Annotated in this window: 57 protein-coding genes, 1 tRNA gene and 1 pseudogene (2 of these 59 only partly in view); 22 read left to right on the top strand and 37 right to left on the bottom strand. The window is 72.3% G+C overall.

The features are described 5' to 3' along the window. The 5 genes and pseudogenes from EXE57_RS11720 to EXE57_RS20370 form a co-directional block, all read right to left on the bottom strand. Positions 1 to 307, bottom strand: the 5' end (the start) of a protein-coding gene (locus tag EXE57_RS11720; RefSeq protein ID WP_135077715.1) for a patatin-like phospholipase family protein. Its footprint begins 512 nt before the window's first position; only the first 307 of its 819 coding nucleotides appear in the window; the start codon lies at positions 305 to 307; its stop codon lies beyond the left edge, outside the window. Positions 308 to 317: 10 nt separating this feature from the next. Continuing rightward, positions 318 to 692 (bottom strand): DUF3817 domain-containing protein, encoded by a 375-nt coding sequence (locus tag EXE57_RS11715; RefSeq protein ID WP_135077713.1) that lies wholly within the window; start codon positions 690 to 692, stop codon positions 318 to 320. Next, positions 689 to 1,423 carry an SURF1 family protein gene (locus tag EXE57_RS11710; RefSeq protein WP_167305886.1) on the bottom strand — a complete coding sequence of 245 codons (735 nt, stop codon included), beginning with the start codon at positions 1,421 to 1,423 and terminating at the stop codon, positions 689 to 691. Before EXE57_RS11710 ends, EXE57_RS11715 begins: the two co-directional genes overlap by 4 nt. After that, positions 1,420 to 1,797, bottom strand: a complete 378-nt coding sequence (locus tag EXE57_RS20430) for a cell division protein CrgA (protein WP_341869451.1) — start codon at positions 1,795 to 1,797, stop codon at positions 1,420 to 1,422. The genes EXE57_RS11710 and EXE57_RS20430 overlap by 4 nt, the downstream gene beginning before the upstream one ends. Before the next feature lie 6 nt (positions 1,798 to 1,803). Next, positions 1,804 to 1,899, bottom strand: a pseudogene (locus tag EXE57_RS20370) (hypothetical protein); the annotation flags it as partial. Between the two features lie 72 nt (positions 1,900 to 1,971). Between EXE57_RS20370 and EXE57_RS11700 the strand changes: the two are divergent. After that, the gene (locus EXE57_RS11700; protein ID WP_244246798.1) at positions 1,972 to 2,763 is read left to right on the top strand and encodes a DUF881 domain-containing protein; all 792 of its coding nucleotides are present in this window, start codon (positions 1,972 to 1,974) and stop codon (positions 2,761 to 2,763) included. A 7-nt stretch (positions 2,764 to 2,770) separates the two neighbouring features. Here EXE57_RS11700 and pknB read toward each other — a convergent pair whose 3' ends face one another. Genes pknB through EXE57_RS11665 form a run of 7 tightly spaced genes read right to left on the bottom strand, consistent with a single transcriptional unit; the run spans position 2,771 to position 11,355 of the window. Continuing rightward, entirely contained in the window at positions 2,771 to 4,504 is a 1,734-nt protein-coding gene (gene pknB, locus EXE57_RS11695; protein WP_208543085.1) for a Stk1 family PASTA domain-containing Ser/Thr kinase, read from the bottom strand. Between the two features lie 38 nt (positions 4,505 to 4,542). Further along, positions 4,543 to 6,003, bottom strand: a complete 1,461-nt coding sequence (locus EXE57_RS11690; protein ID WP_135077707.1) for a serine/threonine protein kinase — start codon at positions 6,001 to 6,003, stop codon at positions 4,543 to 4,545. Then, a complete protein-coding gene (locus tag EXE57_RS11685) occupies positions 6,000 to 7,472 on the bottom strand; it encodes a peptidoglycan D,D-transpeptidase FtsI family protein (protein WP_135077705.1) in 1,473 nt (490 codons plus the stop codon). Before EXE57_RS11685 ends, EXE57_RS11690 begins: the two co-directional genes overlap by 4 nt. Next, positions 7,469 to 8,863, bottom strand: a complete 1,395-nt coding sequence (locus tag EXE57_RS11680; protein ID WP_135077703.1) for an FtsW/RodA/SpoVE family cell cycle protein — start codon at positions 8,861 to 8,863, stop codon at positions 7,469 to 7,471. The genes EXE57_RS11685 and EXE57_RS11680 overlap by 4 nt, the downstream gene beginning before the upstream one ends. 1 nt (position 8,864) lies before the next feature. Then, on the bottom strand, positions 8,865 to 10,160 hold the full coding sequence (locus tag EXE57_RS11675; RefSeq protein WP_135077701.1) for a PP2C family protein-serine/threonine phosphatase: 1,296 nt from the start codon (positions 10,158 to 10,160) through the stop codon (positions 8,865 to 8,867). 3 nt (positions 10,161 to 10,163) lie between these two features. After that, the gene (locus tag EXE57_RS11670) at positions 10,164 to 10,649 is read right to left on the bottom strand and encodes an FHA domain-containing protein FhaB/FipA (RefSeq protein WP_135077699.1); all 486 of its coding nucleotides are present in this window, start codon (positions 10,647 to 10,649) and stop codon (positions 10,164 to 10,166) included. Then, positions 10,642 to 11,355 (bottom strand): FhaA domain-containing protein, encoded by a 714-nt coding sequence (locus EXE57_RS11665; RefSeq protein ID WP_135077697.1) that lies wholly within the window; start codon positions 11,353 to 11,355, stop codon positions 10,642 to 10,644. The genes EXE57_RS11670 and EXE57_RS11665 overlap by 8 nt, the downstream gene beginning before the upstream one ends. Before the next feature lie 132 nt (positions 11,356 to 11,487). Between EXE57_RS11665 and EXE57_RS11660 the strand changes: the two genes are divergently transcribed. Beyond that, positions 11,488 to 11,571 (top strand) — tRNA-Leu (locus EXE57_RS11660). A 235-nt stretch (positions 11,572 to 11,806) separates the two neighbouring features. Here EXE57_RS11660 and EXE57_RS11655 read toward each other — a convergent pair. The 3 genes from EXE57_RS11655 to EXE57_RS11645 all read right to left on the bottom strand — a co-directional run bounded on the left by EXE57_RS11655 (position 11,807) and on the right by EXE57_RS11645 (position 15,103). Further along, on the bottom strand, positions 11,807 to 13,432 hold the full coding sequence (locus tag EXE57_RS11655) for an ABC transporter permease (protein WP_135077695.1): 1,626 nt from the start codon (positions 13,430 to 13,432) through the stop codon (positions 11,807 to 11,809). Then, on the bottom strand, positions 13,429 to 14,364 hold the full coding sequence (locus EXE57_RS11650) for an ABC transporter ATP-binding protein (RefSeq protein ID WP_208542829.1): 936 nt from the start codon (positions 14,362 to 14,364) through the stop codon (positions 13,429 to 13,431). The genes EXE57_RS11655 and EXE57_RS11650 overlap by 4 nt, the downstream gene beginning before the upstream one ends. Positions 14,365 to 14,659: 295 nt before the next feature. Further along, positions 14,660 to 15,103, bottom strand: coding sequence for an aromatic ring-opening dioxygenase LigA (locus EXE57_RS11645; RefSeq protein ID WP_135077691.1), 444 nt, complete (start codon positions 15,101 to 15,103; stop codon positions 14,660 to 14,662). Between the two features lie 431 nt (positions 15,104 to 15,534). Here EXE57_RS11645 and EXE57_RS11640 point away from each other — a divergent pair, with 431 nt between their 5' ends. Then, positions 15,535 to 16,377: a hypothetical protein gene (locus EXE57_RS11640; protein ID WP_135077689.1), complete on the top strand. Its 843-nt coding sequence runs from the start codon at positions 15,535 to 15,537 to the stop codon at positions 16,375 to 16,377. Positions 16,378 to 16,535: 158 nt separating this feature from the next. Beyond that, complete coding sequence (locus tag EXE57_RS11635) at positions 16,536 to 16,946, top strand: PGPGW domain-containing protein (protein ID WP_135077687.1); 411 nt, start codon at positions 16,536 to 16,538, stop codon at positions 16,944 to 16,946. Between the two features lie 12 nt (positions 16,947 to 16,958). Here the strand turns inward: EXE57_RS11635 and EXE57_RS11630 are convergent, their stop codons facing one another. The 14 genes from EXE57_RS11630 to EXE57_RS11565 all read right to left on the bottom strand — a co-directional run bounded on the left by EXE57_RS11630 (position 16,959) and on the right by EXE57_RS11565 (position 30,685). Continuing rightward, complete coding sequence (locus EXE57_RS11630; RefSeq protein WP_167305885.1) at positions 16,959 to 17,471, bottom strand: Gmad2 immunoglobulin-like domain-containing protein; 513 nt, start codon at positions 17,469 to 17,471, stop codon at positions 16,959 to 16,961. 278 nt (positions 17,472 to 17,749) lie between these two features. Beyond that, complete coding sequence (locus EXE57_RS11625; RefSeq protein ID WP_135077683.1) at positions 17,750 to 18,571, bottom strand: hypothetical protein; 822 nt, start codon at positions 18,569 to 18,571, stop codon at positions 17,750 to 17,752. A 125-nt stretch (positions 18,572 to 18,696) separates the two neighbouring features. Further along, positions 18,697 to 20,289, bottom strand: coding sequence for an SLC13 family permease (locus EXE57_RS11620; protein ID WP_135077681.1), 1,593 nt, complete (start codon positions 20,287 to 20,289; stop codon positions 18,697 to 18,699). Positions 20,290 to 20,370: 81 nt separating this feature from the next. Beyond that, positions 20,371 to 21,738 carry an FAD-binding oxidoreductase gene (locus EXE57_RS11615; RefSeq protein WP_135077679.1) on the bottom strand — a complete coding sequence of 456 codons (1,368 nt, stop codon included), beginning with the start codon at positions 21,736 to 21,738 and terminating at the stop codon, positions 20,371 to 20,373. Further along, complete coding sequence (locus EXE57_RS11610; protein WP_135077677.1) at positions 21,735 to 22,265, bottom strand: gamma carbonic anhydrase family protein; 531 nt, start codon at positions 22,263 to 22,265, stop codon at positions 21,735 to 21,737. Before EXE57_RS11610 ends, EXE57_RS11615 begins: the two co-directional genes overlap by 4 nt. After that, entirely contained in the window at positions 22,262 to 23,038 is a 777-nt protein-coding gene (locus EXE57_RS11605) for a dihydrodipicolinate synthase family protein (protein WP_135077675.1), read from the bottom strand. Before EXE57_RS11605 ends, EXE57_RS11610 begins: the two co-directional genes overlap by 4 nt. Further along, a complete protein-coding gene (locus EXE57_RS11600) occupies positions 23,035 to 23,913 on the bottom strand; it encodes a fumarylacetoacetate hydrolase family protein (RefSeq protein WP_244246797.1) in 879 nt (292 codons plus the stop codon). The genes EXE57_RS11605 and EXE57_RS11600 overlap by 4 nt, the downstream gene beginning before the upstream one ends. Continuing rightward, on the bottom strand, positions 23,910 to 25,103 hold the full coding sequence (locus EXE57_RS11595) for a CaiB/BaiF CoA transferase family protein (protein ID WP_244246796.1): 1,194 nt from the start codon (positions 25,101 to 25,103) through the stop codon (positions 23,910 to 23,912). The genes EXE57_RS11600 and EXE57_RS11595 overlap by 4 nt, the downstream gene beginning before the upstream one ends. After that, a complete protein-coding gene (locus EXE57_RS11590) occupies positions 25,088 to 25,861 on the bottom strand; it encodes an enoyl-CoA hydratase/isomerase family protein (protein ID WP_135077673.1) in 774 nt (257 codons plus the stop codon). Before EXE57_RS11590 ends, EXE57_RS11595 begins: the two co-directional genes overlap by 16 nt. After that, entirely contained in the window at positions 25,854 to 27,404 is a 1,551-nt protein-coding gene (locus tag EXE57_RS11585) for a tripartite tricarboxylate transporter permease (protein WP_135077671.1), read from the bottom strand. The genes EXE57_RS11590 and EXE57_RS11585 overlap by 8 nt, the downstream gene beginning before the upstream one ends. Before the next feature lie 16 nt (positions 27,405 to 27,420). Next, on the bottom strand, positions 27,421 to 27,957 hold the full coding sequence (locus EXE57_RS11580; protein ID WP_135077669.1) for a tripartite tricarboxylate transporter TctB family protein: 537 nt from the start codon (positions 27,955 to 27,957) through the stop codon (positions 27,421 to 27,423). Continuing rightward, entirely contained in the window at positions 27,954 to 28,925 is a 972-nt protein-coding gene (locus tag EXE57_RS11575; RefSeq protein ID WP_135077667.1) for a tripartite tricarboxylate transporter substrate binding protein, read from the bottom strand. Before EXE57_RS11575 ends, EXE57_RS11580 begins: the two co-directional genes overlap by 4 nt. 59 nt (positions 28,926 to 28,984) lie before the next feature. Next, on the bottom strand, positions 28,985 to 29,374 hold the full coding sequence (locus EXE57_RS11570; RefSeq protein WP_135077665.1) for a thioesterase family protein: 390 nt from the start codon (positions 29,372 to 29,374) through the stop codon (positions 28,985 to 28,987). A 51-nt stretch (positions 29,375 to 29,425) separates the two neighbouring features. Then, positions 29,426 to 30,685, bottom strand: coding sequence for a CaiB/BaiF CoA transferase family protein (locus tag EXE57_RS11565; protein ID WP_135077663.1), 1,260 nt, complete (start codon positions 30,683 to 30,685; stop codon positions 29,426 to 29,428). Between the two features lie 123 nt (positions 30,686 to 30,808). Between EXE57_RS11565 and EXE57_RS11560 the strand changes: the two genes are divergently transcribed. The 9 genes from EXE57_RS11560 to galK are packed head-to-tail and all read left to right on the top strand — an operon-like array spanning position 30,809 to position 38,107. After that, positions 30,809 to 31,555, top strand: coding sequence for a GntR family transcriptional regulator (locus EXE57_RS11560; RefSeq protein ID WP_135077661.1), 747 nt, complete (start codon positions 30,809 to 30,811; stop codon positions 31,553 to 31,555). Continuing rightward, entirely contained in the window at positions 31,552 to 31,980 is a 429-nt protein-coding gene (locus tag EXE57_RS11555) for an FAS1-like dehydratase domain-containing protein (RefSeq protein WP_167305884.1), read from the top strand. Before EXE57_RS11560 ends, EXE57_RS11555 begins: the two co-directional genes overlap by 4 nt. Further along, on the top strand, positions 31,977 to 32,369 hold the full coding sequence (locus EXE57_RS11550) for a hotdog family protein (protein WP_135077657.1): 393 nt from the start codon (positions 31,977 to 31,979) through the stop codon (positions 32,367 to 32,369). Before EXE57_RS11555 ends, EXE57_RS11550 begins: the two co-directional genes overlap by 4 nt. Continuing rightward, the gene (locus EXE57_RS11545; protein ID WP_135077655.1) at positions 32,366 to 33,256 is read left to right on the top strand and encodes a U32 family peptidase; all 891 of its coding nucleotides are present in this window, start codon (positions 32,366 to 32,368) and stop codon (positions 33,254 to 33,256) included. The genes EXE57_RS11550 and EXE57_RS11545 overlap by 4 nt, the downstream gene beginning before the upstream one ends. 49 nt (positions 33,257 to 33,305) lie before the next feature. Continuing rightward, positions 33,306 to 33,608, top strand: coding sequence for a metal-sensitive transcriptional regulator (locus EXE57_RS11540; protein ID WP_135077653.1), 303 nt, complete (start codon positions 33,306 to 33,308; stop codon positions 33,606 to 33,608). 26 nt (positions 33,609 to 33,634) lie between these two features. Then, positions 33,635 to 33,853, top strand: coding sequence for a heavy-metal-associated domain-containing protein (locus tag EXE57_RS11535; RefSeq protein ID WP_135077651.1), 219 nt, complete (start codon positions 33,635 to 33,637; stop codon positions 33,851 to 33,853). Continuing rightward, positions 33,850 to 34,767 (top strand): hypothetical protein, encoded by a 918-nt coding sequence (locus EXE57_RS11530; protein ID WP_135077649.1) that lies wholly within the window; start codon positions 33,850 to 33,852, stop codon positions 34,765 to 34,767. The genes EXE57_RS11535 and EXE57_RS11530 overlap by 4 nt, the downstream gene beginning before the upstream one ends. Continuing rightward, positions 34,757 to 36,943, top strand: a complete 2,187-nt coding sequence (locus tag EXE57_RS11525) for a heavy metal translocating P-type ATPase (RefSeq protein ID WP_135077647.1) — start codon at positions 34,757 to 34,759, stop codon at positions 36,941 to 36,943. Before EXE57_RS11530 ends, EXE57_RS11525 begins: the two co-directional genes overlap by 11 nt. Positions 36,944 to 36,952: 9 nt before the next feature. Continuing rightward, complete coding sequence (gene galK, locus EXE57_RS11520; RefSeq protein ID WP_135077645.1) at positions 36,953 to 38,107, top strand: galactokinase; 1,155 nt, start codon at positions 36,953 to 36,955, stop codon at positions 38,105 to 38,107. Positions 38,108 to 38,119: 12 nt separating this feature from the next. Here galK and EXE57_RS11515 read toward each other — a convergent pair whose 3' ends face one another. Then, positions 38,120 to 39,433 carry an MFS transporter gene (locus EXE57_RS11515; RefSeq protein ID WP_135077643.1) on the bottom strand — a complete coding sequence of 438 codons (1,314 nt, stop codon included), beginning with the start codon at positions 39,431 to 39,433 and terminating at the stop codon, positions 38,120 to 38,122. Positions 39,434 to 39,557: 124 nt separating this feature from the next. On the opposite strand from EXE57_RS11515, the gene EXE57_RS11510 reads away from it, so the two are divergent. Both EXE57_RS11510 and EXE57_RS11505 read left to right on the top strand, forming a co-directional pair. After that, positions 39,558 to 40,034, top strand: coding sequence for a glutathione peroxidase (locus EXE57_RS11510; RefSeq protein WP_135077641.1), 477 nt, complete (start codon positions 39,558 to 39,560; stop codon positions 40,032 to 40,034). Positions 40,035 to 40,075: 41 nt separating this feature from the next. Beyond that, positions 40,076 to 40,852, top strand: coding sequence for a DinB family protein (locus EXE57_RS11505; RefSeq protein ID WP_135077639.1), 777 nt, complete (start codon positions 40,076 to 40,078; stop codon positions 40,850 to 40,852). 423 nt (positions 40,853 to 41,275) lie between these two features. Here the strand turns inward: EXE57_RS11505 and EXE57_RS11500 are convergent, their stop codons facing one another. Continuing rightward, positions 41,276 to 41,593, bottom strand: a complete 318-nt coding sequence (locus EXE57_RS11500) for a YciI family protein (RefSeq protein ID WP_244246795.1) — start codon at positions 41,591 to 41,593, stop codon at positions 41,276 to 41,278. 93 nt (positions 41,594 to 41,686) lie between these two features. Beyond that, positions 41,687 to 41,992: a GNAT family N-acetyltransferase gene (locus tag EXE57_RS11495; RefSeq protein ID WP_135077635.1), complete on the bottom strand. Its 306-nt coding sequence runs from the start codon at positions 41,990 to 41,992 to the stop codon at positions 41,687 to 41,689. Between the two features lie 55 nt (positions 41,993 to 42,047). On the opposite strand from EXE57_RS11495, the gene EXE57_RS11490 reads away from it, so the two are divergent. Further along, on the top strand, positions 42,048 to 43,424 hold the full coding sequence (locus EXE57_RS11490; RefSeq protein ID WP_135077633.1) for an NAD-dependent malic enzyme: 1,377 nt from the start codon (positions 42,048 to 42,050) through the stop codon (positions 43,422 to 43,424). A 4-nt stretch (positions 43,425 to 43,428) separates the two neighbouring features. Here the strand turns inward: EXE57_RS11490 and EXE57_RS11485 are convergent, their stop codons facing one another. Beyond that, positions 43,429 to 44,256: a DUF427 domain-containing protein gene (locus EXE57_RS11485; RefSeq protein ID WP_135077631.1), complete on the bottom strand. Its 828-nt coding sequence runs from the start codon at positions 44,254 to 44,256 to the stop codon at positions 43,429 to 43,431. A 180-nt stretch (positions 44,257 to 44,436) separates the two neighbouring features. On the opposite strand from EXE57_RS11485, the gene EXE57_RS11480 reads away from it, so the two are divergent. Further along, positions 44,437 to 45,861 (top strand): fatty acid desaturase, encoded by a 1,425-nt coding sequence (locus tag EXE57_RS11480; protein ID WP_135077629.1) that lies wholly within the window; start codon positions 44,437 to 44,439, stop codon positions 45,859 to 45,861. Positions 45,862 to 45,875: 14 nt separating this feature from the next. Here EXE57_RS11480 and EXE57_RS11475 read toward each other — a convergent pair whose 3' ends face one another. Together EXE57_RS11475 and EXE57_RS11470 are read right to left on the bottom strand one after the other, a co-directional pair. After that, positions 45,876 to 46,007, bottom strand: a complete 132-nt coding sequence (locus EXE57_RS11475) for a methionine/alanine import family NSS transporter small subunit (protein ID WP_135077627.1) — start codon at positions 46,005 to 46,007, stop codon at positions 45,876 to 45,878. Position 46,008: 1 nt separating this feature from the next. Beyond that, the gene (locus tag EXE57_RS11470) at positions 46,009 to 47,559 is read right to left on the bottom strand and encodes a sodium-dependent transporter (protein WP_135077625.1); all 1,551 of its coding nucleotides are present in this window, start codon (positions 47,557 to 47,559) and stop codon (positions 46,009 to 46,011) included. 66 nt (positions 47,560 to 47,625) lie between these two features. On the opposite strand from EXE57_RS11470, the gene EXE57_RS11465 reads away from it, so the two are divergent. Continuing rightward, positions 47,626 to 48,198 carry a TetR/AcrR family transcriptional regulator gene (locus EXE57_RS11465; protein ID WP_135077622.1) on the top strand — a complete coding sequence of 191 codons (573 nt, stop codon included), beginning with the start codon at positions 47,626 to 47,628 and terminating at the stop codon, positions 48,196 to 48,198. A 10-nt stretch (positions 48,199 to 48,208) separates the two neighbouring features. Here EXE57_RS11465 and EXE57_RS11460 read toward each other — a convergent pair whose 3' ends face one another. Next, the gene (locus EXE57_RS11460; protein WP_135077620.1) at positions 48,209 to 49,333 is read right to left on the bottom strand and encodes an aminoglycoside phosphotransferase; all 1,125 of its coding nucleotides are present in this window, start codon (positions 49,331 to 49,333) and stop codon (positions 48,209 to 48,211) included. Positions 49,334 to 49,420: 87 nt separating this feature from the next. On the opposite strand from EXE57_RS11460, the gene EXE57_RS11455 reads away from it, so the two are divergent. Together EXE57_RS11455 and EXE57_RS11450 are read left to right on the top strand one after the other, a co-directional pair. After that, entirely contained in the window at positions 49,421 to 49,897 is a 477-nt protein-coding gene (locus EXE57_RS11455; protein WP_135077618.1) for a MarR family winged helix-turn-helix transcriptional regulator, read from the top strand. Between the two features lie 166 nt (positions 49,898 to 50,063). Then, complete coding sequence (locus EXE57_RS11450) at positions 50,064 to 51,677, top strand: BCCT family transporter (RefSeq protein WP_135077616.1); 1,614 nt, start codon at positions 50,064 to 50,066, stop codon at positions 51,675 to 51,677. Between the two features lie 22 nt (positions 51,678 to 51,699). Here EXE57_RS11450 and EXE57_RS11445 read toward each other — a convergent pair whose 3' ends face one another. Beyond that, a complete protein-coding gene (locus EXE57_RS11445) occupies positions 51,700 to 52,560 on the bottom strand; it encodes a GTP-binding protein LepA (protein WP_135077614.1) in 861 nt (286 codons plus the stop codon). Between the two features lie 24 nt (positions 52,561 to 52,584). On the opposite strand from EXE57_RS11445, the gene EXE57_RS11440 reads away from it, so the two are divergent. Next, a complete protein-coding gene (locus EXE57_RS11440) occupies positions 52,585 to 53,976 on the top strand; it encodes an MFS transporter (protein WP_244246794.1) in 1,392 nt (463 codons plus the stop codon). A 4-nt stretch (positions 53,977 to 53,980) separates the two neighbouring features. Beyond that, positions 53,981 to 54,454, top strand: the 5' portion of a protein-coding gene (locus EXE57_RS11435) for a M15 family metallopeptidase (protein ID WP_135077612.1). It continues 750 nt past the right edge of the window; 474 of the gene's 1,224 nt are visible here — the first part of the coding sequence; the start codon lies at positions 53,981 to 53,983; its stop codon lies beyond the right edge, outside the window.

The following is a 54,454-nucleotide window of genomic DNA, read 5'->3' as shown; positions in this document are numbered from 1 at the left end:
CGCCGAGTCGCTTCTGGAGCGGCTCGGCGGAGTAGATGTGGGTCCCCGTCGACATCGCCCGGCGGACGGTGCGCAGCGGGCGGTCGCCGTAGACCTCACGCGAGCGCCCCACCTCCAGCCAGAGCGCGGTCATCCGCTCGACGACGCCCGGTCCGGGCTCGCGGGCCACCATGGCGCCGTTGAGCGCACCGACGCTCGTGCCGAGGACCAGGTCGGGCGTGATGCCGTGCTCGAAGAGCGCGCGCAGCATGCCGACCTCGACCGCCCCGAGGACGCCCCCGCCGCCCAGCACGAACGCGGTGGTCACGGCCGGCCCGTCAGACCGCGTGCTCGGCGCGCACGCGCGCAGTGGCGCGGTGCTCGGCCCAGAAGGAGACGACCGGGATGGTCCCGCAGACCAGGGTCACGACGGTGAAGGGCAGGTCCCACCGTGCCTTGCGGGCCAGCACGAAGGCGGTGAGCAGGAAGATCATGTAGAGCCAGCCGTGGGCCACGCCGAGGTACGTGGTGATCGCCTCGCCCACCTCCTGGGCGGTGGAGCCGACCGCGACCAGCTCCGGCGTCGAGGGGAACACGCCCCACATGCTGGAGCCGTCGAAGTTGGCGAGGGGCACGCCGATCAGGATGAGCACCACCAGCAGGACCCCGACGACGGTGGCCATGAACCGGTATCGGGTGAGCGCAGACTTCACGCGCCCGACGCTATCTGGTCGTCCGTAGCCGGCTCCGGGGTCCGCTCGTCGCGCAGGTAGCGGACCCAGACGAAGAGGGCGAAGGCCCCGAAGACCCACCACTCGATGGCGTAGAAGAGGTTGCGGGCGGCGGTGAAGCGGCTCGACTCCGGCAGCTCCTCGAGGTCGGCGACGGCGAGCCCGGTCTCGGGCTCGGTCGCGACGGCGTACGCGCCGTAGAGGTCGACGTCGACCCGCTGGACCAGGTCGGCCACCCGCAGCTGGGGCAGCACGTCGTCGCTCGGGTCCGGGTCGGTGGACCCGGTGCCCTCCGAGGGCTGCAGCCACCCGACGAGCTCGGCGGGCCCGGTCACGGGCTCGGCCTCGGGGCGCTCGGCCACACCGCGTACGACGGGCAGCGCCGGCTCGCCTGCCCCGCCGATCGCGAGCGGCGTGACGACCCAGTAGCCGCTCTCGCGCTCCACGAACACCGTCCCGTCGTCGAGCCACTCGCCGGCGAGGACGACCGGCTGACCCACCCGGTCACCCGGGAAGGGGTCGTCCGGGCCGATCACGTCGGCCACGGGCACCGGCTCGGCGAGGGTCAGGTCCCGCGCCTCGGCCGCTCGCCGCGCCTCCCAGGCGTCCCACTGCCAGGCCCCGAGCCAGACGGCGACGCCGACCAGCACGACGCACAGCAGGTGGCCCGGCCAGAACCGCGCGGCCCAGACGGACGGGGGAGGGGTGGTCACTCCCAGCGCGTGGCGAAGGTGAAGCCGACGGCCATGAAGGCGATGCCGAGCATGAGGTTGTACTGGCCGAGGTCGTTCATCACCGGGACCGCGGACGGGTCGTCGCTGACGACGTAGTAGGTGCAGATCCACAGCAGGCCGACGAGGAAGCAGCCCAGCATGCCGACCACGACGCCGCGGCCTCGGCCCAGCGGTGTGGACGGGTGGGCGGACGCCGCGAGGCCGAGCAGGAACAGGCCGAAGCCGATGAGGTAGTTCCAGTCACCGAGGTCGGCCATGAACGCGGGGTTGCCGGGCTCGGGCGCCGGCAGCTGGCCGGGGTCGACGCGCACGACGGTGTAGTAGTAGACGACCCAGGCGATCCCGACCACCATCAGCACCAGCGCGATCACGAACCTCACCGAGAGGGTCGGGCCACCGGTCAGGCCGGTCGTGTCCTGCTTGGCCTTCGGCTTGGTCACGGGGTGCTCCTCGGGTCGTCGTACGTCCGACGCTCTTCGTCGTCACAAATGGTGGCCCGTGTGGGCGCGGGGGCTAGCGTAGTCGCCGTGAGCGAGGGATCCCACGTGAGCCCCGACGCCCCCACCGGGGGCGGTGCGGGTGCCCGGCTGCGCCAGCTGCGTGGCTGGCGGCTCGGGACGCCGCTGATCCTGCTCGGCTGCGGGGCGCTGCTGGTGACGAGTGCCGCCGACAGCGGGGGCACCGACCTCCGGCCCGAGCGCTACACCGACCTGGCGTCGCTGACGGCCCAGGAGAGCCGTGAGTACGCCCAGCTCGAGGACCGCGTGAGCGAGCTGACCGGCGACGTGGAGCGGCTGACCACGCAGGTCGGCAGCGGCGAGGCGACGCGCTACCAGGAGCAGGTCGAGGAGCTCAAGGGCCCGGCCGGGCTGCGCCCCGTCGCGGGGGAGGGCGTCACCATCACGCTCTCCGACGCCCCCGAGGAGGTCATCAACAACAGCAGCCGCGACCTCAACGACCTCGTCGTCCACCAGCAGGACATCCAGGCCGTGGTCAACGCCCTGTGGCAGGGCGGCGCGGAGGCGATGACGATCCAGGGCCAGCGGGTGATCACCACCACCGGCATCAAGTGCGAGGGCAACGCGGTCATGCTGCAGGGTGTCGCGTACGCCCAGCCGTACGTGATCTCCGCTGTCGGCAACCCCGCCGCGATGGAGGCGGCCGTGGCCCAGAACGACTGGATCGCGGGCTACCGCGCGGCCGCCGCCGTCCCCGACATCTCCGTCGGCTGGGACATGCAGGACGAGGAGCGGCTCGAGATGCCCGCCTACAGCGGCCTCACGGACCTCCAGTACGCCGAGCCGCTCGGCCAGTCCTGAGACTGGCCTAGTCGCTCCCGGGCGGGGTCTCCGGGTCGCTCGGCAACGTCGGCGAGATGGTCTCGCTCGGCGAGGTGGTCTCCGTGGGCGACTCGGTCTCGCTCGGTGACTCGCTCGGCTCCTCGAAGGCCGAGACCACGATCGTGACCGTCGAGCCCTCGGACGCGTCCTCGCCACCGGACGGCGACTGGTCGACGACCGTGCCGCGCGGCTCGGTGGTGTCGGTGGTCTCGACGACGCGCGGCTCGAAGCCGGCGTCGCGCAGGACCTGCTCGGCGCGGGCCTGCTGCAGACCCCGGACGTCGGGGATCTCCTCGGGGCCGTCGGACCAGTAGAGCGTCACGGTGCTGCCCTCGGGGACGCTGGTGCCCGGGGCGGGATCGGTCTCGAGGACCTGGCCGCGCACCTCGTCGGACTCCCGCTGGGTCTGGACGACGTCGAAGCCGGCGTCCGAGAGGGTGGCGGCCGCCTGGTTGCGCGGCTGCCCCAGGACGTAGGGGACCTCCTGCAGCGGCCGGCCGCTCGACACGACGAGGTTGACCTCGGTGCCGGGGTCGACGTACTGGTCGGCGTTGGGCGTCTGCTCGAGGACGGTGTTCTTGCGGGCCGACTCGTCGGTCCGGTAGGTCACCTCACCGACGGCGAGCCCGGCCTCGCCGATCAGCATCCGCGCCTGGCGCTCGGTCTCGCCGATCACCTCCGGGACCCGGTCCTGCTCGGGGGGCGACTCGAAGAGCCGGGGCAGCAGGAAGGCGGCCGCGGCGATCAGGCCGACCAGCAGCAGGCCGAGCAGGATGAAGAGACCGGTGCGCGAGCCCTGGTCCTCGTCGTCCTCACGGGTGTCCTGCGCCAGGGCGGCGGCCGCGACCGCCGGCGCCACGGTGGTGGCGTCCTCCTCCAGCGGGGGCGGCGGCGTCGCGTGGACGGGGCGGCCGGCGAGGTATCGCTCGATGTCGCTCTTCATCGCGGCGGCGCTCTGGTAGCGGTCCTCGACGCGCTTGGCCAGCGCCTTCATGACGATCGCGTCGACGGCCGGGGGCAGGTCCTGGTCGTGGTCCGAGGGTGGCGAGGCCGGCTCGCGCACGTGCTGGTAGGCGACGGCGACCGGGCTGTCGCCCACGAACGGCGGACGGCCGGTGAGCAGCTCGTAGAGGAGGCAGCCGGCGGAGTAGACGTCGGAGCGGGAGTCGACGGTCTCGCCGCGGGCCTGCTCCGGGGAGAGGTACTGGGCGGTGCCGACCACTGCGGCGGTCTGGGTCATGGTCGAGCTGGCGTCGGAGATCGCGCGGGCGATGCCGAAGTCCATGACCTTGACGTCGCCGGACGGCGTCAGCATCACGTTGCCGGGCTTGATGTCGCGGTGGATGATGCCGGCGCGGTGGGAGTAGTCGAGGGCGGCCAGCACGCCGCTGGTGATCTCGAGCGCCCGCTCGGGGAGGATCTTGCGGCCCTCGCGCAGGATGTCGCGGAGCGTACGACCGGCGACGTACTCCATGACGATGTACGGCTGCGCGACGGTCTCGCCGCCGGGCCCGTCGGTCGCCTGCTCCTCGCCGGTGTCGTAGACGGCGACGATCGAGGGGTGGTTGAGCGAGGCGGAGGACTGCGCCTCGCGCCGGAACCTCGCCTGGAAGGTCGCGTCGCTGGCGAGGTCGGTGCGCAGCCGCTTGACCGCGACCACCCGTCCGAGCCGGGTGTCGGTGCCCTTGCGCACCTCGGCCATGCCGCCGCGTCCGAGCATCTCTCCGAGCTCGTAGCGTCCACCGATCAGGGCGCCGCTCACTGGCCGTCCTCCTCCTGGTCCTGCCCGGGGGGTGTCTCCGGGGGTCCGGGCACCGGCGCCGCCTTGCCCCAGTAGGACACCGTCACCTCGTCACCCTCCTGGAGGTCCGTCGTGGGATCGACGGAGTCGACGGCGTTCTCCGTCTGGGTCCCGTCGTTCTCGAGCTCCTCGCGCACCGGTCGCAGGCCGAGGTCGCGGAGCTCCTTCTCCACGTCCTTGACGTCGCGACCGACGTAGGCGCTCTCGTCGATGTCGAAGGTCTCCGGCTGCGCCGACTCCGTGGCGGTCTCGCTCGGCTCCTCCGTGGGGGTCGTCTCCTGGGTCTCGGGGGACTGCGTCGGCGACTCCTGCGTCGGTGAGTCCTGCGTCGTGGCCGCGCTGCGGGGCGAGCGGTCCTGCGGCTGCGAGGTGGGCTCCTCGTCGCCGTCCGCGACGAGCCACAGGACGACGATCGCGGCGAGCACGGCGAGTGCGAGCAGGATCCAGAGCCAGGGGAGCCCGCGCCGCCCCTCGTCGTCGTCCGTGCCGGGGGGCGGGACGGGCGCGACGCTGCCCAGGACCTGGGTCGCCGGGGCGGTCGCGCCGGCGGCGACCGCGGGGGCGAGCGCCACGGTGGCGGGGTCGCGCAGCGCGGCGGCGAAGGCGGCGGCGTCGGGGAAGCGGTCGGCCGGGTCCTTGGCCATCGCCCGTCGTACGACGCGGGCCAGGTCGGTGGGGACGTCTCCCGGCAGCTCGGGCACCGGCTCGCGCAGGTGGGCCAGCGCCGTCGCGACCGGGGTCTCGCCCACGAACGGCCGCTGCGAGGTGAGGCACTCGAAGGCCACCACGCCGAGGGAGTAGACGTCGGAGGCGGGGGTGGCGGTGCCGCCCTGCGCCTGCTCGGGGGAGAGGTACTGCGGTGTGCCCATGACCTGGCCGGTCTGGGTGAGGGCCATGCCCTCGGTGGCGCGTGCGATCCCGAAGTCGGTGATCTTGATCCTGCGGTCCGGCGTCACGAGCAGGTTGGCCGGCTTGACGTCGCGGTGGACGATGCCGGCCGCGTGGGCGGCGCCGATCGCGTCGGCGGCCTGGGCCATCAGGTCGCGGGTCGCGTCGGGGTCCATCGGGCGGCCCGGCGTGATCAGGGCCGACAGCGGCTGGCCGTCGACGAGCTCCATGACGAGGTAGGGACGCGGGGTGCCGTCGCTGGCGTCCGCCGTGCTCGCCTCGCCGAAGTCGTAGACCGCGGCCACCCCCGGGTGGTGGAGGGCGGCGGCGTGCTGCGCCTCGGAGGAGAAGCGGGAGCGGAACGTCGCGTCGTCGGCGTACTCGGTCTTGAGCAGCTTGACCGCCACGGTGCGGCCGAGCCGGGTGTCGCTGGCGCGCCACACCTCGCCCATCCCGCCGGTGGCGATCCGGGAGTCGAGGCGGTAGCGGCGTGCGTCGTCGGCGAAGCGCTCGGTGCCCTGCTCGCTCACCGGTCGATCACCGCCTCCATCACGGCCTTCGCGATCGGCCCGCCCAGGGCACCGCCCGCGATCTCGCCGCGCTCGGTGCCGGGCGCGCTCTGGATCATCACGGCCACGGCGACGTCGGGGTCGTCGGCCGGGGCGAAGGAGGTGAACCATGCGTACGGCGGCACGTCGTCCTGGCCGCTCTGGGCGGTGCCGGTCTTGCCGGCGACCTCCACGTTCGGGATCGCGGCCGGGCTCGCCGTGCCGCTGGAGACGGTGTAGGTCATCAGCTCGGTGAGGTCGCTCGCGGTCTGGGCCGACACCGCCTCGGAGAGCTCTTCGGGCTCGGTGCGGGGGAGCACGTCGAGCTCGGGCGTGAGGACCGCCTCGACCATGTAGGGCTTCATGACGGTCCCGCCGTTGGCGATCCCGGCCGAGACCATCGCCATCTGCAGCGGGGTCGCGGCGACCTCGAACTGGCCGATGCCGGACTGGCCGGTCTCCGGCGGGTTCATGTCCACCGGGAAGTTGGACTCGGCCTGGTTGGGGAGGTCCTCGAGGTAGTCGCTGTTGAAGCCGAACTTCTCGGCCTGCTCGAGCATCGCGTCGGCGCCGACCTCGATCGCCAGCCGGGCGAAGGTGGTGTTGCAGGAGTTGCCCATCGCCTGCGTGAAGGGGATCCGGGTGGACCCGCAGTCGCGGCCCTCGTTGTCGATCAGGCCGCTCTCGCCGCTGGTCTCCGGGAGCTGGTAGGTCGCGCCGCCGGGCACCTGCGAGCTCGCGTCGTAGTTGCCGGACTCGATCGCCGCCGCGGCGGTCACGATCTTGTAGGTCGAGCCGGGTGGCAGCCGGGTCTGGATCGCACGGTTGAGCAGCGGCTCGTCGTCGCGTGCCTCGAGCTGCTCGGCCCGCTCGGCCACCGCCCCGAAGTCGTGGCTGGCGAGCTCGTTGGGGTCGTACGTCGGCAGCGACACCATCGCCAGGATCCGGCCGCTGCTCGGCTCGATGGCCACCACCGAGCCCTCGACGCCCTCGCCCAGGGCGCGGAGACCGTCGTAGGCCGCGCTCTGCGCCGCCGGGTCGATCGTCAGCTGCACGCTGCCGCCCTTGGCGCTGGAGTTGCTGAAGAGGTCGACGAGCCGGGTCACGAAGAGCCGCGAGTCGTCCCCGGACAGCACGGAGTTCTGGGTCAGCTCGAGCTGGGTCTGGCTGAAGTAGGAGAACCAGCCGGTCAGGTGGGCGTACTTGAAGGGCTGGGGGTACTTCCGCTGGAAGTCGTACTGGTCGTCGGACGGCACGCTCTCGGCGACGGGGGTCCGGCCGACCAGGATCGCGCCGCGCTCGCTGGAGAACGCCTCGGCGAGCACCCGACGGTTGCGGGGGTCCTCGTTGAGGTCTCCGGCGCGGTAGTACTGCAGGTAGGTGGCGTTGAGCATCAACCCCAGGAACAGCAGGAGGCAGAAGATCGCGATGGTGCGGATGGGCTTGTTCATCGCGGCACCGCCTTCACGACCTGCGTGGACTCCGAGTCGGAGTCGTCCTCGCCGGACAGGGTCGGGACCGGGCGCCTGGCCTGGTCGGAGATCCGGAGCAGCAGCGCCACGATCACCCAGTTGGCGATCAGGCTCGACCCGCCGTAGGAGAGGAACGGGGTGGTCAGGCCGGTGAGGGGGATCAGTCGGGTGACGCCGCCGATGACGACGAAGACCTGCAGCGCGAGGACGCCGGCGAGACCGACCGCCATCAGCTTGCCGAAGCCGTCGCGGCAGACCAGCGCGGCCCGGAGCGCACGCTCGACGAGCAGGCCGTAGACGAGGACGACGGCGATGACGCCGGTGAGGCCGAGCTCCTCGCCGATCGAGGCGACGATGAAGTCGGACTCGGCGTAGGGGACCCGGTCGGGGGAGCCGTTGCCGAAGCCGCGGCCCAGCAGTCCGCCCCACGCCAGCCCGAACATCGCCTCGACCGGCTGGAACGCACGGTCGTCGGTGCCTTCGCCGTAGTGGGCGAACGGGTTGAGCCAGATGTCCACGCGGTCGCGGACGTGGCCGAAGAGCTGGTAGGCGATGAACGCGCCGCCGAAGAACATGGTGCCGCCCACGACCAGCCAGCCCGGCCGCTCGGTGGCGACGTAGAGCATCACCAGGAAGAGGCCGAAGAACAGCAGACTGGAGCCGAGGTCGCGCTGGAAGACCAGGATGCCGAGGCTGACCAGCCACATCGCGAGGATCGGGCCGAGGTCGCGGCCCCGGGGGAGGTCCACGAAGAGGACCCGGCGGCCGGCGAGCGCGAGCGCGTCGCGGTGGAGGACGAGGTAGCCGGCGAAGGCGATGACGAGCAGCACCTTGGCGACCTCGCCGGGCTGGAAGCTGAAGCCGGCCAGGCGGATCCAGATCCGGGCTCCGTTGATCGTGGCGCCGAGCCCGGGCACCAGCGGCAGGAGGAGCAGCAGGATCGCGGCCAGGCCGAGCGTGTAGGTGAAGCGTTGCAGCACCCGGTGGTCGCGGACCACGATCAGCGTGACGACGAACAGCACCACCCCCAGCGTCATCCAGGTCAACTGCTGGCTGGAGAACGTGGCGTCGCGGACCAGGTCGAGCCGGTAGATCACGGCCAGGCCGAGGCCGTTGAGGGCCGCGACGGCCGGCAGCAGCACCGGGTCGGCGTAGGGGGCGGTGAAGCGCACGACGACGTGGGCCACGATCACCAGGCCGGCCAGCCAGCTGCCGTAGCCGATGATCCCCGCCGGGACGGTGCCCTCGACACCGAGCCCGACGGCGGCGTACGCGCCGATGCCGACGGCCAGCGCCAGGACGAGCAGGAACAGCTCGGCCCCCCGCCGGCGGCGGTGGACGAAGCCCATGATGCTTCCGGTCTGGGTCATGTCAGGACCCCTGCCGGTCTCGGGTTCGGGGCGCGGTGGTCGCCTCGTCGGTCACCTGCTCGGCGGAGAGGTTGTCGACCGTACGCCGGGCGGCGGCCAGGTCGCCGAAGCCGATGCCCTCGCGGACCTGGCCCTGGTCGTACTCGCTGAGGTCGTCGAGCCGGATGTCGCTGGTCTCGTAGGGCCGCGACATGTCGACGCCCGGCAGGTCGGCGTTGACGCCGCGGTAGATGGTGACGACGCCGTCGTACTCGCCGACGTAGTACTGGCGCTGGGTCCACGACCACACGCCGGCGGCCGCCACCCACAGCAGCCCGACCAGGACGGCCAGCACGAGCAGGCGGCGCAGCCAGGCGAAGCGACGCGGCGGCCGGGGCGCGTAGCGCGCCTCCTCGGGGTCGACCGGGTCGGAGGGGATCCCGAACGGCGCGTCGCCGGGGGCGTCGCTGCCCGGCACCGGCTCGAGCTCGCCGGTGTCGCCGGCACGGTGGCCGCGGAACAGGCTGCCCATGCCGGCCATCGCGCGCCCGCGTCGGGGGAGCTCGGCGGCGGCGCCGACCAGCATCGGCTCGGTGTCGCCCTCGGCCTGGTCGTCGATCACGTCCGCGACCAGGCAGGTGACGTTGTCGGAGCTGCCGGCCTCGAGGCTGGCGCGCACCAGCTCCACGGCGGCGTAGTCGGCGTTGCCGGTCCGCAGGATGTCGGTCAGCCGGCCGGCGTCGAGGACGCCGCAGGCACCGTCGCTGCACAGCAGCAGCCGGTCGCCGGCCTCCAGCTCGACCTGGAACAGGTCGGGCTCGAGGTCGTGGATGCCGTCGATGGCCTTGAGGATGAGGTTGCGGTGGGGGTGGACCCGCGACTCCTCCTCGGTGATCTGGCCGTCGTCGATGAGGGTCTGGACGAAGGTGTGGTCCTTGGTCAGCTGCTGCAGCGTGCCGCCGCGGAGGAGGTAGGCGCGGCTGTCGCCGACGTGGCCCATGCCGAGCGTGGTGCCGTCGAAGAGGGCGACCGTCGCCGTGGTGCTGGTGCCGGTGAGCCCGGGGTCCTCGTCGACCAGCTCGCCGATCCGGTCGTGGGCGCGGTGGAGGGCTCCGGCCACCTGGCCCAGGAGGTCCTCGGGGCTCTCGTCGTCGAGCCGGCGCAGCTGGCCGATGGCGGTGCTGGAGGCGATGTCACCGCGGGCTGCGCCACCGACCCCGTCGCAGACGGCGAGGAGGTGGGGTCCGGCGTAGCCGGAGTCCTGGTTGTCCTTGCGGACCCGGCCGACGTCGGAGATGGCCGCGTAGTCGAGGCGCACGGGCTACTTCCTCAGCTCGAGGATGGTCTTGCCGATGCGGACCTGGGTCCCGAGGGTGAGGGTGGTGGGCTGGGTGATGCGGGCGGTGCCGACGTACGTGCCGTTGGTGGAGCCGAGGTCCTCGACGAACCACTGGTCGCCCGAGGAGGCGATCCGGGCGTGGCGGGTCGAGACGTAGTCGTCGTCGAGGCGGATCGCCGCGTCGGTGCCGCGGCCGATGAGGATCGGGGCCTGGTCGAGCTCGGCACGCTCGCCGGCGTTGCCGCCCTCGACCACCAGGACGTGGGTCGGGCTGCCGCGGCGCTTCGCCGGCGCCTTGGCGGGCTTGGGCTTCTTGGTACGCCGGCCGCCGCCCTCACTGCCGCGGGCGCCCTCGGGGACGCGCGCGCCGAACATGTCGGAGCGGATGACCGAGATCGCCGACAGGACGAAGATCCAGAGGATGGCGAGGTAGGCCAGCCGGATCAGGAAGAGCGTCAGCTCAGACATCGGCGTCCTCCGAGACGATCCGGACGGTGAGGGTGGTGTTGCCAATCTTGACCTCGGCGCCGTCACGCAGGCTGGTGCTGGTGACGCGGTGGCCGTCGACGAGCATGCCGTTGGTCGAGCCGAGGTCGCGGACCCGCACCTGCAGGTCGGACTCGCCGCCCACGAGCATGAACTCGACGTGGCGTCGGCTCACACCGGGGTCGTTGATGCGGACGTCGGCCTCGGTCCCGCGCCCGACCACGGTGGCGGGCGGGTGCAGCGGGTGCTGCGTGCCGTTGACGTCGAGCAGCGCGCGGGCGCGGCGTACTTGCGTGTGGGTGCTGTTGCTGCGCACCCCGGCCTGGGCCTGGCTGCGGATCCGGAAGCGACCGGTCGTGAGGTCCTCGGCGGCCTCGAACTCGATGCGCACCGGGCCGGGGAACTTGTAGCCCTGCTGCTCGGCGTGGTCCTCGAGCTGCTCCTTGAAGTCCTGCGCCATGGCGTTGTCGTAGGGGGCCAGCCGGTCGAGGTCGGTGTGCGACAGCTCGACGTGGAAGTCGTTGGGCACCATCCGCCGGTCGCGGGACAGGATCTGGGCGTTGTTGTCGCACTCGCGCTGCAGTGCGGCCGCGATCTCGACGGGCTGCACGGCACTCCGGAACGCCTTGGCGAACGCTCCGGAGATGACCTGCTCGAGCTTCCGCTCGAAGTTCTGCAACCCGCCCATGCGTCCGCCTCCTTCCTGTCTGGGTGCTCACGGGAGCCTATCGGGGTCGACCGCCTGAGCCGACTCCGCCGGACCGTGCCGCCGCCGGTTTGGGGTGAGTCTCCGCACTGGGATAGCCTGTGCCCGCTTCTCGCGCGAGTGGCGGAATAGGCAGACGCGCACGGTTCAGGTCCGTGTGTCCGAAAGGACGTGGGGGTTCAACTCCCCCCTCGCGCACAACAACGGCCGGTCCAGGCATCACGCCTCCACCGGTTCAGGTATCAGGAAGGGCCCCTGGTCTGCGGAGACGCAGACCAGGGGCCCTTTCCGATCCAGCCGCGGACAGTCCGCCAGCGGTGCCACCGTCCAGGCCCGTCCCGCGCTGGCCCGCGTGGTTCGTCGACGGCGTCCCGCGGGTGCGCCCACGGCCCGCCGGACGGCCCGTCGTCCCCCACGGCGGCGTTCCCGCGCGTCAGGCAGGCAGGGCGAGGTTCCTCCGCTGCATGGCCATCGCGGCAGCACCGGCGAGCAGCGCGCAGGCCGTGAGCAGGCCGAGCACGGGCTGCGGGCTGATGGAGGCGGCAGGAGCATTGGGTACGTGGGTGAAGGGCGACAGATCGAGCAGCCAGGTCGGCAGGCCCAGCGATGGACCGAACATCGGTCCCACGAGGACGGCGGACACCACGAGCGTCCAGGACAGCCCGACCGACCACCGCGGCACCAGCATCACGAGCGCGAGGGCGGCCGCGCCGAGGGCCCCGACAGCGGGCAGCTGGACCAGCGCGGCGCCGACGAGCTCGCCGAGCAGCGAGGCGCTGTCCCCCAGGACCAGTCCGCCGACGATGGCCATGGCCACCGCGAAGAGCAGGATCAGCAACGTGGCGCCGACCACGGCATTGACGGCGTACGCGGCGAGCCAGCGAATGCGGGAGACTGCGGTTCCGAGCACGGGTTCCAGCGTTCCCTGCGCCTCGTCGTGGTGAAGGCGGAGCAGGAGCGTGACGACGTAGACGGCCACCGCCATGCCGGCCAACTGCATCATCGACGCCCAGTAGGCGCCGAGCAGGTCCGCCTCACCACCGAAGGTGGCGTACCACTCCGTCGCAGCGCCTTCCAACCCGCCGATCTGTTCGCTCAGCGCGCCGAACACCAGGCCGAACCCGACGAGCCCGACCGCCCAGCCGAGGAGCGCGGCTCGCTGCAGCCGCCAGACGAGACCGGCAGGGGTGAGCAGGCTCGGCCGCGCACGGGCCGGCCCCCTGCGCTCTGGCCAGATGCCACGGCCGACGTCGCGCCTGCCGACGAGGACGACTGCCGCCCAGCAGGACACACCGACGGTCACCAGGGCGAGGCCCGCGGGCCACCACTGGTTGTCCGCGAACGGGCGCATCTGTTGACCCCAGCCGATCGGCGAGAGCCAGGCCGGCCAGGCGCTGGTCACCCGCAGCGCGGCGGAGTCGACCGTGCCCAGCATGTTGCCGAGGGCCGCGAGCAGGAACGAGATCCCCAGGACGGCGCCCGCGAGTCCGGTCGCCCCGCGCGTGGTCGAGGCCAGCTGCGAGGTCACCCCGGCGACGCCGGTGAACGCCACGCCCACCAGGGCGATCGACGCTCCCGCCGCCATCGACCCGGTCGCAGGCTGTCCGGCGACGATCATGCCCAGGCCGAGCGCGCCGGCCAGTACGACGTTCGCGGCGAGCGCCACGCAGACAGCCGCGCCGAGCGGGGCGTAGCGACCGACGACGCCGGCGCCCAGGGTCTCCGCACGCCCGAGCTCCTCTGCCTGCCGGGTGTGGCGGACGACGGCGAAGACGCTCATGAGGGCGGCCAGCACCGCCAGCGTGAGCGCATCCCGGTGCAGGGTGTAGCCACCGACGGTAGGACCCGTGACGAGGCCCAGCACCCGCATTCCCGGGTTCTCCACCACGACCTGGGTGTCGGGCACCAGGAGCTCCGGATGCTGTGTGTAGCTGTCCTCGAACATGGCGGTCGTCGCGGCCAGGAAGGCAGCCATGCCGAGGATCCATGCGGGCAGGGTGATCCGGTCGCGCCGCAGGGCGAGACGGAACAGGCGCAGCGTGCCGGCGTAGCCGCTCATCGTGCCCTCACCACCTCGGGAGGGCTACCCGCACCCCGGCCGGGTTCGCACGCGTCGTAGTGGCGCAGGAACAGCTCCTCCAGCGTGGGCGGCGAGGTCACCAGGGACCGCACCTCGAGCTCGACGAGGTGCTCGAGCACGTGGTTGAGCTCGCCGGGCTCGACGCTGAACTCTGCGCGGCCGTCCTGCACCCGGGCGTCGTGCACTCCGGCCCACCGCGTCACCGGCTCCAGCGGCTTCGCAGTCTCGACCACCACCGACGTGCGGGTGAGGTGACGCAACTGGTCGAACGTTCCCGTCTCGGCAGCCCGGCCGGCGCGGATGATGGTGACACGGTCGCACAGGGCCTCCACCTCGGAGAGGATGTGGCTGGAGAGCAGGATGGTCCTTCCGGCCGCTCGCAACTCCTGCACGACCTCTTGGAAGACCGCCTCCATCAGCGGGTCCAACCCCGACGTGGGCTCGTCCAGCAGGTAGAGCTCCACATCGGAGGAGAACGCCGCCACCAGGGCTACCTTCTGCCGGTTGCCCTTGGAGTAGGCGCGGATCTTCTTGGTCGGCTCGAGCTGGAAGCGCTCGAGCAGCTCGTCCCGACGGAACGCGTCGAGGCCTCCCCGCAGGTCGCCCAACAGGTCGATCACCTCGCCACCGGTCAGATTGGGCCACAGGTTCACCTCGCCGGGCACGTAGGCCAGGCGACGGTGCAAGGCCACTGCGTCGCGCCACGGGTCACCGCCGAGCAGCACGACGTGACCGTCGTCGGCACGCAGCAGACCGAGAAGCACGCGGATGGTGGTTGTCTTCCCGGCACCGTTCGGCCCGAGGAAGCCGTGCACCTCGCCCGTCTCGAGCTGCAGGTCGAGGTGGTCCAGGGCCCTCGTACCGGACCCGAAGTCCTTCACCAGTCCCGAGACCGCGATCGCGGTGCTCACGGGGACCACATCCCTTCCGTGTCTGGGTTCTGGAGGCCAGACGTCTCCACCCTCAGAGGAGCGCACCTGCGGGTCGATCCGACAGTGCCGAAGGCCACGAGGTGACGGGCCCCTCGTCCCGCATCGCCTGTGCCGTGGTGAGGTCCCAGGGTGGCCACGGGCTGCACGAGCAGGCCTCGTGCGCCCGAGGGGCTCCCGCAGCCGGGCGCGCGACACCTCGGGCCCGTGGTCCGTTGCCAGGGTCAGGCGGACACCCCGCGTCCGCCGCGGCAGCCGGCGCACGTGGTGCGGATGGTCACCTTCGCTCGGCCCCCGTGGACGGCGCAGCAGCGACCGGGGTCCTCAGGGCGAGACCGATCAGGAAGAACACGGCACCCATGCCGATCGCCATCAGAGCGACGCCGTAGGCGACCACGGACGTGAACAGCGAGGCACGCAGGAACGACGCCTGCATGGCGGTCTCGCGCGTCGGGTCGTCCTGCTCGAGCTCCGCGTACGTCTTCCCTCCCGTGGCCTCGAGCGCGTGCGTGTTGATCACCTGGGCCTGGGCGTAGGCGGAGAAGGGCCCGTCGACCTCGTCGCCGGCCAGGAAGTCCGCGTCGTCGGAGACCGTGATGTTCTCCGCTGCGAGCTGGTCCGTGACGACGAACCAGGTGACGCCGCCGGCGACCACCAGGATGATGCCGAAGACCGCGACGATGCTGCCGACGAGGCGGGGGGTACGAGAAGCCTTGGCCATGGAGCGCTCCGATCTCTTTCGGGGACGTGGCCGGCTCACCGGCCGACGTGGTCCTCAGGCTCGCGCGCCCGGTGCCGAGCGGGATGGTCCGTCTCGGGTGATTCGCGGTGGCCTCCGCCCGTCGTCGAGGAATCGGTCCGAGGGCACGGCCGCGCCCCACCGGTCTCGGGAACCCGGCTGTGCAGGTGCGCCAAGCGGCAGCTCGGGCCGCTGTGACCATGTGTCCACGATGCAGCTGCCCCGAGCGCTGCGAGGGCCGGCGGGCGCTCACGCGGCGCAGGCGGGCTCGTTCAGGTGGCGTGAGGCCGAGAAGCGGTGAGCGTACGGAAGGCCGGGACCCGTCAGTGCCTCGAACCTCGGTAGATGTGCGGATACCGGAGGCTGCGCTCCGGGCGGGATCCTGAGGTCACACCCCGACCCGGGAGGTCCCGATGAGCGTGACGTCGTCCCGACTGCGGATGCTGGCCTCGACCGGTGCGGCGCTCGGTGTCGCCGTGTGGGGGCTGGCGGTGCCGGCCCACGCCGTCGCCCCGCCGAACGACACTCCGGCGGGAGCGATCGAGATCGCGACCGTCCCCGCCACGATCGAGGCCGGCACCCGCCAAGCGACCACGGACCTCAAGCGTCGCCCGTGCGTGTTCGGACGGAGCATCTGGTATCGCTACAGGCCCACCGCGACGGCCACCGTCAGGATGGTGACGATCGGCAGCTCCTTCGACACCGTGCTGGCGGTCCACAGCGGCGGTGCGAAGCCACGGACGCTCCTGGCCTGCAACGACGACGCGGCCGGCCTGGCGTCGGCGGTGCGGCCGATGCTGACGGCCGGCCAGCACTACTGGATCGCCGTCAGCTCGTGCTGCGGCAGCAGTCGGGCGCCCGGCGGCGACCTCGTGCTCCGGCTCTACGAGGGCGGGAGCGCCGCCGCGGTCGAGCTGACCGTCGACCGGGCCGAGGCGGGGTCGGTGTCGGGCAGGATCCGGCTCCACGGGACTGCCACCTGCGCCACCCCGTCGGTCGTGTGGAGCGCGCTCGTCGCGAGCCAGCGGATCGACGCGCAGGTCGCCCGCGGGTCTACGGAGCTGATGGTGCGCGAGTGCACCACGACGCCGACGGAGTGGACCGTCCGCGTCGACTCGGAGACCGGGTGGGCCTTCCGCCCGGGGACGGTCGCCGTGGACGTCCGCGCAGAGGGAGACGACGGGTTCAGCCGGGACGTCGTGGAGATCGAGACCAGCGTCGTCGTGGACGACGGGCCGCTCCGTCGGCGCTCCTGACCGGGCGACGAGGAATGGGTCCGGGGGCAGATGGCCGATAGAATCAGCACCGAGGTTCCCGACCCGCCACTCGTGGCCCGGCGTCGGGACGTCCTGGGGCCTCTGACGTGCTGCGGACCGTGCCTGCGCTCCGCACCGGACCACCAGGAGATCCCCGCATGACCGTGCCCCGCCACGCCTCGCTCGTCGCCTCGCTGCGCGCCCACCTCGAGACCCTCGGGGAGTGGGCCCGCCGTGGCCCGGTCCGGGCGCTGGTGACCAAGCTGGTGCTGAGCGTCGCCGGCGTCGGGGTGTTCGTGGTCGGGATCGCGATGCTGGTGCTGCCGGGTCCCGGACTGGTCGTGATGGCCGCCGGCCTCGGGCTGCTGGCCGCCGAGTGGGAGTGGGCGCGTCGCGTCGTCCGCACCGTCTCCGACGGCGTACGCCGGGCGCGCCAGGCGCTCCTCCCCGAGGGCAGCTCGCCGCGCCGCAAGGCCGCGGCCGGCGTGCTCGCCGGGGCGTTCCTGGTGGGTGGCTTCCTCGCGACGACCGCGACCACGGCGCTGCTCGGCGCGCAGACGATCCTCTAGGACGCCACGCGGTCAGTCCTGGATCGGGATCCGCAGCCGCCAGCCGACCACGATCACGTCGGGGTCCTCGATGCGCGGGTTGGCGGCCACGACCTGCTTCACCGTGACCTTGGTGAAGTCCTTCACCTTGCGCACGATCTTGCTGAGGGTGTCGCCGGACTCGACGCGGTAGAGCAGGTTGCCGCGTGAGCCGGGGAAGCAGATCACCTCGACCTCGCGGAGGTTGAAGCCCGGGCTCGGGCCCTCGTCCGGCAGGCCCGGGTTGTCGCCGAAGACCTGCACCGTGAGCCGGGTGCCGGCACGGGGCGGGTCCGCCAGACGGACGCGGGCCGAGAAGTCGCCGACGCCGAAGCCGCCGCCGCTGGACTGGGCGGAGTCCTCTGCGAGGACCTTGCCGCGTGGGCCGAGCACGCGGATCCCGATCGTCCCCTCGAAGCCGCCGCCGATCCCGGCGACGACGAACCGGTCGCCGACCAGGTCGTCGGTGCGCGGCTGTCGCAGTCGTACGTCCGTCACGAGTGCCATGAGCGTCCCCTCCCGAGCGTCTGGCGTCTCGTGAGTGTGACGCCCCGCGTCGGGTGCTGTCGAGAGCCAGCTGCAACCAGCACGAAACCTCGCGTCAACCGGCACGCCACGTCCCTCGCACAGACTCGGGGCGTGCCGTGACGCAGCACACCGGGACGTTCCGGAATCCCCGCCCGCGGCGGGTCGTTGGGACAGGTTCACGCACTCGAACGAGGGAGACACCATGAACAGCGTGAAGCGCATCACCCGCTGGATCGACAGCTACACGCTCTGGGCGTTCAACGCCGGGCGCCACCGCTAGGAGCGAGCCCGGCCGGGACCCGTCGCAGCACCACCAGCAGCGGCACGGTCCCGACCACCGCGAGGGCTGCGAAGCCCGGTACGGCCGCCTGGGAGACGACCGTCGAGGACGGGTCCGCCAGGTGTCCGGCCCACTGGTCGACCGCGACGCCGATCGCCTCCACCACCCAGAAGGTGAGCCCGGCAGCAGCCAGGACGACGACGTCGGGCCGCAGGCGCACGAGCGCGAGGCCGAGCCAGGCCATCGCCGGGAGCCACACGGCGAGGTCCTGGACGAAGACGGGGTTGGTGGTCAGCCCGGTGCCGTCGAGGAAGGCGGTCGGCTCGTCGGCGTACGTCGCCGGCACCACCACGCCGAGCCACGCGGCCGTGTTGAGGGCGACGACCACCAGCACGTAGACGCCCGTCCACCGCGGAGCCACCTGCGTGGCGTCGACGTCGAGGCCGCGGACGTGGGCGACCAGGCCCAGCAACGACCACACGGAGAGCGAGAGCATCGCGACGTACAGCAGGAACGCCGGGTTGAACGGTGTCGCGAACGCGAACATCACCGCGTTGTAGGTCAGGTACGCCACGGCCCCCGTCGCGAGCGCGAGCGCGCGGCGCGAGCCCCGGGTCACCCCGGGCAGTGACAGCCCGAGCAGCGGCACCGCCACCAGCAGCACCACCCAGGCCGTCCCGCGGGCCGAGCCGTTCATCACCGCCGTCCCCGAGAGCAGGTCGGGGACCAGCACGGTGACCGCGGCGGCCACGGCCGCCACGGACACCAGTCCGCGGGTCAACCAGGTCGTCGTGGTCATGGTCGCCCTCCTCGCGCCGGTTCGTCCCGTCCAGCCTCACCCGTGCTCGGGGAGGGGCGGCAGGGTCGACCGGCCGGGGGTGGCGGACCGAAGGGCCCACCGGCGACGGCCGGTGGGCGTCGCTGTCAGACGATCCCGCTGACGGCTGCCATCACCGGCACCAGTGCCACGATCAGGATGATGCCGATGACGTCGAAGACGATGCCGGAGCGCACCATCTTGGTGATCGGGATCATCCCGGAGCCGTAGACCACGGCGTTCTGGGGGGTGGAGACCGGCATCATGAAGCCGAACGAGGCCCCGAACACCGCACACAGCGCGGGGATCACGGGGTCGAGCCCGGCGGCCGCCGCGATCGGGATCACGATCGGCACCACGATGGTCGCGGCCGCGGTGTTGGAGGTCGTCTCCGAGATCACGATCGCGATCAGCGCGGCCACCGCGGAGACGGCGACCAGGCTGGTCACGCCCAGGCTGTCGGCGATGCCGGTGCCGAGGGTCTCGGCGAGCCCGGTCTGCGAGAGCAGGGTGCCGAGCACGATGCCGGAGCCGAAGAGGATGACGGTGCCCCAGTCGATCTTCACGGCCTCGTTCCAGTTCATCGTGAACCGGCGGCGGGCCCAGTCGACGGGGAGCACGAACAGCAGCACCGCTCCCAGGATCGCGACCGTCCCCTCGTCGAGGCGCGCCGAGATCCAGGCGTACGCGTCGGACTCGTCACCGGCGAAGAGGGCCACGAACCCGGGGAGCACCCACAGCGTGACCGCGACGCCGAAGACGGCCAGCGTGTTCTTCTCGCCGCGGGAGAGCCGACCGAGCTCGGCCTTCTGCTCCGCGATGTAGGTGTCGGCACCGGTGAGCCGCCGCACCTCCGGCTTGTTGAGGAGGATCAGGATCACGCAGAGCGCGATGAACATCAGCAGCACGATGGGGGCGGCCGTGATCACCCAGTCGAAGAACGTGATGGTGGTGTCGGTCTCGGACTCGATGAAGGCGATGCCGATCAGGTTGGGCGGGGTCCCGATCGGCGTCAGCAGGCCGCCCACGCCGGCGCCGTAGGAGATCATCAGCATCAGAGCGGTGCCGAACCTGAGCCGGCTCGCGTCGGCGTCCTCGTCGGACTGCTCGACCACCAGGTCGCCGAGCGCCCGCATCATGCCGAGGCCGATCGGCAGCAGCATCGCCGCGGTGGCGGTGTTGGAGATGACCGAGGAGAGCAGGGCGGCGATCGCGCCGAAGGCGATGATCACGGCGTACGTCGACGACGCCACGCCGGGCAGCGACAGCACCCGGAACGCGAACCGCCGGTCCAGGCCGTGGGTCTTCATCGCCTGCGCGATCACGAACGCGCCGATGAACAGGAAGATCGTGTCGGAGGCGAAGGACCCGTAGACGATGTCGGAGGCGGAGTCGTCGCTGTCCGACGGGATCACCGGCACCTGCAGCAGCACGCAGAGCGCGAGCGACAGGATCGCGGTCGCCGGGATCGGGATCGCCTCGGAGAGCCAGTAGACGATCGTGAAGCCGAGGACGGCGGCCAGCCGCTGCTGGTTGTCGTCGATCGGCATCGGGATCAGCAGCAGCACCACGAAGACCACCGGCCCGACGAAGAGCCCGATCGTCTGCCGGGCCCTCTCGAAACGTTGCTCTGCGGGGGTCAGCCGCTCCATCTGCTCGTCAAGGGTCCGGTAGGTGCCGGTCTCCTGGGTCGTGCTCATGCCCGAGTCCTCTCGCGAAACGCCCCGTGGGATCCCGGTGACCCTAACGGCGTCGCGGCGGACGCGACAGGGGTCGAACGGTCAGGGGAGCGGCAGGCCCCGGCCGGGGTTGAGGATCCCGTGGGGGTCGAAGACCTCCTTGATGCCCGCCTGCAGCCGGGCCGAGACCGGCCCGACCTCGCGCCCCACCCAGTCCGGTTTGAGGCGTCCGACGCCGTGCTCACCGGTCACGGTGCCGCCCACCTCGAGCGCCGCGGTGAGGATGGCGTCGAACGCCCTCCGGGCCGCGGCGACGGAGGCGGGGTCGTGGCCGTCGTGGACGATGTTGGGGTGCAGGTTGCCGTCGCCGGCGTGGCCGACGGTGGCGATGGTCAACCCGACCTCGTCGGCGATCCGCTCGATGGTCGCGATCAACCCGGGCAGCTGGTCGACCGGCACGCAGACGTCGTCGACGAGCAGGGTGCCGAGCGGTTCCAGGGCCTCGTACGCCAGCCGCCGCGCCGCCATCAGCTGGGCGCCCTCCTCGGCGTCGTCGGTGTGGGCGATGTCGGTCGCGCCGCAGGACGTGAAGATCCCGGCCAGCCGTTCGGCGTCCTCCGCCGCGTGGGTCGTGTCGCTCTGCGCGAGCAGCATCGCCGCGGGCTCGCCGAGCCCCATGCCGGTCATCCGGTCCACGGCCGTCACGGTGGCCCGGTCCATCACCTCGAGCAGGGAGGGGACGAGCCCCTGCGCGACCACCTCGGCGATGGCGCGACCCGCGTCGGTGAACTCGTCGAACGTCGCGACCACGGTCGCTGCCGGCGGTGGGGCGGGGAGCAGGCCGAGCGTGATGCCGGTGATGACCCCGAGCGCCCCTTCCGAGCCGACCAGCAGGCTGGTGAGGTCGAGCCCGGCGACTCCCTTGACGGTGCGGTGCCCGGTCCGGACCACCTCGCCGCTGGGCAGCACCACCTCGAGCGCGCGCACGAAGTCGCCGGTCACGCCGTACTTCACGCAGCACAGCCCGCCCGCGTTGGTCGCGACGTTGCCACCGATCGTGGCGAAGCCGACGCTGCCCGGGTCGGGCGGGTAGTGGAGACCTGCCTCGGCGGCTAGGGAGCGGATGGTCGCGGTGACCACCCCCGGCTCCACCACCATCACCCGGTTGGCGCGGTCGAGCTCGACGACGCGGTCGAGCCGCTCGGTCGAGAGCAGCAGGCAGCCATCGAGGGCGTTGGCACCCCCGCAGAGGCCGCTGCCAGCGCCGCGGGTGACGACCGGGGTGCCGTGCCGGTCGGCGACCTCGAGGCAGGTCGAGACCTGCTCGGTCGTCCGGACCCGGGCCAGTGCCCGGGCGGTGCCGTGCTCCTGGCCGGCGCGGTCGACGGCGTACGCCGCGACGACGTCGGGGTCCTCGACGAGCACGTCGGCGGGCAGCAGCCCGCGGAGCTCCTCCAGCCAGTCGCTCATGGGGCGCTCGTCGCCTCGCGGTGCTGCTCGCGCAGGCCGTGGTAGAGCACGGCGTTGTCGCGCAGGCCGTCGGCCTCCTCGGCGGTCAGCTCGCGGCGCACCTTGGCGGGGACCCCGGCCACGAGGCTGCCGGCCGGGATGTCGGCGCCCTCGAGGACGACCGCCCCGGCGGCGACCAGGCAGCGGTCGCCGATCCGCGCGCCGTTGAGGATCCGCGAGCCCATGCCCACCAGCACCTCGTCACCGATCGTGCAGCCGTGGAGCACCGCGCCGTGGCCGACGTTGACGTCGCGGCCGAGGGTCACCGGGAAGCCGGTGTCGGTGTGGACGACACAGCCGTCCTGGACGTTGCTGCCCTCCCCGAGCGTGATCGGCTCGGCATCGGCCCGCAGCACCGCGCCGTACCAGACGGATGAGCCGTCGTGGAGCGTGACCGCCCCGACCAGGGTCGCGCCGGGGGCGACGAAGGCGCCGTCGTGGACCTCCGGCGTGGCTCCGCCGAAGGGGACCAGCAGCGGCGCGCTCACCGTCCCACCCGTGCGACGGTGCTCGTGCCGAAGCGCTTGGCGACCAGTGCCTTGATGCCGTCGGGCAGGTCGCGGGTGCCGACGAGGTGGGCCGTCATCAGCTCGCGCTGGGCGTCGCCGTCGCCGGCGAAGGCGCGTACGCAGAGCTCGGGCTCGGCGTTGGCCATCGTGAGGATCGCCCCCGCGACGCCGGTTGCGCCGGCCTGGACGAGGACCGCCGAGGAGCCGACGTAGACCGGGAGCCCGTCCAGCTCGGTCACCTCGCGCAGCAGCCGCTCGGCGTCGCCGCTGGAGTCCTTGACGCCGTCGATGCCGAGCTCGGCGAGCACCGGCACCTCGATCCCGGGGGCGGCGAACGCCGGGAAGTGGTAGCCGAGCACGTGGCCACCGTCGGCGGCGCGGACCACCTGGTCGAAGTAGGGGCGCGGGTCGACGACTCCGTGCGGCGAGAGCACCAGGACGGCGTCGGCCCCGGCCGCGAGGGCGTCCCGGGTGAAGCCGGCGGCGGTCCGTCCCGTGGGAGCGCCGGTGCCGGCGACGACGGGTACGTCGGTCGGAACGGCCTCGCGAACGGCGCGGACGACCGCGACCCGTTCCTCGGCCGAGAGTGCTGCCGCCTCCCCGGTCGTGCCGGTGACGACGACCGAGCGCATCCCGGCGCCGACCAGCTCGAGGGCGAGGTCGGCCGTGGCGCGGGCGTCGACGGCTCCCTCGTCGTCGAACAGCGTGACCAGCGCGACGCCGACGCCGGTGAACAGGGGGGTGTGGCTCATCGTGACTCCTCTGGTGTGCCGGGTCCGACCCGGACGACGGGGTTGGTCAGGGCGCCGACCTCCTCGACACGCACCGTCACCACGTCACCCTCGGCGAGGGTGACGTCGGACTCGGGGACCGCGGAGGTGCCGGTGGCGAGGACGACGCCATGGGGGTAGTGGTCGCCGGCGAACAGCGCGCCGGTGAGGTCGGGGAAGCGACGGTGGATCGAGGCGGTCGAGGTGGCGCCCGACCAGGTGGTCCTGCCGGCGCGACGGATCTCGGCCTCGATGCCCAGGGCGTAGGGGTCGGCGACGGCCCAGGCCATCCGGATCCACGGGCCCAGGGCGCAGGAGTGCCGGTAGACCTTGGCCTGGGGGAGGTAGAGCGGGTTCGCGCCCTCGATGCTGCGCGAGCTCACGTCGTTGCAGGCGGTGTGGCCGACGACCTCGCCGACCGCGTTGCACACCAGGGCGAGCTCGGGTTCCGGGACGTCCCACGTCGAGTCGGCCCGGATCCCCACCGTCTCGCCCGGTCCGCGGACCCGCCAGCCGACGGCCTTGAAGAACAGCTCGGGCCGGTCGGCGTCGTAGACGTCGAGGTAGAGGTCCGCGTGGGCGCTCTCCTCGGCACGGCCGGCGCGGGAGGTCTCGTACGTCACCCCGGCGGCCCAGACCTCGGTGTGGGGGTCGACGGGCGCGAGCACAGCCTCCGGGGCCGCTCCCTCGGGGGCGGCGGCCAGGTCCTCCCGCAGCCGCGCCGCGGGGAGGGCCAGCAGCGTGGAGAGCGTCGTGCCCGCGGGCAGCGACCGGAAGCCGTCGGCGTCGCGGTAGTGCCAGCCCCCGGCGCCCCGCATCAGCGTGTGCGCCGGGGCGTCCTCCGCGTCCGGGATCACTGCTTCTCCTCGAGCCAGGCACGGACCGCGTCGTCGTGCTCGGCCAGCAGCGGCGGGGGCCGGTGCTCGCGCCGGACCTCCTCGCCGTCGGTGTCGAACAGGCGCAGCGCCGGTCCCGGCAGGCCGATCCGGCCCGCCGTGGGGTGGTCCACCTCCACCAGCAGCCCCTGGGAGCGCGCCTGGTCCCAGGCGTACACCTCGTCGAGGGTGCGGATCGCCCCGGCCGGCACGCCGGCCTCGGCGAGCCGGGCCAGCCAGGTGTCGCGGTCCTCGGTCATCAGGACGTCCTCGATCACCTTGGTGAGCTCCTCGCGGCGCTCGCGACGCTCGCCGTTGGTCGTGAAGCGGGGGTCGTCGCCCGGCAGGTCCAGCACGTCGAGCAGCCGCAGCCACTGCGCGTCGTTGCCGACCGCGATCTGCAGCATCCCGTCGCGGCAGCCGAAGGCGCCGTAGGGCGAGATCGTCGGGTGGTGGTTGCCCTGGGCCTGCGGCACCTCGCCCGCGACGGTGTGGCGGGTGCCCTGGAAGGCGTGGACGCCGACGAGCGCGGCGAGCAGCGAGGTCCGGACGACGGTGCCGCGACCGGTGCGGGCGCGGGCGGCGAGCGCGGTGGCGACGCCGTACGCGCCGTAGATCCCGGCGAGCAGGTCGCCGATCGGGACCCCGACGCGGGTGGGGGAGCCGGGACCGGGTCCGGTCAGCGACATCAGCCCGGCCTCGCCCTGCGCGATCTGGTCGTAGCCTGCGCGGCCGCCCTCGGGGCCGTCGTGCCCGAAGCCGGAGATGGAGAGCACCACCAGGCCGGGGTTCGCCTCGTGCAGCGCCGCGGGCGGGAAGCCCAGCCGGTCGAGCACGCCGGGACGGAAGTTCTCGACCAGCACGTCGGCCCGGCGCAGCAGCTCGCCGAGCGTCGCCCGGCCCTCCTCGCTCTTGAGGTCGAGCTGGACCGACTCCTTGTTGCGGTTGGCCGACATGAAGTACGTCGACTGCGGGTCGTCCTCCGGTCCGACGAACGGTGGGCCCCAGCCGCGCGCGTCGTCCCCGGTGCCGGGTGACTCGACCTTGATCACCCGGGCCCCCATGTCGCCCAGCATCATCGCGGCGTGCGGCCCGGCGAGCGCCCGGGAGAGGTCGACGACCAGCGTTCCGGCCAGGGGCAGGTCCTCGGCGGCGGTCACCGGCCGCTCCACGTCGGCTTCTGCTTGGCCATGAAGCTGGCGACGCCGTGCCGGAAGTCCTCGCTGCCGAAGACGGTCGACACGATGTCGTCGCCGTCGGGGATCGAGGCGGTCCGCAGCCGGCGTACGGCCTCCTTGGTCGCCCACATCGTCAGCGGCGCGTGAGAGGCGAGCACGTCGGTGGTCTCGGTGACCCGCGCGTCGAGCTCGTCGGACTCGCACACCTCGGAGACGAACCCGGCCGCCAGCGCGGAGGCGGCGTCGATCGAGCGGCCGCGCAGGAGCATGTCGAGCGTGCGGGCGGGGCCGAGGTGGTGGACCAGCAGCGAGTAGGTGTTCATCGACAGGCAGTTGCCGAGGGTGCGGGCGATCGGGGCGCCGAACTTGGCGGTGGTGGTGGCGATCCGCAGGTCGCAGACCGACGCGATCACCAGGCCGCCGCCGATGCAGTAGCCGTCGATCGCGGCGACGGTGGGCTTGCGCACCCGCTCGAGGCGGTCGGTGACGGCCGCGATCCTCTCCTCGTAGGCGACCCCGTCGGCGCCCGAGGAGAACTCACGGAACTGGGCGATGTCGGTGCCGGCGATGAACGCCTTGCCGCCGGCGCCGTGGAGCACCATCGAGCGGACCTCGTCGTCGGCATCCGCGGCCTCGCACGCGGCGACGAGCCCGTCGTACATCTCCCACGTCATCGCGTTGTGGGCCTCGGGGCGGTTGAACGTGACGAGGAGGATGTCACCCCGGCGTTCGGTGAGCAGCTGATCAGACATGGTGGTCGTCCTTCGAACGGTCGAGCTTCATGGGATCGGTCAGGGAGTCGGCCGTGTGTGCGGAACGGCCGGTGAGGCGGAGCGCCAGGCGGAACAGCGGCGGGCCGGCCAGGAACAGGAAGGCCAGCAGCAGCACGCCCGCCGAGATCGGTCGGGTGAACAGGATGCCGAGGTCACCGTCACCGACCGCGGAGGTCTGCACCAGCGTCTTCTCGAAGAGCGACCCGATCACCAGGCCGAGCACGAGCGGGGCCATGGGCAGGTCGTAGCGCTTCATGAAGTAGCCGACGACGCCGAAGACGAAGACCAGCCAGACGCTGAAGTAGTTGTTGTCGATGGAGTAGGCGCCGACGAAGCTGGTGAGCAGGATCAGCGGGTACATGTAGGCGTACGGGACACGCAGGATCTGCGCGAACGCCGGTGCCATCGGCAGGTTCAGCACCAGCAGCATCACGTTGCCGATGAAGAAGGACGCCAGCAGGCCCCACACGAGGGCGGGCTGCTCCTCGAAGAGCAGCGGGCCCGGCTGGATGCCGTAGACGGTGAAGGCGCCGAGCAGCACGGCCGTGGTCGCACCGCCGGGGATGCCCAGGGTCAGGGTCGGGATGAAGTTGGCGTTGGCGGCCGCGTTGTTGGCGCTCTCGGGTGCTGCCACGCCTTCGATGGCGCCCTTGCCGAACTGGTCGCCGTTCTTCGAGACCCGCTTCTCGACGCCGTACGCCATGAACGAGGCGAGCGTCGAGCCGGCGCCCGGGAGGCAGCCCAGCAGGAAGCCCAGCACGCTGCCGCGCCCGATCGCCGGACCTGACTGCCTGATCTCCTTGCGGGTGATGGTCATGTCCTTGAAGCTCGCCTGGATCGGCGCGTCCGCCCCGACCCGGATCTGGTACATCACCTCGCCGACGGCGAACAGGCCGATCATCACCTCGACGTACGGGATGCCGGCCAGCAGGTTGACGTCGCCGAAGGTGAACCGGGCCTCGCCCCCGGCCGCGGGGACCCCGACGGTCGCCAGCAGCACGCCGAGCATGGCCATCGCCAGGCCCTTGATCCGGGAGTCGCCCGAGAAGCTGATGATCGTGGCGAAGCCGAGGATCATCACCGCGAGGTTCTCGGGTGGCCCGAACTGCAGGGCCACGTCGGCGATGGGCGGCGCGACCAGGGCGAGCAGCAGCAGCGAGAAGATCGCCGCCACGAACGAGCCGATCGCGGCGATCGCCAGCGCGGACCCCGCTCTGCCCTGCCTCGCCATCTGGTAGCCGTCGAGCGTCGTCACCACGCTCGCGGCCTCGCCCGGTGTCGAGATCAGCACCGAGGTGATGGTGCCGCCGTACTGCGAGCCGTAGTAGATGCCGGCGAGCATGATCAGCGCGGTCACCGGCTCGAGGGTCAGCGTCAGCGGGATCAGCACCGCGACTCCGGTGCTGGACCCGAGGCCGGGCAGCAGCCCGATGACGGTGCCGGCGAGCACGCCGACGAAGCACCAGAGCAGGTTCTCCGGGGTCAGCGCGGTGCTGAAGCCCAGGGCGAGGTTGTCGAGCATGTCGGCTCCCGGTCCGCTACACCCCGAGCAGGCCCTGCGGCAGGGGTACGCGCAGGAACAGCTCGAAGACGAGGTAGATGAAGGTGCAGGCGGCCACGGCTACGAGCGCGGACCCCAGCGGCTTGCGCTTCTCGACGAAGGTCGAGACCACGAAGATGAACAGGCCGAAGGCGATCAGGAAGCCCACCCAGGTCACGAGGAAGAGCGTGGCCAGCAGCAGCCCGAAGACGGTCCACAGCTGGCGGACCCGCTCCTTCTCCGTTCGGCCGAAGATGTCGGTCTCCTGGTCGTCGGCGTCCTGCACGCTGTCCAGGACGGGTACGGCGTCCAGCGCCTCCGCCGCCGCCCGGCGCACGGCCTGCGCCAGCAGGATCGCGCTCAGGACCGCGACCGAGCCGCCGGCCACGACCGGCACCATGCCCGGCCCGACCCGGCCGCCCTCGATGGTGATGCCGTAGCCACGGCCCATCACGACGGCGACCAGGCCGACGACGGTCAGCAGGAGGTAGACGAGGACCTCGCCGCTGCGCGCCAGGCTGAGGTGGCGTGTCACTCGAGGACTCCTGCGAGGGTCTCGCTGTTGGACTCGAGGTAGGAGGTGAAGTCGTCACCGAAGGCCGTCACCGGCTGCAGGTAGTTGCTCTCGACGTACTCGGTGTAGGCGTCGCTGTCGGCGAAGGCCTCCGCAGCCTCGATCCAGCCCTGCTTCTCGCTCTCGGTGATCCCGCCGGTGGCGAGCAGCCCGCGGAACTGGGCGAAGCTGACGTCGATGCCCTGCTCCTTGGCGGTGGGGATGTCGGAGAGCTCGGGGTAGTCGTAGCGTTCGTCCGCGTAGGCGCACAGGGCCTTGATGTCACCGGACTCGAGCTGGCCGATCACCTCGCCGGGGTTGAGGGAGGCGATGTCGACGGTGCCGCCGAGCAGGGCGGCGGTGAGCTCGCTGCCGGACTCGAAGGGGACCCGGTCGAACTCGACGTCCATCTGCTGCTCGGTGAGGGTGAACACCACGTTGTCCAGGCCGGTCTCGCCCGAGATGCCGGCGATCACGCGCTCGCTCTTGGCGGCGTCGACGACGTCGGTGCAGGTCTCGTACGGCGAGTCGGCGTCGACCACCAGCAGCGTGAAGTCCTCGCCGACCTTCATGATCGGCGTGAAGCTGGTGTAGTCGAACTCCACGTCCTGGGTCAGCGGCAGCGCGAGCAGCGCGGTCTCGGTGGCGAGCACGTAGTTGGGGTCGCCCTCCTTGGTGAGGAAGTAGGAGTAGCCGACCGCGCCGGAGGCGCCGTCGCGGTTCTCCACGGCGACGTTGAGCCCGTCCTGCACGCCCTCGAGACCGGCGGCCATCGCCCGGCCGGAGAGGTCGCTGCCGCCACCCGCCGCGAACGGCACGACCATCGTCATGTCGCCCTCGGGCGTCCACTCACCCCCCTCGCTGGCTGGCGTGGGCCCGGCGCAGCCCGTCGTCACGAGGGCGGCGGAGGCGAGGATGCAGGCGGTGGAGGTGATGCGTGAGCGGGTCATCGTGTTCCTCTTTCGGTGGATGGGTCGGCGCCGCGCGCCCTGGGGAGTGATCGGGTGAGTCACGTCAGGCCCTCGCGCTTCTCGGCGAGCCGGGCCTCGAGCTTGGGGACGTCGACGACGAACCGCTCGTGGGTGGCGCGGCCGATGACCTCGACGTCGTCGGAGATCTCGACCTCGAAGGTCACCCGCCGGCGGTCGACGCCGGTCACCGTCGCGACGGCCGTGACCTGCTGTCCCTTGAGGGTCGGGGCCACGTGGGAGACGTCGACCCGGCTGCCGACCGAGTCCTGGTCGGCCGCCAGGTGGGGCGCCAGGGCCTCGATCGCGGCCTCCTCGATCAGCAGCACGAGGTTGGGCGTGGAGAAGATGTCGTACTGGCCGCGGGTGGTGCAGTGCTCGTCGCCGACGGTGCGGGCGAGGGTGGCGGTCACGCCGGTCTCGATGCTCATGGTTCTCCTGCTCGGTGCGGTGGTGGTCGGAGGTCGGAGGGCCGGGGATCCTCAGTCCGGGTCGGGGACCGGGCTGCCGGCCCCGGCCGGGGCCGGTACGTCGGTGGCGACCACGCCGTCGGCCAGCAGCCGCTCGATCGCGTCGTCGTCGTAGCCGCACTCGGCCAGCACGTCGCGGGTGTCGCCGCCCAGGTCGGGCCCCGACGCGCCCTGCACGACCGGGGTGCCCCCGAGCCGCATCGGCGAGCCGATCTGGCGGACCGAGCCGTGCCGCGGGTGGGGCGCGTCCCAGAAGAAGCCGCGGGTGGTGAGGTGGTCGTCGGTGAAGACCTGGCCCATGTCGGCGATCGGTGCGCACGGGACGCCCGCGGCGTCGAGCAGCTCCACGACCTCCGCGGTCGTCCGTCGGGTGGTGGACTCCTCGATCGCGGGGATGAGCGTGTCGCGGTGGCCATGGCGGGTGAAGGCGTCGACGTAGCGCGGGTCGTCGTGGAGGTCCCCGAGGTCGAGCGCGTCGCAGAAGCCGCGCCAGGTCTTGGTGGTCACGGCGCCGACGGTCACCCAGCCGTCGGAGGTGCGGACGGCCTGGTACGGGGCGGTCGACTGGTGTGCGGAGCCGAGCGGCTGCCCGACCTCGCCGGTGGCCCAGTACTTCCCGGCCTCCCAGATCGCGAACGAGACGCCCGACTCGTAGAGGGAGACGTCGACGTGCTGGCCCTCGCCGGTGGTCTCCCGCGCCCGGAGCGCGGCGAGCGCGCCGAGCGCGACGTAGAGGCCGCAGACCAGGTCGCAGATCGGGACGCCGACCTTGGCCGGCTCGCCCGACGGCGGGCCGGTGACGCTCATCAGGCCGGCGCGGGCCTGGGCCATGATGTCGAGGCCGGGGAGCGCGGCCAGCGGGCCGTCCTGGCCCCAGCCGGAGGCCGAGACGTAGACCAGGCGCGGGTTGAGCTCGTGCACCTCGTCGTACCCGAAGCCGAGCCGGGCGAGGGTGCCGGGGCGGAGGTTCTCGACCAGCACGTCCGCGGTGCGCAGCAGGTCGCGGAGCACCTCCACGCCGGCCTCGGACTTGAGGTCCAGCGCGAGCGAGCGCTTGTTGCGGTTGAGCCGCAGGAAGGGGGAGGAGTCCTCGTCGAGGAACGGGCCGGTCGCGCGGACCGGGTCACCGCCGGCGGGGTTCTCGATCTTGATGACGTCGGCCCCGAGGTCGGCCAGCTGCATGGTGCCGAAGGGGGCGGCCATGAAGGCGCCGATCTCGAGCACCGTGATGCCGGCCAGCGAGGTGTCCTGGTGGTGTGATGGGCGCCACATGGGCTATTGTCTACAATAGGTTATCGTCAGAAGGCAAGGGCTCTCGTGGAACCAATTCCGATCCGGGACAATCGGGGTCCCGGTCCCACGTCGTGTGCGACCGGCCCTGGGAAGGAGACGCCGATGAGCGCGTCCAGCACCGGTCCGTCGGCCTACGAGCGGCCACCGAGCCTGGTCGACTTCGCCGCCGCCGCCCTGCGCCACAAGGTGCTCGCCGGCGCCTACGCGCCAGGTGAGCGGCTGCGGGAGAACGCCCTCGCGGAGGAGCTCGGCATCAGCCGGCCGCCGCTGCGCGAGGCGTTGCGGCTGCTCGAGCGCGAGGGGCTGCTCCTGCAGGAACCCCGCAAGGGGGTCAGCGTCACGCCGCTGACCCTGCACGACGTCTACGAGATCTTCACCCTCCGCCGCGACTTCGAGACGCTGGCGGTGCGCGTGGGTGTCCCGGTGCGGGACGAGGTGAAGCTGCAGCGCTGCCGCGACGCGATGAGCAGGCTCGAGGCCGCAGCCCGCGCCGGCAACCAGGCGGAGTGGACCGAGTGTGCCTTCGACTTCCACGTCTCGATCGTCGCGCTGGCCGGGATCGGGCGGCTCGAGGCCGCCTACCGGTCGCTGCGCTTCCAGATGCAGCTGTGCATGGCCCTCAACCGGGTGGCGCGCGTGGAGCGGGTCGAGGAGGACTTCGAGGGTGACGTCCGGCGCCACCGGCGGCTGCTCGACCTCGTCGAGGCCGGCGATCCCGACGCCCTGCTCGCCGAGCTCGACAGCCACGGCGACCGCACCTTCCTCGACGGCATCGAGGACCGGCTCGACGGCCACAGCGAGGAGAGCCTGGTGTGGCTGCGCGAGGCGCGGGCGGAGGTCGTGGAGTGAGCGGTGCCGACTGGGACCAGCAGCTCGCCGACCTCGTGGGGGCCGTCGGCACCCGGCTGCGCGAGCGCACCGACACCGTCGAGCGCCGCCACCTCGAGGACTTCCTGGCCGCGGTCGACGAGGTCGACCCGGGGAGCGCCGACGACGAGGTACCGCCGACGTACGTCGCCTGCTTCCTCGACGAGCCGCCGCCGCTCCCCGAGGCCTGGGCCTGCGGGCACGGCTGGCTCAACGGGGGCGACCGCTTCGAGCACCACCACCCCGTCCGGGTCGGCGACACGCTGACTTCGGCCACCCGGCTGGTCGACGTCGTGGGCAAGGAGGGTCGCTCCGGGCGGATGGCGATCCTCACCTTCGAGACCGACTTCGTGGACGCCGAGGGGCGGACCGCCGTACGTCACGTCGGCACCAGGATCCGTCGGTGAGCGCGCTGGTCGAGGGGACGGCGCTCCCGGGGCAGGCCGTCGTGCCGACGCTGCGCCAGCTGGTGCGCTACGCCGGCGCGTCCCGCGACTTCTACGAGATGCACTACGACCTCGACGTCGCGCGCGACCAGGGCCACCGCGAGCTCTCGGTCCACGGGCTGCTCAAGGCCGCGCTGCTCGGGCGCTACGTCCGGGGGCAGGTGCCGGCGGGTGGCCGGCTGCGCTCGCTGCAGGTGAGCTATCGCGGGATGGACTTCCGGGACGAGGAGATGCGTCTCGGGGGACGGGTCGTGTCGGTGGCCGACGGGGTCGCCCGGCTCGAGATCTGGATCGACAGCGTCGACGGCACGCGGTCGACGCTGGGTGAGGCGGAGGTGGAGCAGCCATGACGCTGGTGGAGATGCGGGAGACGATGTCGGGGCTCGGGCACCGCGTGCTCGGGGACCTCCCCGAGTCGGGGGCGCGCTTCCCGGACGGCTCGCGCTGGCGGATCGAGATCCCGAGCTGCGAGGGGCCGCGAGTGATGCGGGCGGTCGTCGAGCAGGCGACGGAGCTCGGGGTGCCCGTGCACCGGGTCTCGCAGGGGTCGGGCGTGATGATGCTCTCCGACACCGAGATCACCGAGATGGTCCAGCTCGGCGCGGCCCACGGCATCGAGGTCAACCTCTTCCTCGGCCCCCGCGGCGCCTGGGACACCGGCGCCCAGGCGCGGGTGACGGCCGCCGTCGGTGGGGCCGCCCGCGGCAACGCCGCCGTCGCGGCGTGCCTCGCCGAGGCCGACCGGGCCTGCCGGCTCGGCGTACGCAGCCTGCTCGTGGGTGACCTCGGGGTCCTCGACCTGCTCCACCGGCGCAAGGAAGCGGGCGACCTGCCGGCCGACCTGGTGCTCAAGACCTCGGTGGTGATGCCGCTGACCAACGCGCCCACCGCCGCCGTCTACGAGCGGCTCGGCGCCACGAGTCTCAACGTCTCCACCGACCTCCCGGTCGCCGACCTGGCGGAGATGCGGGCCGTGACCAGCGTGCCGCTCGACATCTACGTGGAGTGTCCCGACGACCAGGGGGGTGTGGTGCGCAGCTACGAGATCGCCTCGATGGTCCGGGCGATGGCCCCGGTCTACCTGAAGTTCGGTGTGCGCAACGCGCCCGCGCTCTATCCGGTGGGCGAGCACCTGGCCGGCACCGCCGAGGCGCTGGGCCGGGAGCGCGTACGCCGTGCGGCGCTCGGCCTGCGGCTGCTCGCCGAGCTCGACCCGGAGCTGCTGCCGGGCGGCTGAGACGGTCGCGGCCTTGCCCTGAATACCATAGGGGGGTATGGTGTCGGGCATGACCGACGCCCACCAGCACGGCTACCTCGCCCACGACAACAAGGACGCGGTGCTCAAGCGGCTGCGTCGCATCGAGGGGCAGGTGCGCGGCCTGCAGCGCATGGTCGAGGACGAGAAGTACTGCATCGACGTCCTGACCCAGGTCTCCGCGGCGACCAAGGCGCTGGAGTCGGTCGCGCTGACGCTGCTGCACGACCACCTCACCCACTGCGTGGTCGACGCCGCCCGCGAGGGCGGGCCCGAGGCCGACGTCAAGGTCCGCGAGGCCTCCGACGCCATCGCGCGGCTCGTCCGGTCCTGACCACCGCCCACCGCGAGGAGAACCCGATGTCCCAGACCCAGACCCAGACCCAGACCTACACCGTCACCGGCATGACCTGCGGCCACTGCGTCGCCTCCGTCACCGAGGAGGTCCAGGAGGTCCCCGGCGTGGAGCAGGTCGACGTGGTCCTCGAGACCGGAGCCGTGACCATCACCAGCAGCCAGCCGGTCGACGACGCCGCCGTGAGGGCCGCCGTCGAGGAGGCCGGCTACCAGGTGGCATGAACACCCCTGTGCGGGTCGCCGCCTTCGTGATGGGGCTGGCGATCGCCTTCCTCGCCGCCCTCGGGCTCGGTTCGGTGGTCGGCCCGGTCGGGGCCGAGCCCGTCGAGGAGGCGCACGCCTCGGAGTCGCACGACGACGAGGCCGACGTCGACGCCGGCCACGACGACCACGAGGACGAGCCGGCCCCGGCCGAGCAGCCCGGCGGCCTCGCGGTCTCGCAGGACGGCTACACCCTGGAGCTGCTCTCGCAGCCACGGCCCGGCGCCGACCGGCCCCTGCGCTTCACGGTCCTGGGCCCGGACGGCGAGCCCGTCACGGCGTACGACGAGGTCCACGAGCGGCCGCTGCACCTGATCACGATCCGTCGCGACGGCGCCCACTACCGGCACGTCCACCCCACCCTGGCAGGCGACGGCACCTGGACGGCGCGCACGACGCTCGAGCCCGGCACCAACCGCCTGCTCGCCGACTTCACGCCGATGGGCGGGCCGGAGCTGGTGCTGGGCACCGACGTCCAGGTGCCCGGCGCGTTCGCGCCGCTCGGTGCGACGCCGGTGACCCGGACCGCCCAGGTCGACGGCTACCGCGTCCGGCTCGAGGGCGGGCTGACCGCGGGGGAGTCCTCGCCGGTCACGGCCGTCGTGACGCGTGGGGGCGAGCCGGTGACCGACCTGCAGCCCTACCTCGGCTCGTACGGCCACCTCGTCGCGCTGCGCGAGGGCGACCTCGCCTACCTCCACGTGCACCCCGAGGAGACCGGCTCCGGTCCGGAGATCGGCTTCCTGGCCGAGGTGCCGAGCGAAGGTCGCTACCGGCTCTTCCTCGACTTCCGGCACCGAGGTTCGGTGCACACCGCCGCCTTCACGCTGACCACGGCCGACGGCCACGGGGGTGGTGGCGGACATGACCACTGACATCGAGCTCGCCATCAGCGGCATGACCTGCGCGTCCTGCGCGAACCGGATCGAGCGCAAGCTCAACAAGCTCGACGGGGTCGTGGCGACGGTCAACTACGCGACCGAGAAGGCCAAGGTGACCTATCCGGGGACGGTCACGCCGGAGCAGCTCGTCGAGACCGTGGAGCAGGCCGGGTACGCAGCGGCGCTGCCGCGTCCCGCCGACGAGCAGCCCGGACCGGTCGTCGAGGACCCTGCCGACGCGCTGCGCCGGCGAACGCTGGTCTCCCTCGTGCTCAGCGTCCCGGTCGTCGCGCTCGCGATGGTGCCGGCCTGGCAGTTCACCTATTGGCAGTGGCTCTCGCTCACGCTGGCCGCCCCCGTCGTGCTGTGGGGGGCCTGGCCCTTCCACCGGGCTGCCTGGCTCAACCTGCGCCACGGGACGACGACCATGGACACGCTGGTGTCGGTGGGGACCCTGGCGGCGCTCGGCTGGTCGGTCTACGCGCTCTTCCTCGGGACGGCCGGCGAGCCCGGCATGACCCACCCGTTCGAGCTCACCGTCGAGCGCACCGACGGCGCCGGCAACATCTACCTCGAGGCGGCCGCGGGCGTCACGACGTTCATCCTCGCCGGGCGGTGGTTCGAGGCCAGGTCGAAGCGACGGGCCGGTGCGGCGCTGCGGGCCCTGCTCGAGCTGGGCGCCCGCGACGTCGCGGTGCTCCGCGACGGGGTCGAGGTGCAGGTCCCGACCGAGCAGCTCGCCGTGGGGATGCTCTTCGTGGTCCGGCCCGGCGAGAAGATCGCCACCGACGGGGAGGTCGAGCAGGGGAGCTCGGCGGTCGACGAGTCGATGCTCACGGGGGAGTCCGTGCCCGTCGAGGTCGGTCCCGGCGACGCCGTCGTGGGCGCGACCGTCAACGCAGGCGGACGTCTCGTCGTCCGTGCCACGCGGGTCGGCGCCGACACCCAGCTGGCCCAGATGGCCCGGCTGGTCGAGGACGCCCAGAACGGCAAGGCCGAGGTGCAGCGCCTCGCCGACCGGGTCTCCGGGATCTTCGTCCCCGTCGTGATCGCACTCTCGGTGGCCACCCTCGGCTTCTGGGTCGGGGCCGGCGCCGGCTGGTCGGCGGCGTTCACCGCTTCGGTGGCGGTGCTGATCATCGCCTGCCCGTGCGCCCTCGGACTCGCGACGCCCACCGCGCTCATGGTCGGCACGGGGCGCGGCGCCCAGCTCGGCATCCTGATCAAGGGTCCGGAGGTGCTGGAGTCGACCCGCCGGGTCGACACGGTCGTGCTCGACAAGACCGGCACCGTCACCACCGGCGTGATGACGCTGGTCGCCACCGTGTCCGTCGAGGGGGAGGACGCCGGAGAGGTGCTGCGCCTCGCCGGTGCCGTCGAGGCCGCGTCCGAGCACCCCATCGGCCGGGCGATCGCTGCGGGTGCTCGCGAGGAGGCAGGCGTGCTGCCGGAGGTCGACGCCTTCGGTGCCACGGCCGGCCACGGTGTCGCGGGGCGGGTCGAGGGGCGCGAGGTCGCGGTCGGGCGGCCCACCGGCGACGTCGAGGGCGAGCAGCCCGGGCAGACGGTCGTGGAGGTCGTCTGGGACGGGATCGTCCGCGGGTGGCTGTTCGTGGCCGACGAGGTGAAGCCCACCTCCGCCGAGGCCGTACGCCGGTTCCGCGAGCTCGGGCTGCGCCCGATGCTGCTGACCGGCGACCACGGCTCGGTCGCGCGGGTGGTGGCCGCGGAGGTCGGCATCGACGGGGCCGACGTCGTCGCGGAGGTGCTGCCCGCCGACAAGGTCGACGTGGTCAAGCGGCTGCAGGACGAGGGTCGGGTCGTCGCGATGGTCGGCGACGGGATCAACGACGCCGCCGCGCTCGCCCAGGCGGACCTGGGGCTGGCGATGGGGACCGGGACCGACGTCGCGATCGAGGCCAGCGACCTGACGCTGGTCCGCGGCGACCTCCGGGTCGCGGCCGACGCGATCCGGCTCGCCCGACGTACCCTCGCGACGATCAAGGGCAACCTCTTCTGGGCGTTCGCCTACAACGTCGCCGCGCTCCCGCTCGCCGCGGCCGGGCTGCTCAACCCGATGATCGCGGGCGCCGCGATGGCCTTCAGCTCGGTCTTCGTCGTGTCCAACAGCCTCCGGCTCCGCCGCTTCCGCCCGCTCGCAGACCACTAGGGTCGGCCCATGGCCGAGCACGTGGACCCCGGCGACCCGAACGAGGTCGCGAAGGCGCTGGCGTCGCGGCTGGCCGACCCGGTCGGTGTCTTCGCCGCCCCCGGCCGCGTGAACCTGATCGGCGAGCACACCGACTACAACGCCGGGCTCTGCCTGCCGATCGCGCTCCCGCACGCGACCTACGCCGCGGTCGCCCGCCGGGACGACGACCTGCTGACCGTGGCGAGCGTGCAGCAGGACGCCCGGGTCGAGGTGCGGCTGCCGGACATCGCCCCGGGCACCGTCGACGGCTGGGCGTCGTACGTCGCCGGCGTGGCGTGGGCGCTGCGCGAGGCCGGCCACGAGCTGCCCGGCATGGACCTCGTCGTCGACGGCCACGTCCCCCTCGGCTCGGGCCTCTCGAGCTCGGCGGCGCTGATCTGCTCGGCGGCGCTCGCGATGTGCGCCGCGGCGGGCATCGACCCGGGTCGGGACGCGCTGGTCGACGCGACCATGCGTGCCGAGGCGGAGATCGCCGGGGCGCCCACGGGCGGGCTCGACCAGACGGCCTCGCTCCTCGGCCGGGAAGGCCACGCCCTGCTGATCGACTTCCGCGACCGGACCACCCGCCAGGTCGGCTGGCGGCCACGGTCCGAGGGGCTGGAGCTGCTCGTCGTCGACACCCGGGCCGCGCACTCCCACTCCGACGGCGGCTACCGCTCCCGACGCGAGGACTGCGAGGCCGCCGCCCACCGGCTCGGCCTGGCCACGCTGCGCGAGGCGACCCTCGCCGACCTCGACCGCCTCGGGGACGACCGGCTGCTCCGGCGTACGCGCCACGTGGTGAGCGAGATCGAGCGGGTGCGGCAGGTGGTGGCCGCGCTCGAACAGGACGACTGGAGCCGGGTGGGAGCGCTCTTCACCGAGTCCCACGCCTCGATGCGCGACGACTTCGAGATCTCCTGCCCCGAGCTCGACGAGGTGGTCGCGACCGCGGTCGACGGAGGCGCCCTCGGTGCCCGGATGACCGGAGGGGGCTTCGGTGGCTCGGTGATCGCGCTGGTGCCCGCCGACGCGGCCGCGAGCATCGCCGAGCAGGTCGGCGAGCGCTTCGCCGCCCGCGGCTGGCCGGCCCCGGGCGTGCTGCCCGCGCCCGCGTCCGCCGGTGCCCACGAGGTGGCCTGACCGGGCACTGCCTCAGCGCAGCGGGTGCGCCACCTCGTCCGCCGGGAGCCGAGCCCACACCACGGTCACCACGGCAGCGGCGACCGGGACCAGGCCGGCGACCGTGAAGGTGGCTGCCAGCCCGATCGCGTCGGCCACGGGCGCGGCCAGGGCCATCGAGACCGGCATCAGGGCCAGCGACACGAAGAAGTCGAGCGAGGAGACGCGGCCGAGCAGCTCGGTCGGCACCCGTCGCTGGAGGAGCGTCCCCCAGATCACCATCGGGGCGGAGAAGAGCGCACCCATGACGAAGGCCGAGGCCACGACCATCCACACCGCCGTGGCGGCGGCCATCACGAGGAACGGCAGGCAGGACACGCCCCACAGCAGGTTCATGAGGGTCAGGTAGCGCCGCGGCATCCGGATCGACGCCATCACCAGCGACCCGGCGGCACCCCCGAGGCCGAACGCGCCCAGCACCATCGCGTGGTCGCCCGGCCCGCCGTCGAGCGTGTCCTTGAGCAGGAACGGGATCAGCACCTCGAGCGGCCCCATCACGGCCAGGGTCATCAGGCACGCGAAGGCCAGCGTCGCCAGCAGCCACGGGGTCCGCACCATGTAGCGGAACCCCTCCGCCATGTCGCGCAGCGCCGATCGGAGAGGGTGTCCCCGGTGCTCGTCGTCGAGCTGGCGGCGCACCGGCGTGAGGGGGACGAAGCCGAGGGCGACCAGGCTCACGGCGTACGACGCGGCGGCGACCGCGACGGCCGCCCCCGGGGACGCGGCCGCGACGACCGCCCCGGCCACGGCCGGGCCGAGCGCCTGGCCGATCGTGGGCCGCACCATGCCCTCGAAGCCGTTGACGGCCTGCAGGTCCTCCTCGGCGACCAGCGCGGGCAGCCACGCGGAGTAGGCCGGGTAGTAGAACGACATGGCGGCGCCGGCGCTGAAGGAGACGAGGGCGAGGTGCCACAGGGCCGTCTGGTCGGTGAGCGAGAGCACCGCGATCGCGCCCACGCCGGCGAGCTCCAGCGCGCAGACCGCCATCAGGATCGTCCGCTGCGGCACCCGGTCCGCGACCACTCCCGCGAAGAGGGCGGGCAGCAGGACGCCGACGGCGCCGGCGGTGGAGGCGATCGACAGCTGGGCCGGTCCGCCGCCGATCCGGATCACCTCCCAGACCAGGCCGATGATCCACACGCCCTGCCCGAAGCTGCTGAAGACCAGCGCGACGGCCAGCCGGCGGTAGGAGGGCGAGCGGAACGGCCGCAGCGCGCGCGGGAGCGCACGACCCGTGGCCTGGTCGTGCACGGTGTCGACCAGGTTGTCCACGACCGGGTCCGTCATCGCCCGCTCCTCCCTTCCCGTCGGGTGTCCGACCGTCGATTGTCCGGGGTGGGCGCCGCCGGTCGGATCCCGGTTTCCCGGACGCGGACAGCCTGCCCCACCACCTGTTTGCCAGACTCAGGGCATGACGACTCTCGGGGACTTCTCCGCCACCGGCATCGACGGCACCGACACCGACCTCTCCGCCTACGAGGGCAACGTGGTGCTCGTCGTCAACACGGCCTCCCAGTGCGGCTTCACCCCGCAGTACCAGGGCCTGCAGGAGCTGCACGACACCTACGCGGAGCGGGGCTTCACGGTGCTCGGCTTCCCGTGCGACCAGTTCGGCAACCAGGAGCCGGGCGAGGACGCCGAGATCGCGTCGTTCTGCGAGCGCAACTTCGGCGTGACCTTCCCGCTGTTCTCCAAGGTCGACGTCAACGGCGACGAGGCCCACCCGCTGTTCCAGTGGCTGAAGAAGGAGCAGTCCGGCCTCCTCGGCGGCAAGGTGAAGTGGAACTTCACCAAGTTCCTGATCGGCCGTGACGGCGAGGTGATCGACCGGTTCTCGCCGACCACCGAGCCGGCCAAGATCGCGGGAAAGGTCGAGAAGGCGCTCTGAGCGGCTCCCTCCCGGCCTCCTGACGCAGCACACTGGGCGTCGTGCCGACCTTCACCCGCTCCGACGCGCTGCGAGGCGCCGAGTTCGCCCACGCCGACCTGAAGGGGGCGCGGTTCGTCGGGGCCGACCTCTCCGGGGTGGTGATGCGTGGGGTCGACCTGCTGGGCGCGGACATCGAGTCGCCGTGGCTCTTCGACGACGACGGGTCGCTGCTGGTCAACGGGGTCGACGTCGTCCCGCTCATCGACGCCGAGCTCGACCGCCGCTTCCCCGGCCGGGCCGAGCGGCGTGCCGCCGACCCGGACGGCCTGCGGTCCGCGTGGGCCGCGCTGGAGCGGACCTGGGCGGCCACCCTCGAGCGGGTCGCCGCGATGCCGGCGGGCACGGTCGAGGAGTCGGTGGCCGGCGAGTGGTCCTTCGCGCAGACGCTCCGGCACCTGGTGCTGGCCACGGACGTGTGGCTGGGGCGGGCCGTCCTCGAGGTGGACCAGCCCTTCCACCCCCTCGGGCTGGCCGGCCACGGCGCCGAGGAGGACGGCCTGGACACGTCGGTCCTCACGACCGAGGTCCCGTCGTACGCCGCGGTGCTCGCGGCCCGCGCCGACCGGGTCGCGATGGTGCGCGCCTTCCTGGCCGGGGTCAGCCCGGAGGAGCTGGACACGGTGCGGAGGAACCCGTGGGACCCGGCGTACGCGGAGACCACCCGCTCCTGCCTGCACGTGATCCTCGGCGAGGAGTGGGAGCACCACCGCTACGCGGTGCGCGACCTCGACGCGATCGAGGCTGCGGCCCGGGACGACCGGGGCGAGGGCTCGTAGCCGGACGGGCTCGTCGGCTGGCTGGAGGCGGAGGCTGTCCATCGTCCTGTTCAGCTGCGTCAGCGTGTCCTCGGACGGGCGGCCGCGGACGCCCTTGGTGAGCAGCAGCAGCCGGTCGTCGTGCTCGATGAGGCACACGTCGACGGTCACCGTGGGATCCGTCGAGCCGTCCCAGATCGCCTGGAGGTTGCTCGGGGCCGGACTCGCTCCGTCCGGGCACTCCACATCGACCGATGGGCTGACTCCTCGCTCGGGTCGGTGCTGTGACGACTCCCGACCGAGCCCGGAGGTTCCATGATCCTCCCCTGCTCGATCGGCCCGCCGCAGGGCACTCGTCGCGGCACGAACAGTGCCCCGGGTCCGAGCCACGGGGTGGTGACTCGTACCCGGGGCACAGGCTCCGGATGCTGCTCGAAGCCCGGGTCACTCCTCCGGCGGGACCTGGAAGGCCCGGACCTCGATCCGGCCCCCGAGGGCCTTCGACGCCCGGGCGGCCCAGTCGAGGGCGGTCTTCTCGTCGGCCACGTCGATCACCCAGAACCCCCCGAGGTACTCGGGAGCCTCGACGAAGGGGCCGTCGACGGTGCTGAGCGACTCACCGGTGTTGTCGACGGTGATCGCGCTCGAGGGCGGCATCAGGCCTCCCGCGAAGACGAAGGCGCCGGTCGAGGTCAGCTCCTCGATGATCGCGCCGGTGGCAGCCATCGCTGCCTCCAGCTCGGCCGGGCCCATGGTCTCCATGGTCGGCTCCTCGTCGGAGTCGTGCGGAACGGACAGCAGGAATTGGCTCATGGCACGGTGGACCGACCACGGTCCCGGAATTCATCGCCGTCGTCAGAGGTCGTACGCCGCACGCTCGTCCTCCGGCACCAGGTCGACGTAGGCCGGATGCCGCTGGATGTAGCCGGCGTAGAACGGACAGGCCGGGATCACGGCGAGTCCCCGCTCGCGGGCGGTGTCGAGCGACTGTTGCGCGAGCTCGGAGGCGAGCCCCTGACCCTCGTAGGCGTCGTCGACCTCGGCGTGGGTGAAGATGATCCGCCCGGGGCGCGTCCGGTAGTCGGCGAAGCCGGCCAGCTCGCCGTCGACCAGGATCTCGAAGCGGTGCTGCTCGGTCTGGTCACGCACGGTCGTGGACATGTGAGCGACGCTACTGACTTGCTGGTAACCCGACCAGCGGTGGAGGGTGGCTGCCATGGCGGCCACCACGTCCTCGTACTCCATCACCATGCGGCTCCACACGGCCGTCGACCACGGCATCGTGGGATCGGTCGCGACGGCGATCGCCGCCGTCGGCGGGATCGTCACCGCGATCGACGTCGTCGACTCCCGCCACGACCGCCTGGTGCTCGACGTCACCTGCTCGGCGAGCGACGCCGACCACTCCCAGGAGCTGGTCGCGGCCGCCGACAAGCTGGACGGGGTGGAGGTCCACAAGGTCAGCGACCGGACCTTCCTGCTCCACATCGGCGGCAAGATCGAGGTCGCCTCGAAGGTGCCGCTGCGCAACCGCGACGACCTCTCGATGGCCTACACGCCGGGCGTGGGACGGGTCAGCGCCGCCCTGGCCGAGAACCCCGACGACGTGTCGCGGCTGACCGTCAAGGGCAACAGCGTCGCCGTGGTGACCGACGGCTCGGCCGTGCTCGGCCTCGGCAACATCGGTCCCGGCGCTGCGCTGCCGGTGATGGAGGGCAAGGCCGCGCTGTTCAAGCGGTTCGCCGACATCGACGCCTGGCCGATCTGCCTGGCCAGCCAGGACACCGACGAGATCGTGAAGGCCGTCGAGATGATCGCCCCGGGCTTCGGTGGCATCAACCTCGAGGACATCGCCGCACCTCGCTGCTTCGAGATCGAGCGCCGGCTCCGCGAGAGCCTCGACATCCCGGTCTTCCACGACGACCAGCACGGCACCGCCATCGTGGTGCTGGCTGCGCTGACCAACGCGCTGCGCGTCGTCGGCAAGACGCTCCCGCAGTCGCGGGTCGTGGTCTCCGGCGCCGGGGCCGCCGGGTCGGCGATCGTGACCCTGCTGCTCGCGGCCGGCGCCGCCGACGTCGTGGTCTACGACCGCCAGGGCTGCCTGTCGTCCGACGACGCGTCCCTGCCGCCGGCCCAGGCCGAGCTGGCCTCCCGCACCAACCCGCGCAAGGTCCGCGGTGACCTGCTCGCCGCGCTCGCGGGTGCCGACGTGTTCGTCGGCGTCAGCGCGCCCGGGGTGCTGAAGCCGGAGTGGATCAAGGAGATGGCCGACGACGCGGTCGTGTTCGCGCTGGCCAACCCGGACCCCGAGGTGGACCCCGCCGAGGCGGAGAAGTACGCCGCCGTGGTCGCCAGCGGCCGCTCCGACTACCCCAACCAGATCAACAACGTGCTCGCCTTCCCCGGCGTCTTCCGCGGGCTGCTCGACGCCCGGGCATCCCACGTCACCACCGAGATGCTGCTCCGCGCGGCCGAGGCGATCGCCGCCGTGGTCAAGGACGAGGAGCTCAACGCCAACTTCATCATCCCCACGGTGTTCAACACCCAGGTCCCGAAGGCGGTGGCCGCCGCCATCGCCGGAACCGACTGACGGGTCACTCCGACCAGGGGGTCCGGACCCGCTCCTGCGGCTCGCCGTCCACCTCGAGGTCGAGCCGCTCCTGGTAGAAGCTGACCAGGCCGATCACGTCGCGGGCGTCGTCGAGCGGGTCCTCGTAGGTCCAGGCGGCGGCGGGCAGCACCGCGTCACCGGCGCGCACGTCGTAGTGGGTGGCGCGGCCCTTGTAGGCGCAGGTCGTGTCGAGCGTCGACGGGAGCAGGTCCGCGACGACGTCACCGCGCGGCAGGTAGTAGCGCGGCAGTGGGAAGGTGCCCTCGAAGAGCATCCGCGGCTCTGCGCTCTCGGCGAGGACGACTCCCTCGTGCGAGATCCGGACCCGACGCGAGGAACGTCGCACGTCGATGCGGTGGTAGGGGTCACGGGCGTGGCCGAGCAGCGGCTCGTCCTCCTCCCACCACTCGAAGGCGTCGAAGTCGAGGACGACGTGGTCGTGGAGGACGGGGTCGCTGAGCCGGAACCCGGCGCCGGTCCGGCCCCCGGCCCTGACCAGGACCGGCTCCCCGTCCGCGCTGTGGACCGCGAACGGCACGCTCGGGTCGAGCAGCGGCGGGCCGCCCTCGCCGAAGCCGACCGGGCGGTAGTCCGGGGGCGGGCCGGTGGGTCCCGGCTCGAGCGCGACCCGCAGGTCGGCCAGCGGGACGGCGTACGACGCGACGACCCGCTTCGGCTCGAAGACCAGCACCGGGTGGTCCGTGACGGCGACCAGCTGGTCGCCCAGCCGGACGGTGACCCGCTTGACCACCGGCTGCCAGCGCAGCTCGGGGAGGCTGCGCATCCAGGCGTGGTCGAGCCGCAGGGCCATGCCCCCACTGTGCTCCCGGGCAGGCGGCCGCGACAAGAGAGGTGCGCGGCGGTGTGGGGGTGGGTGTCGCCGGGCCGTCGCGTTGCAGCGCGCCGCCGCCACTTGACAGATCACCACCCCTTGTCAACCAGGGTTTACAGATCGTATGGTCCTGTAAACCCGCTCGACAGGGAGGTCAGGATGTCCGGCAGCACCGTCCCCGCAGGATCCACCGAGCAGTGGCACGACAAGAAGCGCTACCTCTGGCTGATCGGGCTGGTCGTCCCGAGCCTCGCCTTCGTGGGGTACGCCGGCTGGCGGCTGACCGACCTGGGCGCCTGGTTCTGGGTCGGCCCGGTCGTGATCCTCGGCGTGGTGCCCGCGATCGACCTGATCGCCGGGCTGGACCGCTCCAACCCACCCGACGACGTGATCGAGGCGCTGGAGAACGATCGCTACTACCGCTGGATCACCTACCTCTTCCTCCCGATCCAGTACGTCGGCTTCGTGCTCGCCTTCGTCCTCCTGGCGAAGGGCGACCCGGTCACCGGCGTCACCCTGGAGGTGTGGGAGAAGGTCGGCCTGGCGGTCTCGATCGGCTGCATCGGCGGCATCGGCATCAACACCGCCCACGAGCTCGGCCACAAGAAGGAGTCCCACGAGCGCTGGCTGTCCAAGATCGCCCTGGCCCAGGTGTTCTACGGCCACTTCTACATCGAGCACAACCGCGGCCACCACGTCCGCGTCGCCACCCCGGAGGACCCCGCGAGCGCCCGGCTCGGCGAGTCCTTCTACGAGTTCTGGCCGCGGACGGTCGTGGGCTCGCTGCGGAGCGCGTGGCGGCTGGAGAAGCGGCGGTACGCCCGCAAGGAGCTGCACCCCTTCCGGATCGGCAACGACGTGGTCAACGCCTGGCTGATGTCGGTCGTGCTGTGGGCCGGCATGGTCGCCTGGCTCGGCATCGGCGTGCTGCCGTACCTCGTGATCCAGGCGGTCGTCGGCTTCTCGCTGCTGGAGGTCGTCAACTACATGGAGCACTACGGGATGCTCCGGCAGAAGGTGGGCGTGGGGGAGCGTGAGCGCTACGAGCGGGTCGACCCCAGCCACAGCTGGAACTCCAACAACATCGCGACCAACGTGCTGCTCTACCACCTGCAGCGCCACAGCGACCACCACGCGAACCCCACCCGGCGCTACCAGGCGCTGCGCGACTTCGAGGAGAGCCCGGTGCTGCCGACCGGGTACGCCGGGATGATCGTGCTCGCGATCGTGCCCGCCGTCTGGCGCCGGGTGATGGACCCGCGCGTGCTGGCCCACTTCGACGGGGACGTCACCCGGGCCAACATCAGCCCTCGGCGGCGGGAGCGGATCCTCGCGCGGTACGCCGCCCCGGCCGAGGCCGCGGCCTCGACCTCGGTGGTCGAGCCGGTCGCGAACGGGCCGCAGGAGGTGCTGGCGGCCCGCTGCCCCGGGTGCTCGTACCTCTACGAGGTCGAGGCAGGCGACGAGCACGAGGGATTCGCCGCCGGCACCGCCTGGGCGGACGTCCCGGACGACTGGTGCTGCCCCGACTGCGGTGTCCGGGAGAAGGTCGACTTCGTCCCGGTCGAACGGGTGCAGGCCTGACGACGCCCGGCGACTCAGAGGTCCCGGTGGACCTCGTCGGCCGTCGGGGTGTCCTTGCTGCGGTTGAGGTTGACGACGGCCACGGCCAGGCCACCCCAGATCACGAGCATCGCGACGAGCATGAGGACGACAGCGCTGGCGTTCATGTCAGTGGCCTCCGGTCTGGGTGGTGTCGGGGACGGGGTCGAGGGAGGTCTCCGGTCGCCACCGGACACGCGCGGCCAGGAATCCGAACACGATCACGGCCGCGGCGGAGCCCCACCCGAAGGTGAGCAGCATCCACTGCGGGTAGTCCTCGTACGGCGTCTCGAGGTCGGTGAGGAACGCGTCGATCATGACGTAGCCGAGTGCGATCGGCGCGACGAACGACACCAGGACCCTCCACCAGGTCCCGATCGGCACCGAGCCGCCGGCGTTGAGGTGATCGGCCAGCGTCGGCAGCGCGCGCACGCCCCACGCGAGGACCAGCATCGAGACCACGGCGACGAGGAGGATGCCGAACTGGTTGATGAAGTGGTCGACGATGTCGAGGACGTAGACGCCGCTCGTGGTCGAGAAGAAGACCAGGCTGATCACCGCGGCGGGGACCCCGACGGCCAGGGACGCACCGGTGCGGGTCATCTCGAACTTGTCGCGGACCGCGGAGATCACCACCTCGATCACCGAGACCAGGGACGTGATGCCGGCGATCACCAGCGAGCCGAAGAACAGCACGCCGATCAGGGCTCCCGCCGGCGCCTCCGAGATGATCGTCGGGAAGGCGACGAACGCCAGCCCCAGCCCCTGGGTCGCCACCTCGGAGACGGCCACCCCGTTGGCCTGGGCGATGAAGCCGAGGGCGGCGAAGACGCCGATGCCGGCCAGCAGCTCGAAGCCCGAGTTGGCGAAGCCGACCACGGCGCCGGAGCCGGTCATGTCGGTCCTGGGGTGCACGTACGACGCGTAGGTGATCATGATCCCGAAGCCGATCGACAGCGAGAAGAAGATCTGTCCGAAGGCCGCGGCCCACACGCCGGGCTCACCGAGCGCCGCCCAGTCGGGTGTGAAGAGGGCGTCGAGGCCGAGGGTCGCGCCCGGCAGGAAGAGCGCCCGGACCACCAGGGCGCCGAACGCGATGACGAGCACCGGGATGAAGACGACCGAGGTCGCCCCGATCCCCTTCTCGACCCCGGCCACCATGATCACGATCACCGCGATCCACACGATCGCCAGCGGCCACAGCACGCCCGGGACGAGGTCGAGCTGGACGCCGGGGTCGCCGGCCTGCAGGAAGGTTCCGAACAGGAAGCCCTCGGGGTCGTCGCCCCAGGCCGTGTCGAGCGAGAAGAAGGTGTAGCGGACGGCCCAGGCGATGACGGCCGCGTAGTAGATGGCGATCATGAAGCAGATGCCGACCTGCCACCAGCCGAGGCCCTCGGTGCGCCGGCTGAGCCGCGCGAAGGAGAGCGGCGCCGAGCCGCGCCCACGGTGACCGACCGCGTAGTCCAGGAACAGGAAGGGGATGCCGGCGGTGAGCAGCGCCACGAGGTAGGGGATGACGAAGGCGCCGCCGCCGTTCTCGTAGGCGACGTAGGGGAAACGCCAGATGTTGCCCAGCCCCACGGCCGAGCCGATGGCGGCGAGGATGAAGACCTTGCGCGAGGTGAAGGCGCCACGCGCCTTGGCCTCGGGGGGCGTGGCCCCGGCCTGCTGACTCATGACTCCTCCTCGGGGGCGGCGGCAACACCTCACGATAGCGGCGTGACGCGCCCGTAGGCTGGCGGCATGACGGCGACGACGGGGACCACCACGAGGCAGCGGATCGTGGCCTCGGCCGTCGAGCTGACCCTGGCCCACGGCTGGTCGCAGGTGACGATGGGTCGTCTCGCCGAGGCGGTCGGGGTGAGCCGTCAGACCGTCTACAACGAGATCGGCGGCAAGCCCGCCCTGGCCGAGGCGATGATCCTCGCCGAGCTCGAGCGGTTCCTCTCCGTCGTGACCGACGCCTTCGACGCCCACCCCGACGATCTGGTCGCCGCGATCGAGGCCGCCACCACCGGGGTGCTGCGGCTGGCCCGCGGCAACGACCTGCTCAAGGCCGTCGTCAGCGCCACCCACGGCGCCGACACCGAGCTGCTGCCCCTGCTCACCACCCACGCCGAGTCGCTGCTCGAGACGGCCAAGACGGTGGTCGCCGAGCGGGTCCGGACCTACGACGTCCCGCTCGACGACCACCTCGACCCCGCGATCGACATGGTGGTCCGCGTGGTGCTGAGCCATGTCATGCAGCCCTCGGCTGCTCCCGAGGAGACCGCCGCCGACCTGGCGTTCCTCGCCTCGCGGGTGCTGCGCGGCTGAGCCCCCGACCTCAGCCGTGCTGCCGCACCGTGGCGGCCACGGTGTCGTCGTACTGCCGGGCGAGGAACGCGCAGAGCGCCACCCGCTCGTCGAAGGTGTGCCGGTCCCCGGGGTCCTCCGAGCCGATCAGGCCGTAGACGAAGGAGTCGAACCCGCTGCGCAGCAGCGCCGAGGTGGCGAAGGCGTCGCGCACCGCGTCGTCGCTCCCCGTGATCCCCTCCGCGGCCAGGCCGTCGAGGTAGGCAGGCACGATGAGCGTGGCGATCTGACCGAGCATCGCGGTCGGCACCTCGCCGGCGTGGACGAGCCCGACCAGCAGCTGGCCCAGGTCGAACCCCAGGGCGTGCGGGGTCCGGAAGGACAGGTCGATCACCACGAAGGTCTCCGGGTCCTCCCGCGGGACCAGCAGGTTCTGCGGGCTGGCGTCGCCGTGGGGGAGGGTCTGGACGTAGGTGTCCAGGCGGTCGAGCATCTCCGGGATGTCGGGCGCCAGTCGGCGCAGGTCGGCGCGGACCTCGGCGTGGCCGGCGAGCCACGGATGTGACCACAGGGCGTCGTCGGCGAGGGGCAGCAGGCCGCGGTACTCGACCGCTTGGCCGGCGTACATCCGCAGCGCGAAGCCCGGCGCGTACCCGTTGGCCGCGACGAGGTCGGGATCGGCGCAGCGGGCGTTCCAGCGACCCAGCAGGAACGCCGCGCGCGTGAACTGGGCGAGGTCGGTCGAGGGTGGCGCGAGGTCGACGTCCTCCATCCAGACCGCGGCCCGGTCGTCGCCCAGGTCGACGATGCCGTGCAGGACCGGTGGCCGCATCCCGGCCGGCATCCGCGAGACGAGGGGCTCGTCCCACAGCTCGAGCTCGGAGCGCCAGGGGAGCTGCTCGGCCAGGAGGGCGGCGTCCTCGGGCGGCATCATCGCGAGTCCCGGCCAGTGGCGCACGTGCTGGAGCACCTTGCAGAACCAGGACCAGCCCTCGCCCCGCAGCCGGTAGAGGCCAGCGGTCGCGGGTGACCCGAAGGCGTAGTCGAAGGACTCCAGCGTCACCGGACCGCCGGGGTGCTCCAGGTCGCCCAGCAGCTCCTCGGCTGTCAGCTCGGGTCCGGAGCCCAGCTGGTCGCGGGTGCGCCCTCCGGCCATGGTCGTCTCCCTCTCCTCGACAGTCATCATGCCCTCCACCGAGATGGTCAGGTTACCTTCCTGATCAGGAGATAGTAAGGTTGCCTTATGACTGGAGTCAAGGACGATCTCCCCGACCACCTCCTCGCCCTGCTGGGGCGCGTCATGGACGACTTCCGGGTCGACCTGCACGCCGCGTCGACCGGTGCGGCCGGGGCGCGGCGGCCGGCCCCGGTCCGGGGACTGCGCTCCTCGCAGCTGCGGCTGCTCAGCCTCACCCCGGTCGACGGCATGCGGGTGACGGACCTGGCGGCCCGGGTCGGCATGACCAAGCAGGCGCTGGGGGAGTTCGCCAACGACCTCGAGGAGCGTGGCCTGCTGGAGACGGTCCGCGACCCGGCCGACCGGCGGGTGCGGATCCTGCGCCCGACCCTGCGCGGGCGACAGGCCGTCGAGGCCGGCGAGCAGATGATCGGGGAGGTCGAGGCGCGCTGGCGCGAGCGCCTCGGCCCGCGCAAGTGGGACCAGCTCCGGGCGTTGCTCGTCGAGGCGCACGAGGCGTGGCCCGGGGCCGCCGGTGCTTGACGTCGGCGGGTTCCAGGATCATTCTCGACTTCACGTGGCTGTTGCGCTGGGAGCACGCTGGTGCGTATCAAGCAACACTGCCGTCTCCCCGACGGGCTCGGTCACCGGGTGACGAGGCCGAGGCCCGACGACTCCGCCGCCCAGACTCATCCGGGCTGGAGTCGACATGGCAGAGATCAAGGAGCGACCCACCTCAGCATCGGCGGCGCCACGCGGAGCGCCCATCGACAGGCTGGTCTTCGGGGTGGCGGCGACGCTCTCCGTGGCCTTCGTCCTCGTGGGCGCGGTCTGGCCCGAGGAGACCTCCGAGCGCGCCACCTCGGTCCTCGGCTGGGTGACCGGGAACTTCGGCTGGCTGTTCGTGCTGACCAGCTGCGGCTTCGTGATCTTCTCGGCCTACCTGGCCCTCTCGCGCTACGGCAACATCAAGCTCGGTCCCGACGACTCCGAGCCGGAGTTCTCCACCGTCTCGTGGGTGTCGATGATGTTCGCGACCGGCATGGGCATCGGCCTGATGTTCTGGGGCGTGGCAGAGCCGCTGACCCACTTCAACGCACCTCCGCTGGGTGAGGCCACGCCGGGGTCGCCGCGTGCGGCGGAGCTCGCGATGCAGTACTCCTTCTTCCACTGGGGCCTGCACCCCTGGGCGATGTACGCCGTGATCGGGCTCGCCATCGGCTACTTCGCGTACCGCAAGGGCTACGGCAACCTGATCTCGGCCACGTTCCGGCCGCTGCTCGGCGAGAAGGCGACCCAGGGTCCCGGCAGGGCGATCGACGTGGTCGCGATCTTCGCGACCCTCTTCGGATCGGCGACCTCGCTCGGCCTGGGAGCCCTGCAGATCACCGGCGGCCTCGACAACGTCTTCGGCAGCGGCGCCGGCAGCAAGACCCTCGCCGTCATCGTGATCGCGGTGCTGACGGGCTGCTTCGTGCTCTCGGCGGTCTCCGGCGTGGAGCGCGGGATCAAGTACCTCTCCAACGCCAACGCGATCGCGGCGGCCCTGCTGGCCTTCTTCCTCTTCGTGGTGGGCCCGACGGTCTTCATCCTCTCGACGTTCACCCAGAGCATGGGCGCCTACCTGACCCAGCTGCCCGCGATGTCCTTCACCACCGGCGTCTTCGAGGAGCAGGCCTCCTCCTGGCTGAGCGGCTGGACGATCTTCTACTGGGCCTGGTGGATCTCGTGGACCCCCTTCGTCGGGATGTTCATCGCCCGGATCTCCAAGGGCCGCACCATCCGGGAGTTCGTGATCTACGTCGTGCTGGTGCCGAGCCTGGTGTCGTTCATCTGGTTCGCGATCCTGGGCGGGACCGCGCTCGACCTGCAGCTGGTCGAGGGCTGGGAGCCTCCGCTGACCGACACGGGAGGCATCGCGCTGGAGGCCTCGCTGTTCGAGGTGCTGCGGGAGTTCCCGCTCGCGTCGATCACGGTGGCGCTGGCCGTCTTCCTGATCGCCATCTTCTTCGTCACCGGCGCCGATGCGGCTTCGATCGTGATGGGGATGCTCTCCCAGCACGGCGAGGAGGAGCCGCACCGCTCGCTCATCGTCTTCTGGGGCGTGGCGACCGGGGCGGTGGCGGCGGTGCTGCTGTGGGCCGGCGGGCTGGCGGCCTTGCAGACCCTCGTGATCCTGGTCGCGGCACCGTTCATGCTGATCCTGATCGGCATGTGCGTCTCGCTGATGCGGTCGTTGCGCGAGGAGAGCTACGAGTCGACGATGCCGATGCGCAACCGTCGGGCCTGGGAGCACTCGCGCCGGTTCCCGGACGGCCCCTGACGGGCGACGTCCGCGGGGCGGCTCATCGGGCGGCGCGCGCCTGCGCCAGCTCGACCGCCTCGCGGAACGCCCTGACGACGTACGCCGGGACGGGCAGTCCCTCCGTGGTGGCGCCCAGCAGCTCCGACTCGACGCGCGCGACCTGGGTGGCGAAGCGCTCGAGGTCGCGGTCGATGCCGAGCGTGGTCATCACCTCGCCGAAGTCGGCACGCTGCTCGTCGTCGTTGGCCCCGACCGGGGCGAACGACACCGCGCGCAGCCGACGTACGAGCCAGTGCTGCCAGGGTGAGAGCTGCTCGGCGAGACCGCGGGCGGACATCGCGTAGAACGCGTGGTGGCCGGGCTCCTGCCGCCGGATCTGCGCCACCACGGTCTCGGCCGCGGCCCGCTCGCCGGACTCGAGCAGGCCGTCGTGGAGCAGGTTGTAGGCGAGCACCGCGGATCGCTCGGTGGCCTGGCCGGTGAGGTAGTAGAGCATCCGGACGACGTCCTGCACCGGGGCGAGGTGCGCCAGCGCGCCGAGCACGTGGAGCTTGGCGGAGACGGTGTCCAGGTCGGTGTCGGCGGCCGGGCGCCCGAGCCGCACCTGGAGCTCGTCGAGGATCTGGCCGTGCCGGACCTCCTGCGGGTGCCACACGTCGGCGTAGAAGTGGCGGTCCACCTCGGGCGGGTCGGGCAGCATCGTCGTCAGCTCGAGGACGTTGCGGTCGACCTCGAGCTCGACCCGGGCCATGTAGTCGAGCACGTGGCCGAAGCGGGCGTTGGTGGCCGCGGGATCCCGGACCGTGAAGTCGACGGTGGCCAGGTCGATGGGCGGGTGCTCGGCCCCGAGCCGGTCGACGTGCTCGATGAGTCGCTGCTCGGTCGACCGGAGACCTGACACGCGATCCAGCCTACGCTGCGAGGCGTGGAGGAATCGTCGCCCGAAGGGGTCCGGCTCGGGAGTCCTACCGGGAGGGCGGTCGTCGCCGCCGCCGTCCTGGGGTCGGGGATGACGCTGCTCGACGGCACGGTCGTCAACGTCGCACTGAGGACCATCGGCGAGGAGCTGGGAGCCGACCTGGCCGAGCTGCAGTGGATCAGCAACGGCTACCTGCTCTCGCTGGCCTCCACGATCCTGCTCGGCGGCTCGCTCGGTGACCGGTACGGCCGGCGGCGGCTGTTCGTCGTCGGGACGGCCTGGTTCGCCCTGGCCTCCCTGATGTGCGGCCTGGCCCCCAGCCCCGAGGTGCTGATCGCCGCCCGGGTGCTGCAGGGCGTCGGGGCCGGCCTGCTGACGCCGGGCAGCCTGGCGATGATCCAGGGCGCCTTCGTCCCCGACGACCGCGCGCCGGCCATCGGGGCCTGGTCCGGGCTCGGCGGGATCGCCGCCGCGATCGGCCCCTTCGTCGGCGGCGGCCTGATCGAGCTCGCGTCGTGGCGCTGGATCTTCCTGATCAACCTGCCGCTCGCGCTGGTCGCGGTCTGGATCGCGGTGCGTCACGTCCCCGAGACCCGGGACCCCGACCCGCCCACCCGCTTCGACGTGGCCGGCTCGCTGCTGACGATGGCGGCGCTGGCGGGGCTCACCTTCGGGCTGATCCAGACGGGGACCCGGTGGGCCGTGCCGGCGCTGGTCCTCGGCGTGGTCGCGGCCGCGGGGTTCGTGCTGGTCGAACGCCGCGAGCGGGAGCCGATGCTGCCGCTGGGGATCTTCGCCTCCCGCACGTTCAGCGCGGCCAACGTGATGACGCTGCTGGTCTACGCCGCCCTCGGCGCGGTGCTGTTCTTCCTGGTCCTGCAGCTCCAGACCGTCGCCGGCTACAGCCCGCTCGCCGCCGGGGTGGCCACGCTGCCGATCACGGTGTGCATGCTCTTCCTCGCGGCCCGCGGGGGTCGGCTGGCGGTGCGGATCGGCCCGCGGATCCCGATGACCCTGGGACCGATCGTGATGGCAGCCGGGGTGCTGTGGCTGCTGACCGTCGACGCGACGGCGACGTACTGGACGACGGTGCTGCCGGGGCTCACCCTCTTCGGGCTCGGGTTGGCGCTGATGGTGGCCCCGCTGACCGCGACGGTGCTGGCCGCCGCGCCGGTCTCCCGGGCCGGACTGGCCAGCGGCGTCAACAACGCGGTGGCCCGGACCGGGTCGCTGCTGGCGGTCGCGGCGCTGCCGCCCCTGGTCGGCCTCACCGGGGAGGAGTACGCCGACGTGCTGGCCATGGACGCGGCGTACTCCACGGCGATGCTGGTGTGCGCCGGCCTGCTGGGCGTGGGCGGCGTGATCTCGTGGCTGCTCATCCCCTCCCGGATACGCTGACGGGATGAGGCGGGGGTGGCCGGCGACCGCGGCAGCGGCGACGCTGCTGCTGGTGCTGACCGCCTGCAGCGAGGCGCCGACCACGGGCCGCGAGCCGGAGCCGTCCGGGTCCCCGTCGCCGTCGGAGGGCGCCTCGCCGACGAAGGGGGGCAGCACCCTCCCGGTGGCCGACCCGGAGCACGCCGTCGAGCCGCCGGGTCCGCTGGAGGACCGGCTCTACCGGCCCGACATGCTGATCTTCGACCGCGAGCCGCTGAGCGACGACATGATCAAGCGGATCCGAGCGCTCCCGGAGGTCGCGGCCGCGGAGGTGATCGGGCTCGGCAACGTCGCGATCGAGAACCAGCTGCTCACGGTCGCCGCGGTCGACGGCGCCACCTTCCGGCGGTTCACGCCTGCCGGCTCCGCGCAGACCCAGGACGTGTGGGACCGGCTGGCCGGCGGCGAGCTGGCCATCGACCCGAGGCTCGGCCGGAAG

Origin of the sequence: Nocardioides euryhalodurans (assembly GCF_004564375.1) — a bacterium.
GTDB lineage: Bacteria > Actinomycetota > Actinomycetes > Propionibacteriales > Nocardioidaceae > Nocardioides > Nocardioides euryhalodurans.
The sequence above is the reverse complement of the archived record's forward strand: the minus strand, read 5'-3'. Positions and strand labels throughout refer to the sequence as shown.

What these genes read in the sequence shown, in the direction of transcription:
- EXE57_RS20430 (WP_341869451.1), bottom strand. Translation starts at nt 1,797, where the DNA reads ATGGTGGTCGGGATCGCCTGGGTCGTCTACTACTACACCGTCGTGCGC.
- pknB (WP_208543085.1), bottom strand. Translation starts at nt 4,504, where the DNA reads ATGCTCGGACGCGGCGGCATGGCCGAGGTGCGCAAGGGCACCGACACC.
- EXE57_RS11685 (WP_135077705.1), bottom strand. Translation starts at nt 7,472, where the DNA reads ATGAACAAGCCCATCCGCACCATCGCGATCTTCTGCCTCCTGCTGTTC.
- EXE57_RS11680 (WP_135077703.1), bottom strand. Translation starts at nt 8,863, where the DNA reads ATGACCCAGACCGGAAGCATCATGGGCTTCGTCCACCGCCGCCGGCGG.
- EXE57_RS11670 (WP_135077699.1), bottom strand. Translation starts at nt 10,649, where the DNA reads ATGTCTGAGCTGACGCTCTTCCTGATCCGGCTGGCCTACCTCGCCATC.
- EXE57_RS11665 (WP_135077697.1), bottom strand. Translation starts at nt 11,355, where the DNA reads ATGGGCGGGTTGCAGAACTTCGAGCGGAAGCTCGAGCAGGTCATCTCC.
- EXE57_RS11655 (WP_135077695.1), bottom strand. Translation starts at nt 13,432, where the DNA reads ATGAGCGGCTACGCCGGCACGCTGCGCCTGTTCCGTCTCGCCCTGCGG.
- EXE57_RS11645 (WP_135077691.1), bottom strand. Translation starts at nt 15,103, where the DNA reads ATGGCCAAGGCTTCTCGTACCCCCCGCCTCGTCGGCAGCATCGTCGCG.
- EXE57_RS11640 (WP_135077689.1), top strand. Translation starts at nt 15,535, where the DNA reads ATGAGCGTGACGTCGTCCCGACTGCGGATGCTGGCCTCGACCGGTGCG.
- EXE57_RS11635 (WP_135077687.1), top strand. Translation starts at nt 16,536, where the DNA reads ATGACCGTGCCCCGCCACGCCTCGCTCGTCGCCTCGCTGCGCGCCCAC.
- EXE57_RS11630 (WP_167305885.1), bottom strand. Translation starts at nt 17,471, where the DNA reads ATGGCACTCGTGACGGACGTACGACTGCGACAGCCGCGCACCGACGAC.
- EXE57_RS11625 (WP_135077683.1), bottom strand. Translation starts at nt 18,571, where the DNA reads ATGACCACGACGACCTGGTTGACCCGCGGACTGGTGTCCGTGGCGGCC.
- EXE57_RS11620 (WP_135077681.1), bottom strand. Translation starts at nt 20,289, where the DNA reads ATGAGCACGACCCAGGAGACCGGCACCTACCGGACCCTTGACGAGCAG.
- EXE57_RS11615 (WP_135077679.1), bottom strand. Translation starts at nt 21,738, where the DNA reads ATGAGCGACTGGCTGGAGGAGCTCCGCGGGCTGCTGCCCGCCGACGTG.
- EXE57_RS11605 (WP_135077675.1), bottom strand. Translation starts at nt 23,038, where the DNA reads ATGAGCCACACCCCCCTGTTCACCGGCGTCGGCGTCGCGCTGGTCACG.
- EXE57_RS11590 (WP_135077673.1), bottom strand. Translation starts at nt 25,861, where the DNA reads ATGTCTGATCAGCTGCTCACCGAACGCCGGGGTGACATCCTCCTCGTC.
- EXE57_RS11585 (WP_135077671.1), bottom strand. Translation starts at nt 27,404, where the DNA reads ATGCTCGACAACCTCGCCCTGGGCTTCAGCACCGCGCTGACCCCGGAG.
- EXE57_RS11575 (WP_135077667.1), bottom strand. Translation starts at nt 28,925, where the DNA reads ATGACCCGCTCACGCATCACCTCCACCGCCTGCATCCTCGCCTCCGCC.
- EXE57_RS11570 (WP_135077665.1), bottom strand. Translation starts at nt 29,374, where the DNA reads ATGAGCATCGAGACCGGCGTGACCGCCACCCTCGCCCGCACCGTCGGC.
- EXE57_RS11565 (WP_135077663.1), bottom strand. Translation starts at nt 30,685, where the DNA reads ATGTGGCGCCCATCACACCACCAGGACACCTCGCTGGCCGGCATCACG.
- EXE57_RS11560 (WP_135077661.1), top strand. Translation starts at nt 30,809, where the DNA reads ATGAGCGCGTCCAGCACCGGTCCGTCGGCCTACGAGCGGCCACCGAGC.
- EXE57_RS11545 (WP_135077655.1), top strand. Translation starts at nt 32,366, where the DNA reads ATGACGCTGGTGGAGATGCGGGAGACGATGTCGGGGCTCGGGCACCGC.
- EXE57_RS11540 (WP_135077653.1), top strand. Translation starts at nt 33,306, where the DNA reads ATGACCGACGCCCACCAGCACGGCTACCTCGCCCACGACAACAAGGAC.
- EXE57_RS11535 (WP_135077651.1), top strand. Translation starts at nt 33,635, where the DNA reads ATGTCCCAGACCCAGACCCAGACCCAGACCTACACCGTCACCGGCATG.
- EXE57_RS11530 (WP_135077649.1), top strand. Translation starts at nt 33,850, where the DNA reads ATGAACACCCCTGTGCGGGTCGCCGCCTTCGTGATGGGGCTGGCGATC.
- EXE57_RS11525 (WP_135077647.1), top strand. Translation starts at nt 34,757, where the DNA reads ATGACCACTGACATCGAGCTCGCCATCAGCGGCATGACCTGCGCGTCC.
- galK (WP_135077645.1), top strand. Translation starts at nt 36,953, where the DNA reads ATGGCCGAGCACGTGGACCCCGGCGACCCGAACGAGGTCGCGAAGGCG.
- EXE57_RS11515 (WP_135077643.1), bottom strand. Translation starts at nt 39,433, where the DNA reads ATGACGGACCCGGTCGTGGACAACCTGGTCGACACCGTGCACGACCAG.
- EXE57_RS11510 (WP_135077641.1), top strand. Translation starts at nt 39,558, where the DNA reads ATGACGACTCTCGGGGACTTCTCCGCCACCGGCATCGACGGCACCGAC.
- EXE57_RS11500 (WP_244246795.1), bottom strand. Translation starts at nt 41,593, where the DNA reads ATGGAGACCATGGGCCCGGCCGAGCTGGAGGCAGCGATGGCTGCCACC.
- EXE57_RS11495 (WP_135077635.1), bottom strand. Translation starts at nt 41,992, where the DNA reads ATGTCCACGACCGTGCGTGACCAGACCGAGCAGCACCGCTTCGAGATC.
- EXE57_RS11490 (WP_135077633.1), top strand. Translation starts at nt 42,048, where the DNA reads ATGGCGGCCACCACGTCCTCGTACTCCATCACCATGCGGCTCCACACG.
- EXE57_RS11485 (WP_135077631.1), bottom strand. Translation starts at nt 44,256, where the DNA reads ATGGCCCTGCGGCTCGACCACGCCTGGATGCGCAGCCTCCCCGAGCTG.
- EXE57_RS11480 (WP_135077629.1), top strand. Translation starts at nt 44,437, where the DNA reads ATGTCCGGCAGCACCGTCCCCGCAGGATCCACCGAGCAGTGGCACGAC.
- EXE57_RS11475 (WP_135077627.1), bottom strand. Translation starts at nt 46,007, where the DNA reads ATGAACGCCAGCGCTGTCGTCCTCATGCTCGTCGCGATGCTCGTGATC.
- EXE57_RS11470 (WP_135077625.1), bottom strand. Translation starts at nt 47,559, where the DNA reads ATGAGTCAGCAGGCCGGGGCCACGCCCCCCGAGGCCAAGGCGCGTGGC.
- EXE57_RS11465 (WP_135077622.1), top strand. Translation starts at nt 47,626, where the DNA reads ATGACGGCGACGACGGGGACCACCACGAGGCAGCGGATCGTGGCCTCG.
- EXE57_RS11460 (WP_135077620.1), bottom strand. Translation starts at nt 49,333, where the DNA reads ATGGCCGGAGGGCGCACCCGCGACCAGCTGGGCTCCGGACCCGAGCTG.
- EXE57_RS11455 (WP_135077618.1), top strand. Translation starts at nt 49,421, where the DNA reads ATGACTGGAGTCAAGGACGATCTCCCCGACCACCTCCTCGCCCTGCTG.
- EXE57_RS11450 (WP_135077616.1), top strand. Translation starts at nt 50,064, where the DNA reads ATGGCAGAGATCAAGGAGCGACCCACCTCAGCATCGGCGGCGCCACGC.